General features: G+C 75.2%; 45 protein-coding genes. 21 read left to right on the top strand and 24 right to left on the bottom strand.

The window, feature by feature from the left end:
• Positions 1-189 precede the first annotated feature (189 nt).
• The 7 genes from ACIF6L_RS15375 to ACIF6L_RS15345 all read left to right on the top strand — a co-directional run bounded on the left by ACIF6L_RS15375 (position 190) and on the right by ACIF6L_RS15345 (position 8,948).
• Positions 190-1,692 carry a glycoside hydrolase family 16 protein gene (locus ACIF6L_RS15375; RefSeq protein WP_396487342.1) on the top strand — a complete coding sequence of 501 codons (1,503 nt, stop codon included), beginning with the start codon at positions 190-192 and terminating at the stop codon, positions 1,690-1,692.
• Positions 1,693-1,837: 145 nt separating this feature from the next.
• Positions 1,838-2,926, top strand: coding sequence for a LacI family DNA-binding transcriptional regulator (locus tag ACIF6L_RS15370; protein ID WP_396487340.1), 1,089 nt, complete (start codon positions 1,838-1,840; stop codon positions 2,924-2,926).
• 344 nt (positions 2,927-3,270) lie between these two features.
• Positions 3,271-4,557, top strand: coding sequence for an extracellular solute-binding protein (locus ACIF6L_RS15365; protein ID WP_396487338.1), 1,287 nt, complete (start codon positions 3,271-3,273; stop codon positions 4,555-4,557).
• Positions 4,558-4,580: 23 nt separating this feature from the next.
• A complete protein-coding gene (locus tag ACIF6L_RS15360; RefSeq protein WP_352290682.1) occupies positions 4,581-5,522 on the top strand; it encodes a sugar ABC transporter permease in 942 nt (313 codons plus the stop codon).
• 5 nt (positions 5,523-5,527) lie between these two features.
• Positions 5,528-6,364 carry a carbohydrate ABC transporter permease gene (locus ACIF6L_RS15355; RefSeq protein ID WP_396487336.1) on the top strand — a complete coding sequence of 279 codons (837 nt, stop codon included), beginning with the start codon at positions 5,528-5,530 and terminating at the stop codon, positions 6,362-6,364.
• A 27-nt stretch (positions 6,365-6,391) separates the two neighbouring features.
• On the top strand, positions 6,392-7,843 hold the full coding sequence (locus tag ACIF6L_RS15350; RefSeq protein WP_329491467.1) for a GH1 family beta-glucosidase: 1,452 nt from the start codon (positions 6,392-6,394) through the stop codon (positions 7,841-7,843).
• Between the two features lie 97 nt (positions 7,844-7,940).
• Positions 7,941-8,948, top strand: coding sequence for an LLM class flavin-dependent oxidoreductase (locus ACIF6L_RS15345; protein WP_329491468.1), 1,008 nt, complete (start codon positions 7,941-7,943; stop codon positions 8,946-8,948).
• Positions 8,949-8,987: 39 nt separating this feature from the next.
• On the opposite strand, the gene ACIF6L_RS15340 is transcribed toward ACIF6L_RS15345, so the two are convergent.
• The gene (locus ACIF6L_RS15340) at positions 8,988-9,824 is read right to left on the bottom strand and encodes a DUF1963 domain-containing protein (protein WP_396487334.1); all 837 of its coding nucleotides are present in this window, start codon (positions 9,822-9,824) and stop codon (positions 8,988-8,990) included.
• 111 nt (positions 9,825-9,935) lie between these two features.
• On the opposite strand from ACIF6L_RS15340, the gene ACIF6L_RS15335 reads away from it, so the two are divergent.
• Both ACIF6L_RS15335 and ACIF6L_RS15330 read left to right on the top strand, forming a co-directional pair.
• A complete protein-coding gene (locus tag ACIF6L_RS15335; protein WP_359804889.1) occupies positions 9,936-10,847 on the top strand; it encodes a glutaminase in 912 nt (303 codons plus the stop codon).
• A 229-nt stretch (positions 10,848-11,076) separates the two neighbouring features.
• Complete coding sequence (locus ACIF6L_RS15330; RefSeq protein ID WP_396487332.1) at positions 11,077-12,474, top strand: M20/M25/M40 family metallo-hydrolase; 1,398 nt, start codon at positions 11,077-11,079, stop codon at positions 12,472-12,474.
• A 22-nt stretch (positions 12,475-12,496) separates the two neighbouring features.
• Here the strand turns inward: ACIF6L_RS15330 and ACIF6L_RS15325 are convergent, their stop codons facing one another.
• Both ACIF6L_RS15325 and ACIF6L_RS15320 read right to left on the bottom strand, forming a co-directional pair.
• Positions 12,497-13,384, bottom strand: coding sequence for an NAD-dependent protein deacetylase (locus tag ACIF6L_RS15325; RefSeq protein ID WP_396487330.1), 888 nt, complete (start codon positions 13,382-13,384; stop codon positions 12,497-12,499).
• Positions 13,385-13,452: 68 nt separating this feature from the next.
• A complete protein-coding gene (locus ACIF6L_RS15320; protein WP_396487328.1) occupies positions 13,453-14,616 on the bottom strand; it encodes a peptidoglycan recognition family protein in 1,164 nt (387 codons plus the stop codon).
• A 405-nt stretch (positions 14,617-15,021) separates the two neighbouring features.
• On the opposite strand from ACIF6L_RS15320, the gene ACIF6L_RS15315 reads away from it, so the two are divergent.
• The 3 genes from ACIF6L_RS15315 to ACIF6L_RS15305 all read left to right on the top strand — a co-directional run bounded on the left by ACIF6L_RS15315 (position 15,022) and on the right by ACIF6L_RS15305 (position 17,576).
• Positions 15,022-16,674, top strand: a complete 1,653-nt coding sequence (locus ACIF6L_RS15315; RefSeq protein ID WP_396487326.1) for an AMP-binding protein — start codon at positions 15,022-15,024, stop codon at positions 16,672-16,674.
• A 127-nt stretch (positions 16,675-16,801) separates the two neighbouring features.
• The gene (locus tag ACIF6L_RS15310; RefSeq protein ID WP_396487324.1) at positions 16,802-17,173 is read left to right on the top strand and encodes a PRC-barrel domain containing protein; all 372 of its coding nucleotides are present in this window, start codon (positions 16,802-16,804) and stop codon (positions 17,171-17,173) included.
• Positions 17,174-17,285: 112 nt separating this feature from the next.
• On the top strand, positions 17,286-17,576 hold the full coding sequence (locus ACIF6L_RS15305; RefSeq protein WP_329491475.1) for a WhiB family transcriptional regulator: 291 nt from the start codon (positions 17,286-17,288) through the stop codon (positions 17,574-17,576).
• Here the strand turns inward: ACIF6L_RS15305 and ACIF6L_RS15300 are convergent.
• Entirely contained in the window at positions 17,552-18,508 is a 957-nt protein-coding gene (locus tag ACIF6L_RS15300; RefSeq protein WP_329491476.1) for a helix-turn-helix domain-containing protein, read from the bottom strand. The two genes, ACIF6L_RS15305 and ACIF6L_RS15300, sit on opposite strands and share 25 nt — an antisense overlap.
• Positions 18,509-18,588: 80 nt before the next feature.
• Here ACIF6L_RS15300 and ACIF6L_RS15295 point away from each other — a divergent pair, with 80 nt between their 5' ends.
• Complete coding sequence (locus ACIF6L_RS15295; protein ID WP_396487677.1) at positions 18,589-19,524, top strand: NADP-dependent oxidoreductase; 936 nt, start codon at positions 18,589-18,591, stop codon at positions 19,522-19,524.
• A gap of 142 nt (positions 19,525-19,666) precedes the next feature.
• Positions 19,667-20,650, top strand: coding sequence for an aldo/keto reductase (locus tag ACIF6L_RS15290; protein ID WP_396487321.1), 984 nt, complete (start codon positions 19,667-19,669; stop codon positions 20,648-20,650).
• Positions 20,651-20,713: 63 nt separating this feature from the next.
• On the opposite strand, the gene ACIF6L_RS15285 is transcribed toward ACIF6L_RS15290, so the two are convergent.
• Positions 20,714-23,083, bottom strand: coding sequence for a HelD family protein (locus tag ACIF6L_RS15285; protein WP_396487320.1), 2,370 nt, complete (start codon positions 23,081-23,083; stop codon positions 20,714-20,716).
• 698 nt (positions 23,084-23,781) lie between these two features.
• Here ACIF6L_RS15285 and ACIF6L_RS15280 point away from each other — a divergent pair.
• A complete protein-coding gene (locus tag ACIF6L_RS15280) occupies positions 23,782-25,146 on the top strand; it encodes an FAD-dependent oxidoreductase (protein WP_329491479.1) in 1,365 nt (454 codons plus the stop codon).
• Positions 25,147-25,304: 158 nt separating this feature from the next.
• Here ACIF6L_RS15280 and ACIF6L_RS15275 read toward each other — a convergent pair whose 3' ends face one another.
• The 3 genes from ACIF6L_RS15275 to ACIF6L_RS15265 form a co-directional block, all read right to left on the bottom strand.
• A complete protein-coding gene (locus tag ACIF6L_RS15275; RefSeq protein WP_396487318.1) occupies positions 25,305-26,234 on the bottom strand; it encodes a SecDF P1 head subdomain-containing protein in 930 nt (309 codons plus the stop codon).
• A gap of 123 nt (positions 26,235-26,357) precedes the next feature.
• A complete protein-coding gene (locus tag ACIF6L_RS15270; RefSeq protein ID WP_396487317.1) occupies positions 26,358-27,299 on the bottom strand; it encodes an MBL fold metallo-hydrolase in 942 nt (313 codons plus the stop codon).
• Between the two features lie 129 nt (positions 27,300-27,428).
• Entirely contained in the window at positions 27,429-28,169 is a 741-nt protein-coding gene (locus tag ACIF6L_RS15265) for a DUF4232 domain-containing protein (protein WP_396487315.1), read from the bottom strand.
• Positions 28,170-28,923: 754 nt separating this feature from the next.
• Here ACIF6L_RS15265 and ACIF6L_RS15260 point away from each other — a divergent pair.
• Positions 28,924-29,520 carry a hypothetical protein gene (locus tag ACIF6L_RS15260; RefSeq protein WP_396487313.1) on the top strand — a complete coding sequence of 199 codons (597 nt, stop codon included), beginning with the start codon at positions 28,924-28,926 and terminating at the stop codon, positions 29,518-29,520.
• A 93-nt stretch (positions 29,521-29,613) separates the two neighbouring features.
• On the opposite strand, the gene ACIF6L_RS15255 is transcribed toward ACIF6L_RS15260, so the two are convergent.
• A complete protein-coding gene (locus tag ACIF6L_RS15255; RefSeq protein WP_396487311.1) occupies positions 29,614-30,051 on the bottom strand; it encodes a hypothetical protein in 438 nt (145 codons plus the stop codon).
• Positions 30,052-30,251: 200 nt separating this feature from the next.
• Positions 30,252-30,626, bottom strand: a complete 375-nt coding sequence (locus tag ACIF6L_RS15250) for a MauE/DoxX family redox-associated membrane protein (RefSeq protein WP_359804847.1) — start codon at positions 30,624-30,626, stop codon at positions 30,252-30,254.
• A 256-nt stretch (positions 30,627-30,882) separates the two neighbouring features.
• Here ACIF6L_RS15250 and paaI point away from each other — a divergent pair, with 256 nt between their 5' ends.
• Complete coding sequence (paaI, locus tag ACIF6L_RS15245) at positions 30,883-31,320, top strand: hydroxyphenylacetyl-CoA thioesterase PaaI (RefSeq protein WP_396487309.1); 438 nt, start codon at positions 30,883-30,885, stop codon at positions 31,318-31,320.
• A 78-nt stretch (positions 31,321-31,398) separates the two neighbouring features.
• Here paaI and ACIF6L_RS15240 read toward each other — a convergent pair whose 3' ends face one another.
• From ACIF6L_RS15240 to ACIF6L_RS15195, 10 genes are all read right to left on the bottom strand, one after another.
• Entirely contained in the window at positions 31,399-32,664 is a 1,266-nt protein-coding gene (locus tag ACIF6L_RS15240; RefSeq protein ID WP_396487307.1) for a phenylacetate--CoA ligase family protein, read from the bottom strand.
• Positions 32,665-32,720: 56 nt separating this feature from the next.
• Positions 32,721-33,593, bottom strand: a complete 873-nt coding sequence (locus ACIF6L_RS15235; protein WP_396487305.1) for an SDR family NAD(P)-dependent oxidoreductase — start codon at positions 33,591-33,593, stop codon at positions 32,721-32,723.
• Complete coding sequence (locus ACIF6L_RS15230; protein WP_359804855.1) at positions 33,590-34,906, bottom strand: MFS transporter; 1,317 nt, start codon at positions 34,904-34,906, stop codon at positions 33,590-33,592. Before ACIF6L_RS15230 ends, ACIF6L_RS15235 begins: the two co-directional genes overlap by 4 nt.
• Positions 34,907-34,956: 50 nt before the next feature.
• Positions 34,957-36,189 carry an AMP-binding protein gene (locus ACIF6L_RS15225; RefSeq protein ID WP_396487304.1) on the bottom strand — a complete coding sequence of 411 codons (1,233 nt, stop codon included), beginning with the start codon at positions 36,187-36,189 and terminating at the stop codon, positions 34,957-34,959.
• On the bottom strand, positions 36,186-37,235 hold the full coding sequence (locus tag ACIF6L_RS15220) for a RimK family alpha-L-glutamate ligase (protein WP_396487302.1): 1,050 nt from the start codon (positions 37,233-37,235) through the stop codon (positions 36,186-36,188). Before ACIF6L_RS15220 ends, ACIF6L_RS15225 begins: the two co-directional genes overlap by 4 nt.
• Entirely contained in the window at positions 37,232-38,644 is a 1,413-nt protein-coding gene (locus ACIF6L_RS15215; RefSeq protein ID WP_396487301.1) for a KamA family radical SAM protein, read from the bottom strand. The genes ACIF6L_RS15220 and ACIF6L_RS15215 overlap by 4 nt, the downstream gene beginning before the upstream one ends.
• A 6-nt stretch (positions 38,645-38,650) precedes the next feature.
• Positions 38,651-40,357 carry a class I adenylate-forming enzyme family protein gene (locus ACIF6L_RS15210; RefSeq protein WP_396487299.1) on the bottom strand — a complete coding sequence of 569 codons (1,707 nt, stop codon included), beginning with the start codon at positions 40,355-40,357 and terminating at the stop codon, positions 38,651-38,653.
• A 237-nt stretch (positions 40,358-40,594) separates the two neighbouring features.
• On the bottom strand, positions 40,595-41,971 hold the full coding sequence (locus ACIF6L_RS15205; protein WP_396487297.1) for a flavin monoamine oxidase family protein: 1,377 nt from the start codon (positions 41,969-41,971) through the stop codon (positions 40,595-40,597).
• Entirely contained in the window at positions 41,968-42,255 is a 288-nt protein-coding gene (locus tag ACIF6L_RS15200; RefSeq protein ID WP_396487296.1) for an acyl carrier protein, read from the bottom strand. The genes ACIF6L_RS15205 and ACIF6L_RS15200 overlap by 4 nt, the downstream gene beginning before the upstream one ends.
• Positions 42,252-43,955, bottom strand: coding sequence for an AMP-binding protein (locus ACIF6L_RS15195; protein ID WP_396487294.1), 1,704 nt, complete (start codon positions 43,953-43,955; stop codon positions 42,252-42,254). The genes ACIF6L_RS15200 and ACIF6L_RS15195 overlap by 4 nt, the downstream gene beginning before the upstream one ends.
• Positions 43,956-44,642: 687 nt before the next feature.
• On the opposite strand from ACIF6L_RS15195, the gene ACIF6L_RS15190 reads away from it, so the two are divergent.
• On the top strand, positions 44,643-45,077 hold the full coding sequence (locus ACIF6L_RS15190; RefSeq protein ID WP_396487293.1) for a hypothetical protein: 435 nt from the start codon (positions 44,643-44,645) through the stop codon (positions 45,075-45,077).
• Between the two features lie 91 nt (positions 45,078-45,168).
• On the opposite strand, the gene ACIF6L_RS15185 is transcribed toward ACIF6L_RS15190, so the two are convergent.
• Positions 45,169-45,486 (bottom strand): hypothetical protein, encoded by a 318-nt coding sequence (locus ACIF6L_RS15185; RefSeq protein WP_329491498.1) that lies wholly within the window; start codon positions 45,484-45,486, stop codon positions 45,169-45,171.
• A gap of 565 nt (positions 45,487-46,051) precedes the next feature.
• Here ACIF6L_RS15185 and ACIF6L_RS15180 point away from each other — a divergent pair.
• The 3 genes from ACIF6L_RS15180 (at position 46,052) to ACIF6L_RS15170 (ending at position 50,170) form a co-directional block, all read left to right on the top strand.
• Positions 46,052-46,882, top strand: a complete 831-nt coding sequence (locus tag ACIF6L_RS15180) for an SDR family oxidoreductase (protein ID WP_329491499.1) — start codon at positions 46,052-46,054, stop codon at positions 46,880-46,882.
• Between the two features lie 138 nt (positions 46,883-47,020).
• Complete coding sequence (locus tag ACIF6L_RS15175) at positions 47,021-49,702, top strand: ATP-binding protein (RefSeq protein ID WP_396487290.1); 2,682 nt, start codon at positions 47,021-47,023, stop codon at positions 49,700-49,702.
• Between the two features lie 267 nt (positions 49,703-49,969).
• Positions 49,970-50,170 carry a hypothetical protein gene (locus ACIF6L_RS15170; protein ID WP_359804874.1) on the top strand — a complete coding sequence of 67 codons (201 nt, stop codon included), beginning with the start codon at positions 49,970-49,972 and terminating at the stop codon, positions 50,168-50,170.
• A gap of 86 nt (positions 50,171-50,256) precedes the next feature.
• Here the strand turns inward: ACIF6L_RS15170 and ACIF6L_RS15165 are convergent, their stop codons facing one another.
• Genes ACIF6L_RS15165 through ACIF6L_RS15155 form a run of 3 tightly spaced genes read right to left on the bottom strand, consistent with a single transcriptional unit; the run spans position 50,257 to position 53,281 of the window.
• Positions 50,257-51,579, bottom strand: a complete 1,323-nt coding sequence (locus ACIF6L_RS15165; RefSeq protein WP_396487288.1) for a sensor histidine kinase — start codon at positions 51,577-51,579, stop codon at positions 50,257-50,259.
• Positions 51,576-52,397, bottom strand: coding sequence for a response regulator transcription factor (locus ACIF6L_RS15160; protein WP_329491502.1), 822 nt, complete (start codon positions 52,395-52,397; stop codon positions 51,576-51,578). The genes ACIF6L_RS15165 and ACIF6L_RS15160 overlap by 4 nt, the downstream gene beginning before the upstream one ends.
• Complete coding sequence (locus tag ACIF6L_RS15155) at positions 52,394-53,281, bottom strand: hypothetical protein (protein ID WP_396487286.1); 888 nt, start codon at positions 53,279-53,281, stop codon at positions 52,394-52,396. Before ACIF6L_RS15155 ends, ACIF6L_RS15160 begins: the two co-directional genes overlap by 4 nt.
• Positions 53,282-53,519 lie beyond the last annotated feature (238 nt).

The raw sequence follows: 53,519 nt of genomic DNA, 5'->3' as shown, positions 1-53,519 counted from the left end.
CCCGGCCCACACCCACAAAAACACCCCCGGGTGGCCGGACCTGCTCCGGGCCCCGGCGCCGCCCCCCGCGGGGGTGGGGGGGGTGTTGGGGGGGGGGGGGGGGGGGGGGGGGGGGCCCCCGCGGCCCCGCCCCGGCGCTCCCACCGCACCGTCACCCCCACGACCGTCCCCCCACGGAGGTGCACCACCGTGTCCGGAACGAACACCCCACCCGCGACCACCGCCACCCGCAGACGGCGCCCGCGCCGCGCACTGACCACCGTGCTGACCGCCGCCGGCGCGGCCACCGCGCTCTGCGCGGCGCTGCTCGGCACCGCCACGGCCGCCGTCCCGCCCGCGCCCGCCGGCTGGACCACCGTCTGGAGCGACGACTTCGGCGGCGCCGCCGACACCCTGCCGGCGGCCGCCGACTGGATCGTCGACACCGGCACCAGCTACCCCGGCGGCGCCGCCAACTGGGGCACCGGCGAGGTCCAGAGCTACACCGCGAACACCGCCAACCTCCGCCAGGACGGCGCCGGGAACCTGCGCATCACCCCGATCCGGGACGCCGCCGGCAACTGGACCTCCGGCCGGATCGAGACCAGGCGCAGCGACTTCGAACCGCCCGCCGGCGGGAAGCTGCGGATCGAGTCCCGAATCCAGATGCCGAACGTGACCGGCCCGGCCGCCGACGGCTACTGGCCGGCCTTCTGGACGCTGGGCGCGCCGTACCGCGGCAACTACTGGAACTGGCCGACCATCGGCGAGTTCGACCTGATGGAGAACGTCAACGGCGTCAACCAGGTCTGGGGGACCCTGCACTGCGGCGGCAACCCGGGCGGCCCGTGCAACGAGACCACCGGCCTCGGCGCCGTGCACGCCTGCCCGGGCTCGGCCTGCCAGGGCAACTTCCACACCTACGCGCTGGAGTGGGACCGCAGCGTCAGCCCGCAGCAGCTGCGCTGGTACGTCGACGGCGTGCAGTTCCACTCCGTCACCTCGGCCCAGATGGACGCCGCCACCTGGGACGCGGCCACCGCGCACGGGCACTTCATCCTGCTGAACGTCGCGATGGGCGGGGCCTTCCCGGACCCGGTGGCGGGTCACCGGACGCCCACCGCCGCGACCGCCTCCGGCGTGCCGATGCTGGTCGACTACGTCGCGGTCTACCGCTCGGGCGGCGGCACCACGCCGCCGACCACGCCGCCGCCGACCACGCCGCCGCCGACCACCACGCCGCCGACCACGCCGCCGCCGACCACCACGCCGCCGACCACGCCGCCCCCCGGCGGCACCGGGAGCGCGTACGGCACCATCCAGGCCGAGGCCTACGGCGGGCAGTCGGGGACGGCCCGGGAGGCCACCACCGACAGCGGCGGCGGCCAGAACCTCGCCGCGCTCGCCAACGGCGACTGGGCGCTGTACCCGGGCGTCGACTTCGGGACGGCCCCGGCCCGGCAGTTCAAGGCGCGGGTGGCCTCGGGTGCGGCGGGCGGCGTCAGCGGACTGGTCGAGGTCCGCCTCGACAGCCGGACCGCCGCGCCGATCGGCTCCTTCGCCGTGGCCAACACGGGTGGCTGGCAGAGCTGGACGACCGTCCCGGCGAACATCGCCGCGACCACCGGCAGGCACGACGTCTACCTGACCTTCACCAGCGGGCAGCCGGCCGACTTCGTCAACGTCAACTGGTTCACGTTCAGCACCACCTGACCCGGGGTGCCGGGCGGTGGCGGACGGCAGTCGCCCGCCACCGCTCCGGCGTGCCCGCCCGGGTGTTCTGGGAGCGCTCTCAGCGACGGGCGACCGACCCGCTAGGCTCTGGGGACGAAGCGTTCACGCGCGAGAGGAGCCCACGGTGCCGGAGCAGTCGCCGCGTCCGACGCTGGAGTCGGTCGCCGAACGGGCCGGGGTTTCCCGGGCCACGGCGTCGCGGGTGGTGAACGGCGGGGAGGGCGTCCGTGAGGCCCTGCGGGAGAAGGTCCGACGGGCCGTCGACGAGCTCGGCTACGTCCCGAACCCGGCCGCCCGGACGCTGGTCACCCGGCACAACCGGGCGGTCGCCGTGGTGGTGGCCGAGCCCGGCAGCCGGCTCTTCTCCGACCCGTTCTTCGCCCAGCAGCTGCGCGGCATCGGCCGCGAGCTGTCGGCCGCCGACCACCAGATGGTCCTGATGATGGTCGAGGACCAGCACGACTACGAGCGGGTCGGCCGCTACCTGGCCGGCGGGCACGTGGACGGCGCGCTGCTGTTCTCGCTGCACCAGCCGGACCCGCTGCCCGACATGGCGCGCAAGGTCGGGCTGCCCTTCGTGGTGGGCGGCCGGCCGGGCTGGCCGGGCGCCGATTCCGACCACGACCTGGTCTACGTGGACAGCGACAACCGGGGCGGTGCCCGACTGGCGGTCGGCCACCTGCGGGCCCTGGGGCGCACGGCCATCGCCACCGTCACCGGCCCGCTCGACCAGACCTCCTCGATAGACCGGCTGGACGGCTACCGGGACGTGCTGCCCGACGGCGACCCGGCGCTGATCGCCGAGGGGGACTTCACCCCCGACGGCGGCGGCCGGGCGATGGCCGAACTGCTGGCCCGCCGACCCGACCTGGACGCGGTGTTCGCGGCCTCCGACGCGATGGCCTCGGGCGCGCTGCGGGTGCTGCGCGAGGCCGGCCGCCGGGTGCCGGAGGACGTCGCCGTGGTGGGCTTCGACGACGTCGAGTCGATCGCGGCCTGGACGGAGCCGCCGCTGACGACGGTGCGCCAGGACATCGAGGAGATGGGCCGCTTGATGGCCGGGCTGCTGCTGCGCCGGCTCGCCGGTGCCGGTGCCGGTGCGCGGCCCGGGGCGGCCGGCGGAGCGGCGGGCGGCCTCCCGTCGGGTCTGCGCCCCGGGGGCCCCACCTCCGTGATCACCCCCACCCGGCTGGTTCTGCGCGCCTCGGCCTGACCGGCCTCGGCCGGACGGGCTGGACCTGACCGGCGGGCACCTGACCGGCCGGGGCTTGGGCGGTCGGGCGCTTCGCCGTCCCACCGGAGTAACCCTTTCCACCCCTGCGTTCAAGGCCTGAACGCGGGTCGACGATATCCCGGAGATTACGTTCGGGTTTCGGCCTCTTGACCATCGCGCCGCCCGCACGGCACTCTCCTCTCAACGCACTGAGAGCGCTCTCAAGAGCGCTCTCAGAACCCGTTCGACGCACCGCCTCGCGCCCCCTCGTCCGCGCACCCCCACGCCCCCGCTCGCCCCGCGCCGCCCGAACCGCACCCCACCCGCCCCGCCAGGGAGTCCTCATGCGCCGCTCCGCCGCCGTGCTCGCCAGCACCGCCCTCGCCGCCACCCTCCTGCTCACCGCCTGCGGCAGCTCCGCCGGATCGGCCGACGCCGCCGACGGCAAAGTGACCATCACCGTCGACCTCTTCGGCACCTTCGGCTTCAAAGAGAGCGGCCTCTACGAGGAGTACATGAAGCTGCACCCCAACGTCACGGTCAAGCAGACCGACACCCAGGACGAGGGCCAGTACTGGCAGGCCCTGCAGACCAAGCTCGCGGGCGGCGGCGGCCTGGCCGACATCCAGGGGCTGGAGGTCGGCCGGGTGGCGAGCGTGCTGCAGAAGCAGGCCGACAAGTTCACCGACCTGAAGACCCTCGGGCTCGGCTCGGTCAACGACGAACTGGTGCCCTGGAAGGGCGCCGCGGTGAAGACCGCCGACGGCCGGGTCCTCGGGGCCGGTACCGACATCGGCCCCGAGGCGATCTGCTACCGCACCGACCTGTTCAAGGCGGCCGGCCTGCCCACCGACCGCACCGAGCTGGCCCAGCGCTGGTCGACCTGGCAGGGCTACCTGGACCTCGGCAAGCAGTACGTGGCCACGGCCGGCGCCGGCAACACCTGGACGGACAGTGCGGCCGGGCTCTTCACCGCCGAGGTCGGCCAGCAGAAGGTGCGCTACGCCGACGAGAGCGGCAGGCCGGTCTTCGACAGCAGCCAGGCCGTGCGGACCGCCTGGGCCGACGCCGGCCGGCTGGTCGCGGACGGGCTGAGCGCGAAGCTCCCGCAGTGGACCCCGGAGTGGAACAAGGCCTTCAGCACCGGGAAGTTCGCCACCCTGAGCTGCCCCGCCTGGATGCTCGGCTACATCAAGGGCCAGGCGGGCGAGGCCGGTTCGGGCAGCTGGGACGTCGCCCCCGGCCCCGGCCGGACGGGCAACTGGGGCGGCTCCTACCTCGCCGTGCCCAGGACGGCCAAGCACCCCAAGGAGGCCGCCGCGCTGATCGCCTGGCTGACCGCCAAGGAGCAGCAGACCACCCTCTTCACGAAGCAGGGCTCCTTCCCGTCGTCCACCGGCGCGCAGGCCGCCATCAAGGACGTGACCGACCCGTACTTCAACAACGCGCCGATCGGCCGGATCTTCAGCGAGTCGGCGGCCGCCATGCCGGCCCAGGTGCTCGGCGTGGACGACGGCGTGATCGGCAAGGCCTTCACCGACGCCCTGGGCGAGGTCGAGCGGACCGGCACCGCCCCGGACACGGCCTGGAAGCACGCGATGGACAACATCACCAAGGCCAACGGAAACTGACGGGGTATCGGCAGATCACCACGATGGCCATCACCTCCGCCGCCCGCCTGCCCGCGGCCGACCCGGCGAAGCCCCGGGCCCGCCGGGCCGGCCGGCTCGCGCCCTACGGCTTCCTCGCCCCGTTCTTCGTCCTGTTCGCCGCCTTCGGGCTCTTCCCGCTGCTCTACACCGCCTATGTCTCGCTCCACCGGGTCGAGTTGCAGACCACCGACCGGATGGACTGGGTCGGCGCGCAGAACTACACCCGCCTGCTGGCGGACCCGTTCTTCTGGAACGCGCTGCGCAACACCTTCACCATCGGGGTGCTCTCCACCGTGCCCCAGCTGCTGATGGCACTGGGCCTGGCCCACCTGCTCAACTACCGGCTGCGCGGCCGGTCCTTCTACCGGGTCGCGATGCTGATGCCGTACGCGACCTCGGTGGCGGCCGCCACGCTGGTCTTCGCCCAGCTCTTCGGGCGGGACTACGGCCTGATCAACTGGGTGCTGGGCCAGGCCGGCCTGAGCCCGGTGGACTGGCAGGCGGGCACCTGGGCCTCGCAGTTCGGCGTCTCCGCGATCGTCACCTGGCGGTGGACGGGGTACAACGCGCTGATCTACCTGGCCGGCATGCAGGCGATCCCCGGCGAGCTCTACGAGTCGGCGGCGGTCGACGGGGCCTCCCGGTGGCAGCAGTTCCGCCACGTCACCGTCCCCGGCCTGCGCCCCACCATCGTCTTCACCGTGGTGGTGTCGACCATCGGCGCCACCCAGCTGTTCGGCGAACCGCTGCTCTACGAGGGAAACGCCGGCGGCGGGATCTCCCACCAGTACCAGACCCTCGGCCTCTACCTCTACGAGCAGGGCTGGAGCTTCTTCCACCTCGGGCGCGCGGCCGCGGTGGCCTGGGTGATGTTCCTGCTGATCGTCGTCCTCGCCCTGCTGAACGCGGCGATCGCCGCCCGGCGCAACCGTACGGACCGGTGACCCGCATGCGACCGAACCCGCGCTCCCCGCTGCACGGCGGCCCGCTCGTCCACGTGGTGCTGATCACCGCCACCCTGGTGTTCGCCTTCCCCTTCTACTGGACGCTGGTGGCCGCCAGCCGCTCCAACGCCGAACTCAGCTCGGCCTCACCGGCACTGACCCCCGGACCGAACCTGCTGCACAACATCGGCGCGGCGCTGGAGCAGGCGGCGATCGGCGACGCGCTGCTGAACTCGCTGATCGTCGCGGCCACCGTCACGGCCGGGGTGGTGCTCTCCTCGACGCTGGCCGGCTTCGCCTTCGCCAAACTGCGCTTCCGCGGCCGCGGCCTGCTGCTGGCGGTCACCGTCGCCACCATGATGATCCCGCCGCAGCTCGGCGTGATCCCGCTGTTCATGGTGATCGTCCGGCTCGACCTGCAGAACACCCTGCCGTCGGTGATCCTGCCCTCGCTGGTCTCGGCCTTCGGGGTGTTCTTCATGCGGCAGTACCTGGTCCAGGCGCTGCCGGACGAACTGGTCGAGGCCGGCCGCGTCGACGGCGCCTCGCTGTTGCGGATCTTCCGTTCGATCGTGCTCCCGGCCGCCCGCCCGGGCATGGCGGTGCTGGGCATGCTGACCTTCATGGCCACCTGGAACGACTTCTTCTGGCCGGTCGTCGCCCTCAGCTCGCAGAACCCCACCGTGCAGGTCGCGTTGAAGTCCCTGGGGCAGGGGTACGTTCCCGACCAGTCGATCGTCATGGCCGGCACCCTGATCGGCACGCTCCCCGTCCTGCTGGTCTTCGGCGTCCTCGGCCGGCAGATCGTCGGCGGCATCATGCAGGGCGCCGTCAAGGGCTGACCCCGACCCACACCACCGGAAGGTGACATGACCGACCACGCCCGACCCCTCGTGTTCCCCGCCGACTTCCTCTGGGGCGCGGCCACCGCCGCCTACCAGATCGAGGGCGCCGCCGGGGAGGACGGCCGCACCCCGTCCATCTGGGACACCTTCAGCCGGACGCCCGGCAAGGTCCGCAACGGCGACACCGGTGACATCGCGACCGACCACTACCACCGGTTCCGCGAGGACATCGCGCTGATGGCCGAACTCGGCCTGCCCGCCTACCGCTTCTCGATCGCCTGGCCGCGCGTCCAGCCCGGCGGCAGCGGCCCGGTCAACAAGGCCGGGCTCGACTTCTACGACCGGCTGGTCGACGGGCTGCTGGAGCACGGCATCACCCCGGTGGCCACGCTCTACCACTGGGACCTGCCGCAGGAGCTGGAGACCCCGGCCGGTGGCGGCCCCGCCGCGGGCGGCGGCTGGACCGACCGGTCGACCGCCCGGCGCTTCGCCGAGTACGCGGCCCTGGCCGCCGCCCGGCTGGGCGACCGCGTCGACTCCTGGACCACCCTGAACGAGCCGTGGTGCAGCGCCTTCCTCGGCTACGGCAGCGGCGTCCACGCCCCCGGCCGCACCGACCCGGCCGCCGCCCTCACCGCCCACCACCACCTGCTGCTCGCCCACGGCCTCGCCGTCGGCGCGCTGCGCGCCGAACTCCCGGCCACGGCCCGGGTCTCGCTCACCCTCAACCTGGCGGCCGTGCGCCCGCACCGCGACGACCCGGCCGACCGCGAGGCCGCCCGGCGGATCGACGGGCTGGCCAACCGGATCTTCCTCGACCCGGTGTTCCACGGCCGCTACCCGGCCGACGTGCTCGCCGACACCGCCGGCGTCACCGACTGGTCCTTCGTCCGCGACGGCGACCTCGCCGAGATCTCCCGCCCCCTCGACGCGCTCGGCATCAACTACTACACCCCGACGGTGGTCGCCGCCGACGACCCGGCCGACCCGGCCCCGCGCCAGGACGGCCACGGCGGCGAGCGCTCCCCCTGGCCCGCCGACCACGGCATCCGCTTCCTGCCGGCCGAGGGCGAGCGCACCGCGATGGGGTGGCCGGTCGACGCCGAGGGCCTGTACGAGCTGCTCACCCGGCTCCGCGACGAGCTGCCCGGCCTGCCCCTGCTGATCACCGAGAACGGCGCCGCCTACGACGACTACGGCGACCCCTCGGGCGCGGTGCGCGACCCCGAGCGGATCGCCTATCTGCGGTCCCACCTGGCCGCCGTCCACCGCGCGATCGCCGCCGGCGCGCCCGTGCGCGGCTACTTCCTCTGGTCCCTGCTGGACAACTTCGAGTGGGCGTACGGCTACGGCAAGCGGTTCGGCATCGTCCACGTGGACTTCCCCTCCCAGCGCCGCACGCCCAAGGACAGCGCCCGCTGGTACGCGGAGGTGGTCCGCACCGGCGAGCTCCGCGCGGCCGACCCGCCGGCCTGAGCCCCGCCCGCCGTCCTGGGTCCGCCGTGACCCGGCGCCGGTGACCCCGGCGCCAGCGCCGGGAATGCGGTCCCGGACGGTGGTGGTTGCCGCTGAGGTGACTACTGCCGCGCCTGCGATCCGCCTCTCGGTGCTCGACCGTTCCCGGACGAGACGGGGGGAGGAGCCCGCGCGGGCGCTGCGGGACACGGTGGCGTTCGCCCGGCACGCCGAGCGGCTCGGCTACCACCGGTTCTGGGTGTCGGAGCACCACGGCGTCCCCGGCGTGGCCGGGTCGGCGCCCACCGTGCTCGCCGCGGCGGTGGCCTCGGCCACCGACCGGATCCGGGTCGGCACGGGCGGCGTGATGCTCCCCAACCACCAGCCGCTGGTCGTGGCCGAGCAGTTCGGGGTGCTCGCCGCGCTCTTCCCCGGCCGGATCGACATGGGGCTGGGCCGCTCCGTGGCCTTCACCGACGGCGTCCGGCGGGCGCTCGGCCGGGACAAGGACGCCGCAGACCGCTTCGGCGAGCAACTGGCCGAGCTGCTCGGCTACTTCGACGGGTCGGGGCGCACCCACCGGGACGTCCACGCCCGCCCCGCTGAGGGCCTGGACGTCCCGGCCTTCGTCCTGGCCACCGGCGCGGGCGCGGACATCGCCGCCGAGGCCGGGCTGCCGCTGGTCATCGGGGCCGTCCGCGGCGAGGACCGGATGCTGGCCGCGATCGACCGCTACCGCGCCCGGTTCCGCCCCTCCGCACAGGCGGCCCGGCCGTACGTGGTGGTCTCCGGCACGGTGGCGGTCGCCGGAACGGCCGAAGAGGCCGAGCGGCTGCTGGTCGCCGAGGCCTGGGCGAGCGCCCACGCCCGGACCCACGGCGAGTTCCCGCCGCTGGCCCCCGCCGAGGAGGTGCTCGGCCGGGAGATGGGCCCGCGCGAGCGCGCGGCCTACCAGCAGTCGCTGCGCGGCCACATCGCCGGGACCCCGCCGCAGGCCGCCGCTGAGCTCGCCGCGCTGGTGGCCCGCACCGGGGCCGACGAGTTCCTCGTCACCACCAGCACGTACGACCGCGCGGCGCTGTTCGACTCCTACCGCCTGCTCGCCGAGGCGGTCCGCCCGCGCTGACCGGCGCTCCGCCGGGGAGGCGGCCTCACCCCGGACCGGTCAGTGCTGGACGGTGACGGCCTCGACCCGGCTGAAGTCGGCGGCGGCCAGGTCCTCGTCGCGGATGACGTAGTAGAGCGGGCACCCGGTGAACTCCGGGCGGCCCGCCGCGAGCAGGATGCGCTCCGGACCGCGGCCGCGCGGCGGCACCACGTACTGGTCCGTCTCCGGATCGGGGCCGAGCAGCACCATCCAGGCACCGTGCCGCGGCGCGACGTCCAGGGCGGCGGACGGCAGCGCGGTCAGCCGGTCCACCGCCTCCTCCGGGAGGTCGACCGGGGGATCGTCGTGGAACCGCACGGCCTGCGCCAGCATGGCCTTGCCGGCGGCGTACAGCGGCGCGGGCGGCCCGGTGAACTCCCACGGCGGGGCGCCCCAGCCCGCCTCGGGATCGGCGAACGCCGGATCGGAGGCCACGTCGTAGGGCGCGGTGCCGTCGGCGGTGGCGTCCGGGAAGTGCAGCACGGTGACGGCGTCCCGGCCGCCGAAGCCGTCGTGGCCGGGGAAGAAGAAGTAGAGCAGGCCGCGGGGCGGCAGCAGGTGGTTGGCGTCCGCCGGCGCGACCTCCGCCAGGTCGATCTGGGCGACGAAGCAGTCCGGCAGCGCGTCCGGCCCCGGCTCCGCCCCCGGCCAGACGAAGCCGGGCGGCACGGCCGGTACGCCGCCGCACCGGGAGAACGGCTCCGGCCCCCGGTGGCCGGCGGGGCGCGGGCCCAGGGCGATGCCGTGCTCGGCCAGCCCCATCAGCTCAGCCTCCCAGGGTCCGAGGCCGGCGTCGCCGATCAGCCGTCGAAGCGTCCGGCCGTCGTCGGCGGTCACAGGATTGGGGCGCGTCATGGCGCCACTCTAGAAGCAGCCGCCGACAGCCGGGGTCGGGGCCCGGCCCCGACTTCGGGGGCCGGGTCGGCCCAGGCCGGCGGGGTGGCCGACAATGGCAGCGTGAACGACATGGACTACCAGCTGCTCCTCCAGGAGGCGATGGAGGCGGCCCGGCGGGCGCCCGCCCGGGGGCGGGTCGCCGATTACATCCCGGCCCTCGCCCAGGCCGACCCGACGGCCTTCGGGATGGCCATCGCCACCGTGGACGGCGCGGTGTTCGGCGCCGGGGACTGGGAGCACCCGTTCTCGATCCAGTCGGTGTCGAAGCTGTTCACCCTGGCCCTGGCGCTGGCGGACGGCGGCGACGAGCTGTGGCGCGGGGTCGGCCGCGAGCCGTCCGGCAACCCGTTCAACTCGCTGGTCCAGCTGGAGTCCGAGAACGGCATCCCGCGCAACCCCTTCATCAACGCCGGCGCGCTGGTCGTCACCGACCGGCTGCTGAAGCTGACCGGCGACGCCGTCGGCGCGGTCCGGGACTTCCTGCGCGTGGAGTCCGGCAACCCGGCCGTCGCGGTGGACGACTCGGTGGCGTCCTCCGAGGCCCAGCACGGCCACCGCAACGCCGCGATGGCGCACTTCATGGCCAGCTACGGCAACCTGCGCAACCCGGTCGACAGCGTGCTCGCGCACTACTACGCGCACTGCGCGATCGAGGCGAGCTGCCGGGACCTCGCGCTGGCCGGGCTCTTCCTCGCCCGGCACGGGACCCGCGCCGACGGCTCGCGGCTGCTGTCGCGCAGCGAGGCCAAGCGGATCAACGCGGTGCTGCTCACCTGCGGCACCTACGACGCGGCAGGGGAGTTCGCCTACCGGGTGGGGCTGCCGGGCAAGAGCGGGGTCGGCGGCGGCGTGCTGGCGGTGCTGCCGGGCCGGGGCACGGTCTGCGTCTGGGGCCCGGGCCTGGACGCGGCCGGGAACTCGGTGCTGGGGGTCGCGGCCCTGGACGCGCTGACGACGGCCACGGGCTGGTCCGTCTTCTGACGCCGGGCACGCCGGGCACGCCGGGCACGCCGGGCACGCCGGATCCGGTCGCACCGCCGGATCCCGCCGTGGCGCCGGATCCGTGCGCGTCGGCGGATCCGTGCGCGTCGGCGGCCGGAGTGAACGATCGGCCCCCGGGAGCGCCCGGTCCTGTGGTACTGATCGACGGGTACCGGTCACCGGGGGAGCGGCCGCCCGCTCGCCCGCCCAGCAGGGAGGAAGCCCCAGCATGGCGCCGCGCACCACCTCGCCCTCCCCGCCGCCCGCCCACGGCGCGCCTGACGGCCCGTCCGCGAACGCCCCGACCGGCCCCGGCGGTTCGTCGCCGCGGCCGTGGGACGAGGTGGTCGCCCTGGCGAGCGACCTGATCAGGTTCGACACCACCAACACCGCGGACGCGGGCGGGGTGGGCACCGAACGCCCGGCGGCCGAGTACGTGGCGGCCAAGCTGGCCGAGGTCGGCTACGACGTCACCTACGTCGAGGCCGGCGCCCCGGGCCGGGGCAACGTCGTCGTCCGGCTGCCCGGGGCGGACCGGGAGCGCGGCGCCCTGCTGATCCACGGCCACCTGGACGTCGTCCCGGCGGACCCGGCCGAATGGCGCGTGCACCCGTTCTCGGGGGAGGTCGCCGACGGCTACCTGTGGGGCCGGGGCGCGGTCGACATGAAGGGCATGGTGGCCATGATGCTGGCCGTGGCCCGCGGTCACCGGCGCGACGGCGTCCTGCCGCCGCGCGACCTGGTCTTCGCCTTCGTCTCCGACGAGGAGGCGGGCGGCTTCCAGGGCGCCCGGTGGCTGGTCGACCACCGGCCGGAACTCTTCGAGGGCGTGACCGAGGCGGTCGGCGAGGTCGGCGGATTCTCCGTCAGCTTCGGTGACGCCACCCGGGCCTACCTGATCGGGACGGCGGAGAAGGGGGCGGTCTGGCTGCGCCTCAAGGCGCGGGGCACGGCCGGCCACGCCTCGCTGCTGCACGACGACAACCCGATCGCCAGGCTCGCCGCCGCCGTCACCCGGCTGGAGTCGCACCGGTTCCCCGTCGTCCTCACCCCCGCGGTGCGCGAACTGCTCGAAGGGGCCGCGGAGATCACCGGGGTGCCGTTCGACGAGAGCGACCCCGAGGCGGCGCTGGCCCGGTTCGGGCACGCGGCCCGGCTGATCGGGGCCAGCCTGCGCGACACCGCCAACACCACCCGCTTCGATGCCGGCCACAAGGCCAACGTGGTGCCCTCCACCGCCCGCGCGGAGATCGACGCGCGGGTGATCCCGGGCCGGGAGGAGGCTTTCCGGGCCGAGGTCGCCGCGCTCCTGGGGCCCGGCATCGAGCAGGAGTGGAACAGCCTGCCGGCCGTCGAGACCGCCTTCGAGGGCCAACTGGTCGACGCCATGGCGCTGTCGCTGGCGGCCGAGGACCCGGGCTCCCGGGTGCTGCCCTACATGCTGTCCGCCGCCACCGACGCCAAGTCGTTCCAGCGCCTGGGCATCCGCACCTTCGGCTTCGCCCCGCTCCGGCTGCCCCCGGGACTGGACTTCGCCGCGCTGTTCCACGGGGTCGACGAACGGGTCCCGGTGGAGGCCCTGGAGTTCGGCACGCGCGTCCTGGACCGCTTCCTGCGCCACTGCTGACGCCGGGCGCCCGGGCGGTCCCTCAGGCCGGCGGCGCGGCGGCGAGCCGCTCGGTCAGCGCCGTCAGGGCCGGTCCGAGCGGGAGGTCGACCAGGACGTCGGCGCGGTCGTCGCCGCGCGTCGGGCCCTGGTTCACGATCGCGACGGGCTTCCCGGCCCGGGCGGCGTGCCGCACGAAGCGCAGGCCGGACATGACCGCCAGCGACGAGCCGAGGACGAGCAGCCCGCGCGCCCCGTCGACCAGGTCGAAACAGTGCCGGACGCGCGGCGTGGGCACGCTCTCGCCGAAGAAGACCACATCGGGCTTGAGGATCCCGCCGCACGCCCCGCAGGCCACCACCCGGAAGGACGCCACCAGGGCGTCGGGCAGCTCGACGTCCCCGTCGGCGTTGCGCAGGGCGCCGTCCTCCGGGAAGGCGCCGTTCAGGGCGCGCAGGCGCCGGTCGAGGTCCTCCCGTGCGCTGCCCCGCCCGCAGCCGAGGCAGACCACCCGGTCGAGCCCGCCGTGCAGTTCCACCGCGTCCACGGTGCCGGCCGCCCGGTGCAGGCCGTCCACGTTCTGGGTGATCACCGCCGACACCAGGCCGCGGCGGCGCAGCTCCTCGACGGCCAGGTGCCCGGCGTTGGGGCGGGCCCCGGCGATCGAGCGCCACCCGGCGTGGCTGCGCGCCCAGTAGCGGCGCCGGGCCTCGGGACTCCCGACGAACTCCTGGTAGGTCATCGGCGTCCGGCGGCGCAGGCTACCGGTGGGGCCCCGGTAGTCGGGGATGCCCGACTCGGTGGACAGCCCCGCGCCGGTCAGCACCGCCACGCTCCGGCCGGCCAGTAGCCGGGCGACCTCGCCCAGGGCGTCGTCCGTCGGGTCGGCCGCGCCGACCGCCGGCGGCTCGGGCAGCGGATCCAGGGGCATGCCCACAGCCTAGCGACGCGGCCGGTGCGGTGCGGGGGGACACCACCGCACCGCCCCGGCCGGCCGGGTCAGTGCCCGGGGGTGGGGACGGCCGCCACGTCGGCGCGCAGCGCCGGCAGGTCCGCGTACATCGTGCCGCCGGGGCAGTCGGTGGCCAGCCAGTCGCGGTGGCCGCTGATCATCTCGACCGGCTTGGTCACGCCGTTGACCGGGTTCACGAAGGTGACGTGCGCCTGGGGGTCCAGGTTGTGCGCGCGGGTCAGCACGGCGAGCAGCGCGGTCAGCGACGTGCGGGCGGGGGCGGTCGGCGCCTGGCTGCTGAGGGTGCCCAGCAGGGCGATGCCGATGTTGCCCGAGTTGAAGCCGGCGGTGTGGAAGGCCGTCACGGCGTTCCCGGCCGCGTCGTGCGCCGGGATGCCGTCGTCGCCCGACCAGCGGCCCTCGTAGATCCGTCCGGCCTCGTCGATCAGGAAGTGGTAGCCGATGTCGCCCCAGTCGTTGGTGATCGCGTGGTACTCGTAGATCGCCCGCACGGTGGCCGCCGGGTCCGGGTCGGCGTTGGCGGTGTCGGTGTGGTGCACCGTCAGGGTCTGCAGCGGGTAGTACTTCGCGGGGGAGTTCTCCACGCCGTTCTTGAAGCGCTTGGACTCGTCGGCGCCCCAGGCCGCGCGGGAGAGGTACTCGACCCCGCAGAAGGTGACGGGCGTCGTCGGGGCGAGCGAGACCGTGCGGGCCGGGCCGTGCACGGTGTCGATGGCGGCGGAGCGGACGTTGGCGGCCCCGTCGGGCAGGCGCAGGTCGTAGCCGGGCGCGCCGTCGGCGGCGATCAGCGCGGTGGCGGTCCCGACCGTGCGGTCGGCGCCGTCCGGGCCGCCCGCGCAGCCGGCGGGCAGCGGCTGCCACGCCCCGCGGGTCGCGTCGTCGCGGTGCAGCCGGATGGCGGCGCCGCGGGCGGGGCCGTCCCAGCTGACGCCGACGTAGCGGATCGGGAAGTCCGCCCGCACGGTGGTGGCCTCGCGGCCCACCGCGGACAGCGCCCGGGTCTCGGGGACGCGGGCCGTCCGGGCAGCGAGCGGCTGGGCCCCACCCGCGCCGGTGCCCGCGGCGTTGCCGGCGCCGGTGCCGCTGCCGGCGGCGGCCGACGCGGCGGGGGTGACGGCGAGCGCGGCGGCGGTGGCACCGATCGCCGTGACGAGGGTGCGCCGGGTGACGGCGGGCTTCGGGTGGGGCATGGGCGGTCCTGTCTCGGGCGTGTGCGGGAACGGAGGGCCCGAGGATCGGCCCCGGATGCAGCGCCCCCCGCTGACAGAAGTTCAGTCAATGCCGAATGTACACAATTGACCGTGTCCATCCTGACGATCCGGGGTGATCTTTGCCCGAAAGTGCAGGTCGGACCGGGGATCGGCGGCCGGGGGCAGCCGCGCCGACCGCCGATCCCCGGCCCGCTCCCCGTGCCGTCGAGGCGGCCCCGGCCCTCTCGACCGCGGCGTCGAACCGGCCTGTCATGAGGTCCCCTCCGACGGGCCGCACGGGTGACGTCCCGTCACCGTCACGGGCGGGAAGGCGCGATGACGCCGGACGCGGCCTTGCATAGACTCGGTCGCCATTCGTCCGGGCGAGTCCAGGAGAGTCAGCGCATGACCAACCCGTCCCCCAGTTCCGCCGTCGGCACCTCGGCCACGCCCCTGCTGGACGACACCATCGGCGCGAGCCTCGACCGCGCGGTCCGCGCCTTTCCCGGCCGGGAGGCCCTGGTCGACCTGCCGTCCGGCCGTCGGTGGACGTACCGGGAGCTGGCCGAGGAGGTGGACCGGGTCGCGCTGGGGCTGCTGACGCTCGGCGTCGGCCGGGGCGACCGGGTCGGGATCTGGGCGCCGAACTGCGCGGAGTGGGTGTTCACCCAGTACGCCACCGCGCGGATCGGCGCCGTCCTGGTGACCGTCAACCCCGGCTACCGGGCGCACGAACTGGAGTACGTCCTACGGCAGTCGGGCATCCGCACGATCGTGGCCGCGGCCGCCTTCAAGACCTCCGACTACGCGGCCATGCTGGCCGAGACCGCCCCGCGCTGCCCCGCGCTGAAGGACGTCCTGCTGATCGGCTCGCCGGCCTGGAGCGACCTGCTCGCCCGGGCCGAGCACGCCGACCGCGGCCCGCTGCACGCCGCCGCCGCGGCGCTGGGCCCGGACGACCCGATCAACATCCAGTACACCTCGGGCACCACGGGCTTCCCGAAGGGCGCGACCCTGTCGCACCGCAACATCCTCAACAACGGCTTCTTCGTGGGCGAGTTGTGCGGTTACTCGGAACACGACCGGATCTGCGTACCGGTGCCGTTCTACCACTGCTTCGGGATGGTGATGGGAAACCTCGCCGCGCTCTCGCACGGCGCCTGCGTGGTGATCCCGGCCGCCGGGTTCGAGCCCGCGACCACCCTGCGCGCGGTGGCCGCCGAGCGCTGCACCTCGCTCTACGGCGTCCCGACCATGTTCATCGCCGAACTCAACGACCCGTCCTTCGCCGAGCACGACCTCTCCAGCCTGCGCACCGGGATCATGGCCGGGTCGCCGTGCCCCACCGAGGTGATGAAGCAGGTCGTCGAGCGGATGGGCATGCGCGACGTGTCGATCTGCTACGGCATGACCGAGACCTCCCCGGTGTCCGTCCAGACCCGGACGGAGGACCCGCTGGAGCGCCGGGTCTCCACCGTCGGACGGGTCGGCCCGCACCTCGAGGTGAAGGTCGTCGACCCGCGGACCGGCCGCACCGTGCCCCGCGGCACCCCCGGCGAACTGTGCACCCGCGGCTACTCGGTGATGATCGGCTACTGGGAGCAGCCCGACCGGACCGCCGAAGTCCTGGACGCCGACGGCTGGATGCACAGCGGCGACCTCGCGGTGATGGACGAGGAGGGCTACCTCACCATCACCGGGCGGATCAAGGACATGGTCATCCGCGGCGGCGAGAACATCTACCCGCGGGAGGTCGAGGAGTTCCTGCACACCCACCCGGACGTCCTGGACGCCCAGGTCATCGGCGTCCCCGACGCCACGTACGGGGAGGAGCTGATGGCCTGGATCCGGCTGCGCCCCGGCGCCCCCGAGCTGACCGCCGAGGGGCTGCGCGCCTTCTGCGCCGGCCGGATCGCGCACTACAAGATCCCGCGCTTCGTGCACCTCGTCGACGAGTTCCCGATGACCGTCACCGGAAAGATCCGGAAGGTCGAGATGCGCGAGCAGGCCGTCGCCCTGCTGAACCTCGCCGCGGCGGCCGCCGAGGGGCACGCCTGACGGACCCTCGGCCCGGATCGGACGGATGTCCGCCCCAAGGGTGTGGAGCGGCGCGTCCGGGGCAGCCGGGGTGCGAGGACGCGCCGCCCGGGACGGTCCGGGCGGCACCGAGCGGAAGGAATCCGGCATGAGCGACACGAGCGACATCGACATCTGGGCGTTCCGGTCGACCTCCGGCCACGTCGCCGACGGCGATCTGCTCGGCTTTCACGTGGAGGCGACCGACGGGCCGATCGGCAAGGTCGACCGGCACTCGCCGGAGGCCGGCTCGCAGTACCTCGTCGTCGACACCGGCCCGTGGATCTTCGGCCGCCAGGTCCTGCTGCCGGCGGGCACGGTGCTGCGCGTCGAGCAGGACGAGAAGAAGGTCTACGTCGACCGGACGAAGGACGAGATCAAGAACGGCCCGACGTTCGAGCCGATCGGGTACGACGAGGACATCGCCTACCTGGAGACCTTCGGCGCCTACTACGGCCCGTACTACGGCGGGCGGTACTGAGCGCTCCACCGCGCCGCACGCCCACCCGTCGCCATCCCGGACGAACCGCACGACACGTCTCGGTACCACCCGACACCACCCGACAACACTCCGAAGGGACGGAGTCAGCGCCATGACGAACATCGCACATCTGCCCGGGGCCCTCGACCACCGGTGGGACTGGCAGCGGCACGGTGCCTGCCGGTCCGCCGACAGCGGTCTCTTCTTCCACCCGGTCGGCGAACGCGGCGAGGCCCACGACTCGCGTGAGAGCGCCGCGAAGGAGGTCTGCGCCGGCTGCCCCGTACGGCGCGAGTGCCTGCGCTACGCCCTGGAGGCGCACGAGCGGTACGGGGTCTGGGGCGGCCTCGGCGAGGGCGATCGCCTGCGCCTGAGGCGTCAGGCCCGGAAGGTGCGCCGGTAGGCGCCCGGCGGCACGCCGATCGCGGAGTGCAGGTGCTGGCGCAGGGACGCGCCGGTGCCGAAGCCCACCCGCTCGGCGATCCGGTTGACCGGTAGGTCGCTGCTCTCCAGCAGGTGCCTGGCCAGGTCGACGCGCTGCTGGGTGAGCCACTGGCCTGGGCTCAGCCCGACCTCGGCCCGGAAGCGCCGGGTGAAGGTGCGCCGGCTCATGCCCGCGTGGCCGGCGAGGTCGGTCAGCTGGAGCGGCTCGTGCAGCCGGTCGAGGGCCCACGCCCGGGTTGCGGACGTCCCGGCGTCCGTGCTCTCCGGGACCGGCCGTTGCACGTACTGGGCCTGGCCCCCCTCGCGCTGCGGCGGGACGACGCAGCACCGGGCGACCAGATTGGCGACGGCGCTCCCGTGGTCGGAGCGGATCAGGTGCAGGATCAGGTCGATGCCGGCCGCGGCGCCGGCCGAGGTGAGGATCCGCCCGGTGTCGACGAACAGGACGTCGGGGGCGAGGTCGACCTCCGGGTAGAACCGCCGGAACCGGTCGGCGTGCCGCCAGTGGGTGGCGGCGGCCCGGCCGTCGAGCAGACCGGCCGCGGCGAGCACGAAGGTGGCGATGCAGATCCCGGCGATCCGTGCGTCGGGGCGCAGCAGCGCCAGTGCCTCGGCGACGCGCGGCGGCAGGGAGTCCCGGTCGACGATGCCGGCGAACTCCTCGGAGGCCGGGATCACCAGCGTGTCGGCGCCGGCGAGCGCGCTGCGGTCGTGTTCGACGCTGATGGAGAAGTCGGCGGAGGTACGGACGGGCCGGCCGTCGAGCGAGCAGGTGACCACCTCGTAGAGGGGCCGGCCCTCGGTGTCCGTGGCGGCTCCGAAGAGCCGGGAGGCGAGGCTCAGCTCGAACGGGATGACTCCGTCCAGGGCCAGGACGACGATGCGGTGCATGGCCCAATTCTTGCACAGCATGACCTTCGGGCCGCTATCCGCGCTGGTCGGGGCCGGAGCATCCTGGATGCATGAGCACCATGAAAGCCATCACCCAGTACACCTACGGCGGCAGTGACGTCCTGCGCGAGGTCGAGACCGAGCGCCCGGAGCCCGGTCCGTCGGAGGTCCTCGTCCGCGTCCGGGCCGCGGGCATGAACCCCACCGACTGGAAGCACCGCCAGAACCCCGGTTTCCTCGACCGCCTCCCGCTGGTCCTCGGCTGGGACGTCTCCGGCGTCGTCGAGGCGGTCGGCCCGGGCGTGACGATCCACCGCCCCGGCGACGAGGTCTTCGGGATGCTGCCCTACCCCTACGGCGTCGGCGCGTTCGCCGAGTACGCGGTGGCCCCGGCCCGCGCGCTGGTCCGCAAGCCGGCCGGGGTCGACCACGTCCAGGCGGGCGCGATCCCGCTGGCGGCGCTGACCGCCTGGCAGGTGCTGGTCGACGCGGCGGGCGTCCGGCCCGGCGAGCGCGTCCTGATCCACGCGGCGGCGGGCGGCGTCGGCCACCTCGCCGTGCAGATCGCCAAGACCCGCGGCGCGTACGTGATCGGCACGGCCAGCGCCCCCAAGCACGCGCTGCTGCGCGAACTGGGCGCCGACGAGCTGATCGACTACCGCACGGAGGACTTCACCCGGATCGCCCCGGTCGACCTCGTCCTGGACACCATCGGCGGCGACACCGCGATCCGCTCGCTGGACACCCTGAAGCCGGGCGGCCGGCTGATCAGCATCGCGCTCGGAGCGCTGCCCGCCGACCTCGCCGAGCTGGCCGCGGCCCGGGGCGTCGAGGCCGTCCCGCTGCTGGTCGAGGCCGACCAGGCCGGTATGCGGGCGATCGCCGGGCTGGTCGAGGCGGGTGAGCTGCGGGCCGTCGTGGAGGCCGTCTTCCCGCTCGCCGACGCCGCCAAGGGGCACGACCTGGGTGACACCGGCCGGGTCACCGGGAAGGTCGTGCTGACCGTCGGCGAGTAGCGCCCGTACGCACCGCCGCCCGTACGCACCGCCGGCCGTACGCACCGCCGCCCGGCCCGCCCCGACGTGTCGGGGCGGGCCGGGCGGGCGGCCATCGCGCCGCCTCGCCGCCGGTGAGGCGCCCCTGTGAGAGGCTCGCCCCATGGAACAGCGTGTACTCGGCCGCACCGGCCGACCCGTCTCCGTCGTGGGACTCGGTACCTGGCAGCTCGGCGCGGACTGGGGGGACGTCCGCGAGGAGGACGCGCTCGACGTCCTGGACACCTCCGTCGAGGCCGGCGTCACCCTCTTCGACACCGCCGACGTCTACGGCGACGGCCGCAGCGAGCAGCTGATCGGCCGCTACCTGAAGGGCCGCCCGGACGCCGGGGTCTTCGTCGCCACCAAGTTCGGCCGCCGGGCCGAGCAGCGCCCGGAGCACTACAACCTCGCCAACTTCCGTGCCTGGTCCGACCGTTCCCGCTCCAACCTGGGCGTGGACCGGCTCGACCTGGTGCAGCTGCACTGCCCGCCGACGCCGGTCTACTCCGACGACGAGGTGTACGACGCCCTGGACACCCTGGTCGCCGAGGAGCGGATCGCCGCCTACGGCGTCAGCGTGGAGACCTGCGCGCAGGCCCTGACCGCGATCGCCCGGCCCGGTGCCGCGAGCGTCCAGATCATCCTGAACGCCTTCCGGCTGAAGCCGCTGGAGCTGGTCCTGCCCGCCGCCGCGGCCGCCGGGGTGGGCATCCTGGCCCGCGTGCCGCTCGCCTCGGGGCTGCTCTCCGGCCGCTACACCGCGCGGACCGCGTTCGCCGCGGACGACCACCGCACCTACAACCGGCACGGCGAGGCCTTCGACCAGGGAGAGACCTTCTCCGGCGTCGACTTCGCGACCGGCGTCGAGGCGGCGGCGGAGTTCGCCGCACTCGCGCCCGGGGAGGCGACCCCGGCGCAGACCGCACTGCGCTGGATCATCCAGCAGCCGGGCGTCACGGCGGTGATCCCCGGTGCGCGCAACCCCGAGCAGGCCCGGGCGAACGCCGCCGCGGCCGACCTCCCGCCGCTGCCCGGGGCGACCCTCGCCGCCGTCCGGGACCTCTACGACCGCCGGATCCGCGCCCAGGTCCACGAGCGCTGGTGACCTCCCGCCGGTGAGGCGTGTGCCACCCGACCGGGCGGCACACGCCTGCGCGGGAGCCGCGCCTCAGCGGGCCTCCAGGCCCTCCAGCATCGCCGGCAGGTCCCGACTGTGCACGACCCCGAGGCTCTTCGTCGCGCGGGTGAGGGCGACATAGAGGTCGTTCCCGCCGCGGGAGTGCGCCGCGAGGATCTCGTCGGGCTCCACGACGAGGACGGCGTCGAACTCCAGCCCCTTGGACTGCGCCGCCGTCATCAGGACGACCGGCGAGTCCAGCGACGCCGGGCCGTCGGCACGCGCCACACCGGCCAGCCCGGCCAGCTCGTCGACCAGCTCGACCGGGAAGCCGGGGGCGTGCAGGATCGCCATCCGGCGGCCGTCCAGCTCCGCGATCTCCCGCTCGACGACGGCGCGCAGGGCCGCGCCCCGGTTCTCCTCGGGGATCCGCAGGCTCCACGGAACGGTCCCGCCGGCGCGCACCGCGGTCGGGGCGGTGAGCGCCGGGTCGACCGCCCGCAGGACGCCCTCGGTGACCCGCATGATCTCGGCCGGGGTCCGGTAGTTGATGGTGAGTTCCACCGTGCGCCAGCGCCCGGCGGTGTACTCGTCGAGCGCCTCGCCCCAGGAGTTCAGCCCGGCCGGGGCGCCGGTCTGGGCCAGGTCGCCCACGATCGTCATGGACCGGCCGGGGCAGCGGCGGGTCAGCAGCCGCCAGGCCATCGGGGAGAGCTCCTGCGCCTCGTCCACGATGATGTGCCCGAAGCCCCAGGTCCGGTCCTCGGCCGCGCGCTCGGAGAGCGGCCGGAACTCGCCCTCGCCCTGGTACTGGCGCGTCAGCAGCTCCGCGTCGATCTCGGCCAGCCCCGCGCCGAAGTCCTCCAGGACGACCTTGGCGAACTCCAGCCGCTCGGCCTCGGCGGCGGCGTCGGCCCGGCGGGTGACGGCGCTGCCCGGCAGCGGGCCGAGGAGTTCGGCGGCCTCGTCGAGCAGCGGCACGTCGTCGGTGGTCCAGGGAGCGGCCGACTCGTCCGGACCGGGCCGCTCGCGCAGCAGGGCGGCGCGCTCGGCCTCGGAGAAGTCCGGCATGGCGTCCGCGAGCAGCTGCGGGGAGGCGAACAGCGCGGTGAGCAGTTGCTCCGGACCGAGCCGCGGCCACAGCTTCTCGGCCAGGGCCTGGAAGTCGCGCTCGACGACGAGCGCGTCGGCGAGGTCCACCACGTCGTCCAGCGCCATCTCACCGCCCCGGTCCCTGGCGATCCGCAGGGCCAGCTCGGAGGAGAGCCGCTCCACCAGGGCGGCCCGGGCCGCGTTGTGGGGCTCGCCGGTCCGGTGCGCGGCGGCGTGCGCCCGCTCGCAGAGCGCCCGGCCGATCACGAGCTCCTCCTGGTGCGGCGAGCTGCGGCCGACGGTGATGGTCCAGGGCTCCTCTTCCTCCGGGAGCTGCCGCAGGCCCTCCAGCGCGGTGGCGAGCACCCGCGCCATCCGGGCGTCGCCCTTCACGGCGGCGGCCTCCGGCGTCTCGGTGTCCGTCCCGGTCACGCCCGGGTAGAGGGCGCCGATGCTGCTCAGCACGACCTCGCTCTCGCCGAGCGCGGGGAGCACCTGGTCGATGTAGCGCAGGAACGTCCTGTTCGGCCCGATGACCAGCACACCGCGCTTGGCCAGGCGGTCGCGGTGGGTGTAGAGGAGGTACGCGGCGCGGTGCAGGGCGACCACGGTCTTGCCGGTGCCCGGGCCGCCCTGGACGACCAGCACGCCGCTCAGCTCGGAGCGGATCACCCGGTCCTGCTCGGCCTGGATGGTCGAGACGATGTCCCCCATCCGGCCGGTCCGGGCCGCGGTCAGCGAGGCGAGCAGGGCGCTCTCCCCGCTGAGGCCGGAGCCGTCCCGGCCCTCCAGGGCGCCCATGGCGAAGGCGTCGTCGTCGAAGTCGACGACGGTCCGCCCCTTGGTCCGCAGGTGCCGTCGCCCCGTCACCCCGCCGGGCGCGGCCGGCGTCGCGCGGTAGAACGGCTCCGCGGCCGACGCCCGCCAGTCGGTGAGCAGCGGCTCGTGGTCGTCGTCCGCGAGGGCGATCCGGCCGATGTACTGCCGCTCGCCGTCGGCGGTGTCGAGCCGGCCGAAGCAGAGCCCGTACTCCGCGGCGTACAGCTCCGCCAGTCGGCGGGTGTGGTGGAGCTCCATGGTGTCGCGCTCCAGGCGGGACTGGAGCGTGCCGCCCTGCTCCTGGCGGTGGACCGCGCGCAGCCGGGCCGTCGCGAGTTCGCGCCGGCTCTCCAGCCGGTCGTAGAGCCGGCCGACGTAGGCGTTCTCCGCCCGCAGCTCCCGGGCCCGCCAGTCGTCGGAGGGCAGGGCGGCGCCCGGGCCCGCCCCGGTCCCGGCTCCGGCATCGACACCGGCGGGACGTTCGGACGAGGACGACGACGTGGGGACCATGGCCAGCTCCATTGACTCAGGGGTCCTCGACCGACCGGGCGACCGAGGGTGGCGGTGCGAGGACCGCCGTGTGCGACACGGGAAGGCCCGGGGCCGGGGCCTGCGCTCGGCCGGCGGCCCGGGACGGGGACACTCAGGATAATGATCTTGGGAAACGGCGGACCCGGAAGCCGGTGCCGCCGAGCGCCGCGGGGGCGCGAACCCGGGCCGCTGCGCCTCCATATCCGCAGGTCCCGGCCTCGGCGGACAATTTTGCGGTACGACGGGGGCCTTGCCGCAAGCCCCCCGGTGCGCTATAAGTTGGGAGTGGAAAGGAGTGGGTCGACCTCCTTCCCGTTCATCGTCCGCAGTGGTCGGACACCCCCGTACGAAGCGCGGTGAGCCCGCGTCCGTCCGTGCCGTCCGTTGCCGCCGCGCCGGTGCCGCGCCCGTTCGGACGGGTCGGCCGGGGGCATGCCGGAGTCCCCGGAGCCTCTCACACTCCGCGGCGCGGGTGGGCGGCCCCGGCCTGCCGCCGGGCACCGCGGGCGGCCCCGGGATGCCGCCGGTGCGGCGGAGCCCGGTACCAGAGGCCTCCGCGCCCCGCCCATAGGTTGGCTCTATGAGGTCATAGCTCCGGACCCCCTACGCCAGTGCAGACTGCAGAGGTTTGCTACGAACGTCCGTCTGCCGCTCGCCCGTCCGGAGGAACGCCCGCCATGTCCCGCCCGATCCGCATCGCGATCGTCGGAGCCGGCCCCGCCGGCATCTACGCCGCAGACGCCCTGCTCAAGTCCGACGCCGCCCAGGCCCCGGGCGTCTCCATCGACCTGTTCGAGCGGATGCCCGCGCCGTTCGGCCTGATCCGCTACGGCGTCGCCCCCGACCACCCCCGGATCAAGGGCATCGTCACCGCGCTGCACCAGGTCCTGGAGAAGCCCGGCATACGCCTGTTCGGCAACGTCGACTACCCGAACGACCTCACCCTGGACGACCTGCACCGCTTCTACGACGCGGCGGTCTTCGCCACCGGTGCGACGGCCGACCGGGCACTCGACATCCCCGGCGTCGGCCTGGACGGCTCCTACGGCGCCGCCGACTTCGTCTCCTGGTACGACGGGCACCCCGACGTCCCCCGGACGTGGCCGCTGGAGGCCCGCAAGGTCGCCGTGCTCGGCGCGGGCAACGTGGCGCTCGACGTGGCCCGCATCCTCGCCAAGACCGCCGACGAACTGCTCTCCACCGAGATCCCGCCGAACGTCCACGCCGGCCTGACGGCCAACCAGGCGCTGGAGGTGCACGTCTTCGGCCGACGCGGCCCGGCCCAGGCCAAGTTCAGCCCCATGGAGCTGCGGGAGCTCGACCACTCCCCGACCATCGAGGTCGTCGTGGACCCCGAGGACATCGAGTACGACGACGGCTCGATCGCCGAGCGTCGCGCCAGCAAGCACGCCGACATGGTCGCCTCCACCATCGAGAACTGGGCCATCCGCGACGTCGGCGACCGCCCGCACCGCGTCCACCTGCACTTCTTCGAGTCGCCCGTCGAGGTGATCGGCGAGGACGGCCGGGTGAGCGGCCTGCGCACCGAGCGCACCGAACTCGACGGCACCGGCAACGTCCGGGGCACCGGCCGGTTCACCGACTGGGACGTCCAGGCCGTCTACCGCGCCATCGGCTACTACTCCGACGAGCTGCCGAAGGTGCCCTTCGACCCGATCAGCGGCACCGTCCCCAACGAGGCCGGCCGCGTCCTGACCGCCGACGGCTCCCACCTCGCCGCCACCTACGTGACCGGCTGGATCAAGCGCGGCCCCGTCGGTCTGATCGGCCACACCAAGGGCGACGCCAACGAGACCGTCGCCTGCCTGCTGGCCGACCACGCCGCCGGCCGCCTCCCCGGCGCCGTCGCGCCCGAGCCCGACGCGGTGGTGGCCCACCTGCGCGGCCAGGGCGTCCGCTTCACCACCTGGGACGGCTGGAAGGAGCTCGACGCGCACGAGCGCGCCCTCGGCGCGGCCGAGGGCCGCGACCGCGTCAAGGTCGTCGACCGCGAGGAGATGCTCCGCCACAGCGGCGCCTGACGCCCCGCCCGGGGCCGGCATGCCCGGGGGTGCCGGCCCCGGCGCACATGTTCCTGGCCCCGGCGGACCGCCGGACTCGACGGCGGCGGGACCGCGGGCGGGTGCGGCGCCGCGCAAGCGTCGACCTTCGGACCGGGCGGCGGGACCCGGCATCCGGGTCAGCCGGTCGGGGTGGAGAGCGCGGCCGTGAAATGGGCGGGCAGGCTGCCGGCGGTGAGGGCGGCGGCCAGGTCCTTGGCCTCGTCCTCGGTGAAGGTGCCGCTGATCACGGCCGATCCGCCGGTGATCGCCTCGGCGACGTAGGGGGCCGAGAGGACCGTGCCGTCCACCGTGACGGCCATCTGGTTGGCGGGCTCCGGCTGCGGGGCGATCCTGCCGGTGAGGGCGGCGAAGGCGGTGCCGCCCTGCGGGGTGAAGTCCACCTGGACCTGCCAGCGGCCCACGGTCTGGCTGTCGAGCACTGCCGAGGCCTTCGCGACGTCGCTGCCCTGGAGGGCGGCCGGGGCCAGCGCGTACTTCATCACCACCGGGGCCGCCTTGGTGGCGGTGCCGCAGATCGCCACGGTGGTGCCCGGATCGACGGCGGCGGGGAGGGCGGCGGCCGGTGCGCCGCAGCTCAGCGCGGCGAACCCGGCGGCGAGTTCGGGCGGCACCGTGCCGGTCGGGGCGACCTCCGCCGCGCCGGGAGTCGTAGCAGCGCCCGCCGCCACGGCCAGGACCGGGCGGAAGTCCAGCGCGGCCCGGCGGCCGAGCGCCGCGAGGCGGTCCCCGGCGACCTGTCCGGCGACCGAGAGCCGCAGCGCGGCGGCCGCCGGCTCGACCCGGGCGTCCGGCAGGCCGCGCGCCTCGGCGCGCTTGCGCAGCAGTTCGGCCGCCTGCTTCAGCTGCCCCTCGTCCAACGGGTGGTCGGGGGTGTAGACGGCGACGGTCCGGCCGGTGGGTGTGGCGGTCGACGGGGCGGGCGGCGGACCGGGCCGGGAGTCGCCGCCGGAGGAACACGCGGTGACGGCCGCCCCGGCGAGCAGGAGCGCGGCCGCCGAGAGGAACGCGCGGGAGCGGTGCCGGACCGTCGCGGAGGTGGTTGCCATGGCGTCAGTCTGCCAGCACGGCCGACGCGCCGGGGGCGAACGGCCGGGCGGGCAAAAGGCGTTCCGCTCCGCCGTGCCCGACCGCTGGTCGCGCCGGACCTCCGGGACCCCGGTCGGCCCCGGTCAGCCCGTGCGGTAGGAGAGCACGAAGTCGTCGAAGGCGTGCCGGCCGGGGCGGGCGGCCGCCTCATCCAGGGCGCGCCGGATGTCGTGGAGCTGGGCGACCGTCATCTGCAGCGGGGGCTCGTCGGGTTGGTAGGTGTACCGGATCGGGTAGTCCACCCCCGGCCGGTCGGTCATCTCGATGTGGCAGCCGAGCACGTGGCTGACCGGGTGGTCGGCGGCGAAGGCGATCAGCCGGTCGATCGTCGCGACGTAGGCGTCCCAGTCGGCGATGTAGAGCCGCCCCGGGTAGACGGTGTCACCGGTGAGCAGGAAGCCGGTGAACGGGTCGTAGTAGGTGATGGCGGCCTCGTGGTGGCCGGGACTGGTCAGACAGGTCAGCGTCCGCCCGCCGAGGTCGAGCCGGGCCGGGAGGTCGGGATCGTCGCCCAGCCCGAGGAACGCCCGGACGGTGTCGGCGGCCGCGTCCACCACGACGGTGTCGGGCCGGTCGGCGAACTGCGCGTCCCCCGCGACGTGGTCGCCGTGGCCGTGACTGTGCAGGACGAGCAGCCGGTAGCCGGTGCGGGGGTGGCGGGCGAGCCACCGCGCGACCAGCTCGTCGACCACGCGGCGGAGCGGGAAGAGCTCGGGGGACGCGGTGGCGCCGGTGTCGATCAGTACCGCCCGCTCGCTGCCGAAGAGCAGGAAGAGGAACGGCGCCTCGTAGTTCACGGCCATGTTCTGCCGGAGGATCACGGTGTGCTCGTCGTAGTGGTGGACCTGGAGCTCCGGGTCGGTGTTGTGCTTCGCCGACTCCGAGCCGTGGATCCAGCGCACGTCCAGGGAGCGCCCGGCGGCGTGCTCGGCCAGGTTCGAGAAGTCGATCGGGGCCGGAGAGCGGACCGGGGCCGGGGGGCCGGCCGGGTCCGTGCAGGCGGTCGGGTGCGGGCCGGAGGTCATGCGGTCTCCCGTCGGTGTCGTTCGCACCGGCCGGGTGCGCCACCCGCCCCCGTCCGGCGTCGGCTCGACCGGGAGCCGCCCTCGCGAACCTAGCAGTCGCCCCCGGCCCCGGGAGCCGGGCGGGCCCGGTCAGAAATCGTCGGCGCCGTTGCGCAGCTCGTACGTCCAGTAGCCGGTGGCCCAGGCCGCCGGGTCGACGGCGATGCCGCCGTTGCCGGGGGCCTTGACGGTGGCCGGGCCGCTGCCGCCGTCGAGGGCGACGGAGAAGGCGGTCACCGGCTCGTTGTTCTCGTGCACGCCGCCGTCGGACAGCTTCACGAGGGCGTAGGCCGGGGCGCCGGCGGTGAGGACGACGGGCGCGGCGGGCCTGCTCTTGGCCACGGCGGGCACGTTCTCGCGGTGGCTCTCCAGGAACCGGATCCGGGGGTACTCGCTGAGCCGGCAGCTGTGGCCGGAGGTGTTCTTCGCGGTCAGGACGAGGTGCGTGTAGGGCGGGCCGTCCTGGAGGGCGGCGCTGATGGCGACATCCTTGACGGCGCAGAGCGGCGCGGACGCCGCCGCCGGATCGGCGGGTGCCTGCGTGGCACCGGTCGGCCGCGTGGAGGGGGTGCTCGTCCCGGCACCGGCACCGGTGCCGGTCTTGGCGCCGGAGGGGGCGGCGGTGTTCGGCGCGGTGCCGGCAGCGGTGCCGGCGGAGGTGGGGGTGGCCCCGGTGGCGGCGGGCGTGGACTGCGCGGCCGTCGTGGGCGCCGGTGCGGCGGCGGTCCCGCTGTCCGCGGGATTCCCGCCGCAGGCGGTGAGGACGAGGGCGAGCGCGGCGGCGCCCGTCGCGGCCAGGGCGGTGGTGCGTCGGCGGTGAGTGGTGCGCATGGGAGGCCCCCGGTGTCTGTGGTGCGGTGCGGAACCCGGTCTGCCGGGTCTGGGCTCGACCTTGGCCCGGGGGCCGTTCCCGCCGCCAGGGCCTGCCGCTGATTCGGGACGCTGGAACGTTCTTCGGCCTCTGACCTGCGCGAACGCGGCGGCCTGGAACGGCCGCGCGGAACGGCCGGGTCGGGCGGAGCGGCTCGGGCGGGGGAGGAGGAGGATCGGCGCCGGCCGGGAGAAATACCCCCTCGGGTATATTCGGGAGGGCGGCCGGTCGGGCCGCCCCGAAGAAGAAGGAGGGCGCCATGTGTCGACGCGTCGTCTGTCGGTCCTGTGGAAAGCCGGGCTACGCCGGGTGCGGCATGCACGTGGACCAGGTGCTGGCCGGGGTACCCCGGGCCGACCGCTGCGCATGCGGGAAGGACGGCGGCCGGGCCGCCGGAGGCTGGCTGGGCAAGCTGTTCGGCCGCCGCTGACCGGCCCGGCGGGGCGCGGCCGAAGGGGCGAGGCTCGGCCGCGACCGGTGGAGCCGTGGGGTGCGGTGGGGAGTCGCGGTTAGGGGGTGCGGAGCGGGAGGGTGCGGAGGTGGCCGCCGAGGTTCCCGTCGTCGGTGCCGAGCACGGTGTCGCTGGTGTCGGGCAGGCACTCCACGCCCTCGACCTTGCGCCCAGGGAAGGGCGCCAGGACGGTCGGCGAGGTGCGCCGGCGCGGCGGGCGTCGCCGCGCTCCTCGCCGGGTAGGGGATCCCGGGGGTGAGTCCATGCGGGGTGCGGCGGGGGCGTCGTTCGTGGTGGTGTCGGGGGTCTGCTGGCTGGTGCCCGCGGTGCTGAGCGCCTGGGGGATCCTCGAACTGCGGGACCACGGCCCGGCGCTGGTGGCCGCGGGCTGCTTCGCGGCGGTCGTGCTGGGCTGCGTGGCCGCCGTGGTCCGGTTGGCCAAGGGGAACGCGGAGCGGACGGCGGCCGCCCTGTTCGGCGTGCTGGCCTCCTGGATCGGCCTCCTCGTCTGCGGGTTCGGGATGCAGGAGCAGCAGCTGCTGCACGACCGGGGGGTCACCTCCGAGGCCGAAGTGGTCCGGACGGTCGTCGGCTCGGACCCGATGGCCGGTCAGGGGCCGTCCGTGACCGGGGTCGACGTCCGGCTGGCGGACGGGACCGAGGTCACCGGCATCGGGACCGGGGGCAGGCGCGTCGCGCTCGGTGACCGGCTCCAGTTGACCGTGGACCCGCGAGGCACCGTCGACCCCCGCCTCGGCCCGCGCCCCGATCCGGCGGACCGCACGGTGGCCGTCGTCCTGCTGGTCGTGATGGCCGGGCTCGCCCTGTTCGGGGGTGCCTCGATGGCCGACGAGCTCTGAACCGACGAGCTCTGGGCCGACGAGCTCTGGGCCGACGAGCTCTGGGCCGATGAGCTCTGGGCCGGCCGGGTCGGCCCGGGGGGATCGGCGGAATCAGCGGGGGGCCGGCCCGATCTCGGTCGACCCGCCGGCGCACGGGGGAGCGGCGCGCCGGCACTCCCGGGGCGGGCAGTCCGCGACGGGTGCGGCGGCCGGCTCGTGGCGGGTGAGCAGGGACCAGAGCACCCAGCCGGTGACCCCGGTGCGGGTGACCGCGACCTGGCCCCAGCGGGTGCCGAGCGGGGAGGTCCAGGTGTCCAGGACCTCGACCCGGTCGCCGCAGTGCGTCAGGCCGAGCACCGTGTCGTTGACCGAGTGGTCGCGGCGGACGTTGGCGGCGCCCGCCGCGACCTCCCAGCCGGTGCGGCCGTTCTCGGGCGGCCGGGCCACGGGGTCCGCGTCGGCCGGCCGGTCGCCGCCGGCGGCCACCGCCGGGAGGACCAGGATCGTCAGGGACAGGACCGCCGAAGCGGTCCGTCCGATCAGGCGCACCGGGACCCCGGTGGATCGGTCTGTGTGGGCATGTACGGCAGAACGAGCGGGCGATGCGTGTGCGGACCGTTTCCGCCGCGCGCCACCCGGACGGCGGCCGCCGACTCGGTCGATCGGGTGGCGTCCCGTGTCCCGGCCCGGCGGGGGTCCGGGGGTCCGGGGGCGCAGCAGGCCCGGTGGGCCGGGGTGCCGGGGGCCGGTCAGCCCCGCGGTCGCCGGCCGACCCGCAGGGCCCACAGGATCAGCGGCACCTGGAGCGGCAGCCGGGCCACGGCGAGGGCCGGCAGCGGGGCCGGCCGGTGCCGCCAGTCGTAGGCCATCTTCACGTTGGCCGGGAACACGGCGGCGAAGAGGCCCGCCGCGGCCAGGGCGCCGACCCGCCGGGTGCGCGGTACGGCGACCGCCGCGCCGATGGCGAGTTCGGCGACGCCGCTCGCGTACGTCCAGCCCCGCCGGCTGCCCGGGAGCCGCTTGGGCACGATCGCCTCGAACGGGCGGGGCGCGGCGAAGTGCAGCACCCCGGCGCCGAGCAGCAGACCGCTCAGGAGCCGGGTGGAGAGTCTCGATCGCTTCACGGTCACTCCTCGGACGATGTGGTGCCCCGGGCGCGGCCGGCGGGGCGTGCCGGGGGCCGCGCCCGGCCATGGTTACCGAACAGTAGCGTCCCGTCGTCCTGGCGGGAAGGCGCCCCCGGGACCGCCGGTGTGCCACGCGCCGTCCGCGAGGAGGGTCATTGACAGGCGGTGCCGTGGCTCGGTTCAATCCGGAGCGCAGGATGACGGGCGGTGCTGGTTCGGCCACCTGCCGGGCCCTCGGGGAAGGCGGGACGTCGTGGACGCGGACACCGGAGCGGCCCCGGCCGGGGAGTCGGCGATCGACGCGCTGTACGCCCGGGACCGGGCCTGCCACGCACTGGGCATCACCCTCGCCGAGGTGTCCGCCGGACGGGCGCTGATGCGCATGCGGGTCGGCCCGGACATGGTGAACGGCCACGGGACGGCGCACGGCGGCTTCCTGTTCCTGTTTGCCGACGCGGCGTTCTCCTACGCGTGCAACAGCCACGGCCCGGTGACCGTGGCCCAGGCCGCGCAGGTGACCTTCCTGGCCCCGGCCGAGGCCGGCGACGAGCTGGTCGCGGAGGCGGTGGAGCGGGCCCGCGCCGGGCGGCAGGGGATCTACGACGTGACCGTCCGGCAGGCGACGGGCAAGGTCGTCGCGGAGTTCCGCGGGCAGAGCGTCGTCATCGCCGGTCGGCCACCGGCGGGCTGACCGGCCCGCCCGGCGGCCCACCAGCGACAGACCGGCGGCCCCGCCCGCGGCGCTCAGTCCTGGGGCCGCCTGTGCTGCTCAGTCCCGGGGCCGCTCGTCCACCACCTGACGGAGCTTGCCCGTCCGGGGGTTGGTCGCCAGCTCGGCGCGGGGCACCCACTCGACGGCGAGGTGGTGGATCGCGCCGGACGCCACCTCGGCCGGGTAGAGCGGCACGGCCGCGTACACGGCCGCGACCAGCCGTTCGCCGAGCCCGCCCGGCGCCGCCGGCGGCGGCCCGGTGTAACCGAGGCGCAGCACGAGGCCGTCCCGGCCGTCCCAGCGGCGCTGCACCAGCTGCAGGCCCGAGATGACCCGGTCGGGGTCGGCGGCGAGCAGCACGGCGCGGATCTCCTCGGTCGGCAGGGCCACCGTGCCCACCCGGGCGCCCTCGTTCGACCGGCCGACCAGCCGGAACGTCCCGCGCTCCAGGTCGACCCACTCGGCGCGGTCCCCGGTCGGGTACCGGAGGATCGGCATCAGGGTGCGGAACAGATTGGTGACCACGACCCGGCCGGGCACACCCGCCGCCGTGACCGGCTCGCCGGTCACCTCGTCGACCAGCTCCACCACCGTGCGGTCCGGGAAGGCCTCGTGGACGCGGACGTCGTCGCCCGGCACCGGCGCGCCGACCAGGCCGGCGTCGTTCGAGGCGTAGCCGACCGAGGAGACGGCCGCCTTCGGGAAGGCCCGGGACAGGATCGGCCGCAGGTCGGCGAAGAGCAGGTCGCCGCCGAAGAGCAGCAGTTCCACGGAGTCGGCGCTGCGCCCGCGCCGGACCAGGCACTCGGCCACCGCGCTGAGCTTCATCGGCTCGCCCGCGAGGACGTGCACGCCGAAGCCGGTGATCAGGTCGACCACGTAGTCGTCCGGCGCGGCGCAGCCGACCGGCAGGCGGACGTTCTCCACCGGCGCGTGGTGCAGCGCGTTCTCGATGTAGAGGAAGCCGCCGTAGAGTTCGCCCGCGCAGAACAGGTTGGCCACCCGGTGGCCGGGTTTCAGACCGGCCCGGACCATGCCCGCGCCGAAGGCGGTGACGGAGTCGGCGTGCTCGGTGCGCGACCAGGGGGAGAACTTCGGGACGCCGGTGGTGCCCCCGGTCTTGTAGACGCCGGCGTCGGTGAGCGGGCCGGTCAGCAGCCGGTTGTCCGGCCAGGTGTTGGCGGCCCAGAACGCGGTCTGGTCGATGAGGGGAAGTTCGGTGAGGTGCGAGATCGTCCGGGGGACGTCGCGGTACGCCTCCGCGTAGAACGGCGAGTGGCCGCGGGCGAAGTCGACCAGCTCCTGAAGCGGTTTCGCGGGCACTGCTCCTCCTGTCGATCGGTGGTCCGGAATGATGCTGATGGTCCGTCAATTCGGTGTCAGGCCGGGAGGTGCGGGTGCCCGATCCAGCTGTGGGCGAGGCGCTGCACGGTCGAGCCGTCCCGGTCGGCGAGCTTGTGGTCCAGGTGGGCGGCGGACCACGCGTTGGTGGGGACGCGGAAGGCCGGATGCTCGGCGAGCAGGGTCCGGACGACCACCTCGGCCACCTCCCGGGCGGGCTGGCCGGCGGCCTCCCAGCCCTGCGCGCCGAGCCGGTCGAGGTAGTCGGCGAAGGTGCCCGCGTACGGGCCGGAGGCGGCCAGCAGGGTCGAGCGGTCGATGTCCGGGAACACGCCGAACTCGGTGTCCGGGACGAAGCCCGGTACGACCACCGACACCCGCACACCGTGCGCCGCGGCGACCGGGGCCAGGCTCTCCATGAACCCCTCGACGGCGAACTTCGCCGCGCAGTACGCCTCGTTGAACGGCTGGCCGACGACGCCGTGCACGCTGCCGATCGTGACCAGGCGTCCGCGGGCGGCCCGCAGCAGCGGCATCGCGGCCCGGCTGACCGCGACGACGCCGAAGAAGTTCACCTCCAGGTTGGCCCGCAGCGCGGCCGTGGTCGACATCTCCAGGGTGGGATCGGAGTTGGAGACACCGGCGTTGTTGACCACCGCGTCCAGCCGGCCGTACGCCCCCCGCACCTCGTCGAGGCAGGTGGTCACGGAGTCGGCGTCGGTCACGTCGAGGCGGCGGACGTCCACCGCGACGCCGGCGCGGTCGGCGGCCGCGCGCAGGGCGTCGGCCCGGCCGGGCTCGCGTACGGTCGCGACCGTGCGGAACCCGGCCCCGGCCGCGGTGACGGCGGTGGCCAGCCCGATGCCCGAGGACGCCCCGGTGACCAGCAGGACACCCCGGCCCGGCGTCATGAGGTCTGCTCCGCCGGGGCGGGCGGGGTGGCGGTGGCCGGTCCGGCGTCGGCGGGCGGCTCCTGCGCCCCTTCCCGCTCGGTCGCGTCGAGCAGCGGCTGGATGCCGAGTGCCGGCAGGAAGGAGAGCGCCGCCAGCAGGGTGCCGCCGGCCATCACCGTCCGGGCCGCGTCCAGGATCCCCAGCGGACCGGTCAGCAGCGAGACTGCCAGCCCGCCGGCCAGGGCGGCGAGCGGGATCACCCCCCAGGTGACGGTCCGGAAGGCGGCGTGCATCACCCCCTGGTGCCGCGCCGACATCCGGGACTGCCGGGTGGGGGCGCTGCAGACGTTGATGCAGGACATGAAGAAGCCGTAGCAGCCCATCGTCACGGCGATCACCGGTCCGGCCGGCAGCGCGGGCGCGGCGAGCACCCCGAGGCCGACCAGGCAGTGCAGCAGCAGCGACCAGGCCAGCGTGCGCCCCAGGCCGAGGCGTTCACTGATCCTCGGGGCGACGACCGCGCCGGCCAGCGCGCCCACCGCGGCGACCGACATGGCCGCGCCGAAGACGCCGACCGAGACGTCGAGGCCCCGGTAGGCGAGCACGGGCAGCACCGTGACGAAGATCGGCCCGCCGCAGTTGAGGGTCACCGCGGCCGCCACCACCCGGCGCAGCACCGGGTCGGCCCGGTTGAGCCGGAAGCCCGCCGTGAGCCGTTCCCGCACGGAGCCGGTGGCGACCGTCCGTTCGCCCCAGGCCGGCATCCGGCGGAAGCAGGCGGCGGAGACCAGGTAGCTGGCCGCGTCGACGAGCAGGGCGGCGACGCCCAGCGCGCTGTAGAGGCCGGCCGCGATCGACGGCCCGGCCACCTCCGACACCGAGCCGCTGCCCTCCAGTCTGGAGTAGGCGCGGACGAGTTGGTCCTTCGGCGCGACGGCGGGGACGGCGACGAGGTAGCCGACGTTGAAGAAGATCGTCGCGCCGCTGATCACCGCCACGCAGCCCACCAGCAGTGGCGTGGAGAGCGCGTCCAGCCAGTACGCCAGCGGGACGGCCGCGACGGCGACCAGTCGGACGAGGTCGCAGACCAGCATCGTCCGGCGTTTGTCCCAGCGGTCGACCAGCACGCCGGCGACCGGGCCGAGCAGCGGGATGCCCAGGTACTGGGCCATCGCCACGACGCCGACCTGGAGGGCGCTCGCGTGCAGCACGAAGATCATCAGGGTCGGGACGACGAACACGGTGACCCGGTCGCCGACCGTGCTGACCGTCTGACCGGCCCAGAACAGGTTGAACCCGCGCCCCAGCGAGACGGGCCTGCGCGGCTTCACGGGCCCTCCCGGTTTCACGAGCCTTTCCGGCTTCACGGGCTTCCGCGGCTTCACGAGCCCTCCCGGACGACGAGGCCGGCCGTCTTGCCCGTCCGGCCGTTGCTGACCAGCTCGTCCACCCGGCGCACCCGGAAGGACTCCGGATCGTGCTGGAATGCGGTGCTGAGCGTGAAGGTCGCGGCCAGCACGGCCCTGCGCAGCCGCTCGGTGTCGGGCGGTCCGCCCGGGCCGGCGAGCAGCAGCAGCTCGACCGCGGCGGCCCGGCCGTGCTCCTCGGTGATCACCACCTGGGCCCGGGACACCCCCGGCTCCCGCTCCGCCCGTGCGATGACCTCGTCCACGTGCAGTCCCAGCCCGCGGACCTGCACCACGCTGTCACGGCGGCCCAGGACCCGCATCGCGGAGCCCGGCCGGCCGCACGGACAGGCCAGCAGCGTCCCCGCGTCGCCGGTGCGGTAGCGCAGCACCGGATTGAGCACCGCCGGGTCGAGCGTGGTGAAGTCCAGCAGCTCCGCCGCGCCGACGTGCACCAGCTGCTCGGGCAGCGGGTGGAAGGTGTCGGCCGGACAGTCCGGGGTGTTGGTCCCGACCACCCAGGTCTCCGTACTGCCGAACATGCCCCACCGGCGCGCCCGCGGGGCGACCGCGGCCAGGTCCGCCTCCAGCTGCGGCTGCCACGCCTCGCCGAGCCAGAGCACCTTGCGCAGCGCCGGCAACTCCAGCCCGGCGTCCCGCGCCCGGGCGAACCAGAGCCGGAGCACGCTGGGTGTCCCGCCGATCGCGGTGACCCGGGCGGTCGCGAAGAACCGCAGCCAGTCGGCGTACTCGTCGGTGGCGACCGAGCCCACCGCGAGGATCCGGCACCCGGCGAGGTCGGCCAGCGCGGCGGCGAGGAAGTGCGCGCCCCACATCCGGCCGGCGCCCCAGGCGTTGACGAAGACGTCGTCGCGCTCCAGCGGCCGCCACCGCGCGTGCACCCGGGCCATGTAGAAGCCGGTGGGGGCGTGGCCGACCTTGGGTGCTCCGGTGCTGCCGCCGCTCTGGAAGAGCCAGGTCGCTCCGGCGCCCGGGGCGGCCCGGGGTTCGAGGTGCGCGAGGGCGGCGTTCAGGCCGTCCTTGTCCAGCGGCGGCAGCGCGGCGAGCCCGTCGAGCGTGCGCGGGACCGCGCAGTCCGCGTAGCGCTGCGCCAACTCCGGTACGTCGCGCAGACGTTCGAGGGTGCGCCGGGCGACGTGCAGCCGCGGCTCGGCCGCGTCCGGGGGGAGTGAGAACAGCTCGGTCATCGCGTCCGGGTCTCCGTTTCCGAGGTGGGCGTGGCCGGTTCGCCGCCGCGGCCGGCCAGCCAGGCGGCGTGGGCGTCTCGGTAGGCGGTGAACCGGGCGCGGGTGATGTCCCGTTGCAGGGTGCGCTGCGGGTCGTCCAGGTCCGGGGCGATCACCCCGTCCGGTTCGAGCTCGGAGAACCAGTACCGTTCCCCGTCGAAGAGGAAGTCGACGCAGAAGAACGGCATCGGCAGCCGCTCGGCGAAGTAGGCGGTGGCGGCGGCGAGTTCGGCCGGGACGGCCGGGAACTCCATGGCGCCGCCCCTGCTGGCGTTGGCCACCGGCGAGCCCGGCTCCGGGATCCGCTTCATCACGGCGTACGGCTCGCCGTCGACCACGTACACCCGGTAGTCGACCGTCCCGTCGCCGAGGTAGGGCTGGACCACGAGCGTGGTGTCCCCGCCCTGCGCCAGGCTGGCCAGGCCCCGGAGGTCCTCGGCGCCGCGGGCCAGGTTGATCCCGCCACCACCGCACCAGCCGGCCGGCTTCACGATGGCCGGGTAGGTCATACCGCCCAGCGCCACCTCGTACTGGTGCTTGGCGATGTCGCGGCCGGTGCCGATCCGCACGGTCGGGACCGGGGGGACGGGGGAATCGGCGAGGTGCAGCAGGGTGGCCAGCTTGTCGTTGCCGATGAGCGACATCAGCGGGGGGAACGGCAGGTAGAACCCGGCCTGTTCGAGCACGGCGTAGAGCGCGTACTGGTTGAAGACGTCCATCGACTGGTACGGCAGCGAGTAGAGGGCGGTCACGAAGAGGGTGTCCTGCGGCGAGACCGCCTCGTCGTCCACATAGACCACCGGCCGCCCGCGTACGGTGCCGTCGACGGTGACCGCGTCGGGGGCGTGCCGGGTCCAGCTCATCCCCAGGCTCTCGGCGACCTCCGCGTAGAGGTCCCAGAAGAAGGGGCGCCAGGTCGCCGCCATCCTGGTCGACTCCCGGTCGGGGAAGATCCAGCACATCCGGCGCAGCGGCCCGGCGCCGGGCGCGGTGGGGGGTGGGGTCACGGCGTGTCCTTCCGAGGGGGTGCGGACGAGGGGGTGCCGGGCTGCTCGGACCACCAGCGGCGGCCCGGCTCCGGGAGGGTGTCCACCGGGTCGTAGTACAGGTGGCGCCGGTCGAGCACGGCGTCGAGGTCGGTGCTCTCGCGGGCCTCCGGCGCGGTGCGGTAGTCCTTCGTCCAGGAGGAGATGCCGCGTTCGCGGTCGTAGGCGACCGCCTGGTGCACCCAGCGCTTGCCGAGCTGGGGGACGTCGCAGACGATCCGCGGGGTGGCGTAGCCGGGCAGGTAGCCCATGATCGCCTCCTGGAGCCGCTGGGCCCGGTGCACCGGAGTGCGCCAGTGCTCGGCGCCCGGGATCATGTCGCAGAGGTAGAAGTAGTAGGGGAGGATGTTCGCCTCGCCCTGGAGGGCGAAGCAGAGGTCCAGCAGGTCCTCGGGGGTGGCGTTGACCCCGCGCATCAGCACGCCCTGGTTGCGCACGTCCCGCACGCCCGCGTCCAGCAGCGCCCGGGCCGCCTCGGCGACCAGCGGCGTCACCGACTGCACGTGGTTGGCGTGGGTGTGCACGGCGAGGCTGACCGACCGGCGGGCCGCGACGGCGGCCACCCGGCCCAGCCCCTCGACGATCCGCGGCTGGAGCCAGTGCTGCGGCAGGCCGACCACCGCCTTGCTGGCCAGCCGGATGTCGCGCACCGACTCCAGCTCCAGCAGCCGCAGCAGGAACGTCTCCAACTGCGGCCAGGGCACGTTGGCGAGGTCCCCGCCGGAGACCACCACGTCGCGCACCGACGGGGTGCGCTTGAGGTGGTCGAGGATCTGCTCCTGCCGGTCCACCGGCCGCAGCGCCAGCCTGGTCTTGGTGACCTGGGGGGTGGAGTTGCCGACCAGGTCCATCCGGGTGCAGTGCCCGCAGTACTGCGGGCAGGTGGCGGTCAGTTCGGCCAGCACCTTGGTGGGGTAGCGGTGGGTGAGCCCCTCCACCACCCACATCTCGGCCTCGTGCAGGGAGTCGCGTTCGGCCTTGGGGTGGCTCGGCCAGCGCGGGTGGCGGTCCGCGCGGACGGGCAGCATGTAGCGGCGGACCGGATCGGCCAGGAAGGCCTCGGTGAACGCCCGCGGTACGGTCGGTGCGTGCGGCGCCATGGTGTTCAGCATCTGCGGCGGCAGCAGCATCGACATGGTGGCGAACCCGGCCTGGTCGGCGGCGAGTTCGTCGTAGAAGCGGTCGGTGAGCAGCGCTCCGACGACGCCCCGCAGCTGCCGGGCGCTGCGCACGCAGTGCGCCCGCTGCCACTGGGCGTCCCGCCACTGCGCCGCGGTGACGTGGCGCCAGCCCGGCAGGCGGCGCCAGTCCGGCTCGGCAAGCGCGGTCCGGACGTACTGGTAGGGCTGCCGGGTGGGTTGGCGGTCCATCGGGCGCTACTGGCCGGTGAAGCGGGTGGCGAAGCGGGTCCGCAGTTCGCGCTTGAGCACCTTGCCGGTCGGCCCGAGGGGGAAGTCCTCCGGTGTCCGGGCGATGCTCACCGCGGCGAGCGTGGCCAGTCCGGCGCCGGCGAGCGCCTTGTTGGCGGCCTCCTGGACCTCCTCGGCGGTCACCGCTGCGGCCTCGGTCTGCAACCGGACGACGCCGAGCGGCCGTTGGCCCTCGCCCGGCGCCCCGGGCACGCCGATCACCGAGCAGTCCTGGACGAGCTCGCCGCAGTCGGCCAGCAGCACCTCCTCGATCGGCAGGCTGTAGACCGGGCCGGCCGCGGTGTCGATGACGTCCACCGTCCGGTCGAGGTGGTAGAAGTTGCCCTCGGCGTCGCGGCGCGCCACGTCGCCGGTGAGCCAGTGGCCGGCCAGCTCGAAGCTCGCGGTGAGCCGGGGGTCGTTCCAGTACCCCGGGGTCCGCGAGGGGGAGACGATACCGAGCAACCCGACCGTGCCGTCCGGGAGTTCCTCGCCGTCCTCACTGAGGATCGAGGCCCGCCGGACGACCTCCAGCGGCTTGCCGACGCAGCGGTCGTCGCGGGCGCTCTCCGGTGTGGTCACCTGGCCGAACAGCGCCATGCCCATCTCGGACGAGCCCAGGCCGTCGATGAACTGCGAACCGGGCAGGTCGGGTTGTTCGGCCCGCTGCCGGGGCAGCAGCCACGGCCGGATCAGCCCGGCCGGCCGCCGCCCGAGCCGCACCAGCCGCCGGATGTGCCCGTAGTGCGCGCTGTCCCCGGTGTTGAACCAGGAGTGCACCTCGGCCGCGCCCCTGGTGGGCGGTTCGCCGGTGGCCAGCTCGACGAAGGTGCGCGGGAAGGAGGCGACCATGGTGGGCCGGAAGGCCTCCATCACCGGCTCCACGACCGCTCGCCGCCAGTCGGACATCACCACGGTCGGCAGACCGAGCAGGGTGGCGGTGAGGAAGTAGCTGAGGCCGCCCGCGTGGGTGTGCGGCATCATCGACATCAGCCGGTCGTACGGCTCCGCGGGGAAGCGCACCATCCGCGGCTGCTTGCCGTCCCAGAACTGACGGTGCGCCAGCATCGTGGACTTCGGCGTGCCCGTGGTGCCCGAGGAGTGGATCAGGGCGACCACGTCGGCGTCGGCGTGCCGGTACGGGTAGACCTCGGGGAGCCGGGCCGCGCCGGCGTCGAAGGCCCGGATCTCGGCGGCCGGCATGATGAACCGGGGGCGGCGGCTCGGGGCCTCGCGGTAGGCCGCGGCGAGGCGGGTGGGATCGTCCGCCACGATGCCGACCACGCCCACGTGGTCGAGGTAGCGGACCATGACGTCGTGCCGCATGGCGTCGTTGACCAGGGCGGGGACGGCGCCGAGGGCGGTCAGCGCGAGGAAGTGCAGCAGTGGTTCCAGGCCCTCGCCGACGACGATGCCGACCGGCTCGCCGGGGCGCACGCCGTTGGCCCAGTACCAGCTGGCGTAGCAGTCGCGCAGGGCGGCGAGGTCGAGCAGGCTGTGGCCGCGCAGGACGACCGCGCCGCGGTGGTCGGTGTGGTGGCTGTAGGCGAACGGGACCGCGCGGTTCGGGTTGACCGCGAGGGCGTGGTCCAGGAAGTTGCCCGCGCCGAGGGCGGGTTCGGTCATCAGCCGTTCCCGGGCGGCGAGGGGCGCGAGGGGACTCCGGTCGCTCATGGCGGTCTCCTGGGGGGAGTGGCCCGGCGGGGTCCTTGTGGAACCGGGCCGGGCGACGGTGGGGGGCCGGCCCGCGCTGCGGCGTGGACCGGTTGGTGCGGGCGTGCGGGCGTGCGGGTACGACGGGGCGCCGGGTGGCGGTGCCCCGGGGCGGGGACGGCTGCCGGTGCGCCTTCGTGAACGGCCCGGCCGGGGCCGCGGTGGGTGCCGGGCTGGGCACCCGGCTGGGTGCCGGGGTCAGTCCCGGGCGAGGATCTCGGCGACGACCCGGTGGCCGGAGCGGACGGCGCCTTCCATCAGCCCGAAGTACTCGGTGCTGGTCTCGGTGCCGGCCCAGTGCACCCGCTCGTGCGGTGCGGTCAGCGTCGGCCCGTACCGGAGCCAGTCGCCGGGCCCCCGCAGCGCCGCGTAGCAGCCCTGGCTGTACCGCTCGTCGACCCAGTCGGTGATGTGCAGTCCGGTCGGCGGCGGGAGCATCGGGAAGATCCGGGCGGCCTGCTCCACCACGGCCGCGCGCTGCCGCCGCGGGCTCAGCGCGCCGAACCGCCGGGCCTCGGCCCCGGTGACGAAGCCGGTCAGGACGCCGACCCCGCCGTCGGCCGGTGAGTCGTCCACCGTCGAGAGCAGCGGGCCCTCGGCGTTGACCGACCAGCCGGAGAGGCCGTGCGCGCGCCAGAGCGGCGCGGGGTAGACCAGGGTCGCCTTCACGGCGCAGCCCCGCGCCGTCCGGTCGCCCGCTCGGGGCACCGTCGGCGCCGGCCGGTGTTCGACGGCGTCGGCGAGCAGCGGCGGCAGCGCCAGCACCGCGACGTCCGCCCGGTGGGCGCCGGCCGTCGTGTGGACGGTGACCCCGGCGTCGTCCTGGTGGACCGCGCGGACGGCCTCGCCGAGCCGCACCCGGCTGCCCAGCCGGCCGGCCAGCCGCTCGCACACCTGGTGGGCGCCGCCGGTGATCCGGTCCTGCTGGGCGCCGCCCTCGAAGGCGTTGAGGTAGCGGACGCCACCGCCCGAGCGGAGGTAGAACGCCATGTGCAGCACGGAGACGTCGGCCGGGTCGGCGGCCATCATCTCGCCGAGGAACAGCGGGAAGAAGAGCCGGGCGTCCGGGTGGGTCAGCCGCCGGTCGGCCCATTCGGCGGCGGTGAGGGTGTCCAGCCGCTCGGCGTCCGGAGTGAGCCACGGCGCGTCGGGGCGGACGGCCGCGGTGAGTTCGTCCAGCAGGTCGAAGAGGTCGCCGAGTGCCACCGCGTTGAGCGGCGGGAACCGGCCGTCCCGGGTGGTGCCCTCGGGGCCGAGGACGAACCGGCTGGCGCCCCGCATCGTGGTCGGCGTGGTGTCCAGGCCCAGTTCCTTGACCAGGGCGAGGAGTTCGGTGTGCCGCTCGCCCAGGTAGGCGGCTCCGGCGTCGACCTGGCAGCCGGGCGCGACCGGCAGGCCGCGGGTGCGCCCGCCGACCCGGGTGCGGGCCTCCAGCACGGTGACGTCGATGCCCCGGGCCGCCAGCCCGGTGGCGGTGGTGAGGCCGGCGAGCCCGGCGCCGACCACGACGGCGGTCCTGACCCGGCCGGGCTCCCGAGGGGTGGGTGCCGCCGCGGCGTCGTCGGGGTCGGTCATCTGCCGGCCGCGATCTTCTCGGCGAGCGCCCGGGGCGTCGGCGCGAGCAGGAAGTCGTCGAAGGACAGCTCCACGCCGTGGTCGCGGGCGATCGCGCTGAGCACCCGGGTGGCGATCAGCGAGTCGCCGCCGAGCTGGAAGAAGTCGGAGTCGGCCGCGACCTCGGGTGTCTCCAGCACCCGGCGGAAGAGGGCCACCAGGCCGTCGACCCCGGCGGCGGAACGCTCCGCGGCGGCTGCTGGTATGCCGTGGACGGCGGCGGAGAGGGTGGCGTCAACGTTCATCGAGGGTCTCCTTTGACCTGTTCGGGGGCCGCGTACCGGCGGTGCGAGCCGGCCCGGTCGACCTTTCCGCTCGTGGTGCGCACCAGTTCGGGCACCACGGTGATCCGGCTGGGCACGAGATGGCCGGGGACCTCCGCGCGCAGGTACGCCAGGACGTCGGCGTCCAGCGTTCCTCCCGTCGCGTCCGCCCGCGCCACCACATAGGCGACCAGGGCGGACCGGCCGGCGAGCGTCGCCGCGGCCACCGCCACCGCGTGCACCCCGGGGTGGCCCGCGATGTGCGCCTCCACCTCCGCCGGGTCCACCCGGATGCCCCGGACCTTGACCTCGCCGTCCAGCCGGCCGCGGTGGGTGAGGAGGCCGTCCGGGGACCCGCTCACGAGGTCGCCGGTGCGGAAGCAGCGGACGCCGTCGACGACGGTGAACCTGGCACCGGTGGCCTCGGGCAGGTCATGGTAGCCCAGCGCAACGGACGGCCCCCCGATCAGCAACTCGCCCTGTTCGCTGATTAGTTGAACGACGTGGCGGAGCGGGCGGCCGATCGGCGCCCGGGCGCCGCCGGGCCAGTCCCAGTCGGCCGGGGGCGCCTGCGGGCCGTGCAGGTCGACGGCGTGGGTGATCAGCGTCGTCTCGGTGCAGCCGTAGGTGTTGACCAGGCGGATCCGCCCGGTGTCCAGCGCGGTCCAGTCGGCCAGCCGGGCGGGGCTCGCCGGCTCGCCCCCGATCACCAGCACCCGTACGCAGTCGGGCAGGGGTGCGCCCTTCTCGGCCAGGTGGAGCACCAGCTCGTGCCAGAAGGCGGTCGGCAGGTCGAGGACGGTGATCCGCTCGCGCTCGACCATCCGCAGGAACCGCGGGAAGGACCCGCGGTGCGCCTCGTCGTCGAACACCAGGGTGGCGCCCGCGGTGAGCGTCGGCAGGATCTCCTCGAAGCAGGTGTCCCAGTTGAGGGAGGCGAACTGCAGCACGCGGTCGTCGGGCGTGAGGCCGAAAAGCTCGCGCAGTGAGGGCACCACGGCGGCGAGGGCCCGGCGGGGGGTGAGGACCGGTTTCGGCTGTCCGGTGGAGCCGGAGGTGAAGAGGAGGTAGGCCGGTTCCCCGCCGGTGGTCCCGCTCCGAGTCCCGGCGCCGTCGCGGGCGTCGCTGTGGCCGGTGTCCGCGTTCCGGCCGGCGTCCGCGCTCCGGCCCGGCTCCGCCGGAGGCGGGCGAAGGGCGTCCGGTGCGGTGCCGGGAACGGCGTCCGGCGCGGTGCCGGGCGAATTCGGAACGCCCGCCCGGGCCGTTCTCCCCAGGTTTGCGGAGAATTCCGGCAGGGGGGCCGGGGCGATCCAATCGAGGCCGAGTCGGTGTGCCGATCCGGGATCGGCCGCGACCATTGTGCGACAGCCGACCGCCGAGAGCATCGTCTGCGACCGGTGGGCCGGGAATGCCGGATCGGTGGGGCAGTAGACCCCACCCGCGGCGAGGATGCCGAGCAGCCCGACAACCGTTTCCGGAATGTGGTGCGCCTGCACGGCGACCACCCCCGGGTCGGGCCCGAGGCGCCTGGCCAGGTCGCTCACCGCCGCGTGCAGACGGGCGTAACCGATGGCCCGGCCGTGCCGGACAATCGCCGGGCGCTCCGGAAAGCGGCCAACGGTTTCCGTGAACGCGTCAAGTAAGTCGGAAGGAACTCGAGTGGTGCTGTTGTCATGTGACATGCCCGCCCCAAGGAATTGCTCGCAAGCGCTCATTCGCGCTCGGCGGACCGGGACTCTACCTTCGAACATGCGGTGTCACAATGGCTGTTGAGGATATTGCGGCGCCATGGTGTGGTCGAATGGTGAACGAAGCCGCGCTGCCGAAGAATGTCCGCCGTCGCCGGATTGACGTCGGTGGCGGTGGGAAAGAATGGCGCCGAGCCATGTCCCGGTGAACGTCCGCCGGCCGTTCGTGCCGGGTCCGACGGAGCCTCATGGGTGGGGTCCGCCGCCGGCGCGGCCGGGCGCGGGCGCACCGCCGGTCCGGGCGGCGGCGCCGCCCAGGAGGTCGCGGTGCGGCGCGGTGGCGACTGCTGCGGTGTTCGGGGCCACGCCGCCGGTCGCGGGGCCTCTCCCGGGCCGTGACGACGCGGTCGCGGCCGGTGCCGCCGCCCGGACCGGTCCCGGTCGCCCGCCGCCACCAGTGCGTCGGCCGGGCTCCTCTGGGGTCGGCCCGTTCCGACGGTGGCGCGGGGTGCCGCCGCCTGGCCGGCGGTCGCGCCGCGCCCTGACCGGCCGGTGGTGACCGGTTCCTGCCACGGTGGGCCGGCGCAGGCCTGGCTGCGCGCCGACGGGGCAGACGAACCCGCAGCGTTGCCCCGGGCACCCGGGTCGGGCCCGGTTGCCGATCACCAAGGAGGAGTCGCCGTGAGTGATGCCGTACCGCCCTCGCCCTCGCTGTCCGTTGCCGAACTGTCCTCGGAGGCGGCCGAGTTGCTCAGCGCCGCGGTGCGCAGCGGTGCACCCGGGGGAGCGCCCGGCCTGGTGCTCCCGGGGGACGCGGTCGAGGCCGTCGCCGCGCTGGCCGGAGTGACCGCCCGGCTGCCCGAACTCCTGGACCAGCTCGCCTCGTTCCTCAGCAGTGAGCAGGCGGCCGGGCGCGTCGGTCCGGCCCGCGGCGAGGGGCTCGACGGGGAGCGGGCCCACGAGGCCCTGCGGGCCGCGCGCGACGCCCGCGAGCACCTCTACGAGGCGGGCCGCACCGCGGCGCTGGTCGCCGAGGCGGTGACGGCGGCCGCGACCGTGCTGGCCCCGCTCGGCACGGCCCACCCGGCGGGTCGACCGGCCGAGCCGCACGCCTGAGGGTCACGGCCGGGCCGACGCGCCACTGCGTTCCGTGCACTCCGGGGGCGCCCGCCCGGTCGGCTCGGCCGGCGGAGTCCGGAGACCGGCGCTACGGGAGGATCGGACCGATCGAGACCTGGGTGGTGTAGACCCGGCTGTTGCCGCAGTTGGCGGTCGCGGTGCCGTCGCCGAGCCGCAGGCCGCTGGTGACGGTGAGGCCGGACATGCACTTGGCCGAGACGGACCAGGCCCGGCGGGGTTCGAGGCCGGAACAGACGCCGACGCCGAACGGGCCCGAGGGGTAGGCGACGCACGAGCCGGTGGTCGGGTTGTCGGCGCCGGCCCGCGCCTCGGCGGCGGTCGGGGCGGCCAGCGCGGCGGCGGAGGCGAGCAGGGAGGTCAGCAGCAGGGCGGTGGTGCGGCGCATGGGGAGTCCCTCCGGGGGTGGCGGCGGCGCGCGAGGGCTGCACGGGCCCGATGGGGTCCGACGGTTTCCGCTGCGCTCCGACGGGTCGGTGAGGTGCCGTCAGTTGTGTGGGGCGGGTGAAATCCTGAGGGGGATGTGTGATGACTGTCAACGGTGTGTGACATGAGCAGGCGACTTCGCGCCACCGGGTGAGACTGCTCGGCGGTCCGCCACGGGGCGCCCCCGACTCTCGTGGGCCACGTGTCGGTCAGGCGGCCGAACTGCTGGAAATGGCGGGTGACAGACACCCGGGGCTGGTCCGGGCTCCGCCGCGCGCTCGCGGACCCGACCGGGCGCCAGATCCTGGAGGCCCTCGGCGCCGACGGCCTCGCGAGCCGCTGAGGCCGGAGCGCCGCCCGGCCCCGGGGCCCCTTTCGGGGCCGCCCCGGCCGAGGGGCGCGTGGCGGATTCCCGCGCCCCTTCGCGCCACCGCGCGCCGCAGGGCGGTCGGTCCCGGCTCTGGGCGGCGGCGGACGGCTCTGGGACCGTGGCGGGACACACCGCACACGAGGTCAGGGGGGCCGTCATGGCACGACGTTGGCTGGTCACGGGTTGTTCGTCCGGGCTCGGACTGGCACTGGCGAGAGCGGTGGCGGCCGCCGGGGACACCGTGGTGGCGACCGCCCGCAAGCCGGTGGCGCTGGACGGCCTGGTCGGCGAGCACCGGGGCCGGGTCGTCCCGGTCGCCCTGGACGTCCGCGACCCCGGGCAGTGCGCGGAGGCCGTCGCGGTGGCGGTCGACCGCCTCGGCGGCCTGGACGTCCTGGTCAACAACGCGGGCTGCGGGCTCTTCGGAGCGGTCGAGGAGGTGGGCGACGACGAACTCCGGGACCAGCTGGAGATCCTGGTGGTGGGCCCGTGGCGGCTGGCCCGCCTGGCGCTGCCCGTGATGCGCGCGCAGCGCGGCGGACACATCCTCAACGTCTCCTCGCTGGCCGGCCGGACGGCCTTCCCCGGCCTGGCCGCGTACGTCACCGGCAAGCACGCCCTGGAGGGCATGACCCAGGCGCTGGCGGCCGAGGCGGCCCCGTTCGGCATCCGGGTCGCCGCGCTGGAGCCCGGCGGCTACGCCACCCGGTACGGCTCCTCGCTCGCCGACGCGGCCGGCCGCTCGCCGGACTACGCGGAGTTCACCGGCCCGATGCGCAGTGCGCTCGGTGCGCTGGCCGAGGTGCCCGGGGTCGGCCGGCCCGAGGACTTCGCCCGGCAGGTGCTCCGGATCGTCGAAGCCTCCGGACCGCTCCCGGTGCGGATACCGGTCGGGCCCGGCAGCGCCGAGCACCTGACGGCGGTCGAGGAGGCGGCCCGCGCCGAGATCGCCGCCGCCCGGGCCCTGTTGGCGCCGCCGCGGACCTGAGCCGGCGACCGGCCCGGCCGCGCCGGACACCGCGACCGCCCTCCCGGGCGGCCCCCTCCGTCGTAGCCTGGCCCGCGGGGACCCCGCTACGGCGACCGGCCGGCGGGGTGGCTGCAACGGTGCGAGCCGGGGGGCGGCATGCGGAACACGGTCAACGGCGGGACGTTCTTCCACGCGGTGGTGCAGGGCCGGAACGTCACCATCCAGCTGCCGGCGCCGCAGGACCCGGCCCTGGCGGGACTGCCGGAGCCGAACGCGTCGTTCGTCGGCCGCGCGGCGGAGGCCGCCGCACTCCGGGAAGCCCTGGAGCCCGGAGCGGGCGGCGGCCCGACACCGGTCGCCCTCGTCGCCGGGCTGGCCGGGGCGGGCAAGACCGAACTCGCCCTTCAGGTCGCCCGGCAGGCCTGTGACGAGCCCGGCTGGTTTCCCGGCGGCGTGCTCTTCGTCGACCTGTTCGGCTACGACGACGACCGCCGGGTGCCGCCCGAGCGCGCGCTGGAGGGGCTGCTGAACGCCCTGGGGGTGGCCGACGGGAACCTGCCCACCGGCGTCCAGGACCGCAGCAGGCTCTACCGGTCGCTGCTCCGGGCGTACGCCGCGAGCGACCGGCGGGTGCTGGTCGTCGTCGACAACGGCCGGTCGGCCGCCGAGGTGGAACCGCTGCTGCCCACGGACGGCGTCACCGCCGCGCTGGTCACCTCGCGCCACACCCTCGACCTCGGCGCTCCCGTGCACGAGATCGGCGAGCTGTGCCCGGCGGACTCGGTGGCGCTGATCGGCGCGGCGGTACGGCAGTTGCGCCCGGCGGGGGACACCCGGGTCGACGACGATCCCGCCGCGGTGGGGCGGATCGCCGAACTGTGCGGGCACCTGCCGCTCGCCCTGCGGATCTGCGCGGCGCTGCTGGCGGAGTCGCCGACCCGCACGCCGGCCGCACTGGCCGGGTCGCTCGCCGACGAGTACCGCCGGCTCGACCGGCTCGGGCGGGAGGAGCGCCGGGTGAGGGCCGTCTTCGACCTCTCCTACCGCCAGCTGGACCCCCGCACCGCCCGGGTGTTCCGGATGCTGCCGCTGGTGCCCGGCCCCGACCTGTCGACCGGCTCCGCCGAGCGGCTGCTGGCCGGGGACGAGGCGGAGGTGGAGCAGGCCCTGGTGGACCTCGCCCGGGCCCACCTGGTGGTGCCCGGCGAGGTCTGGGGCCGCTGGCGGCTGCACGACCTGGTGCGCCTCTACGCGGACGACCGGGGCCGGGCGTGCGCGGAGCAGGACGACCGGCAGGAGGCGCTCGGCCGACTGCTCGGACACTTCGTCAGCAGTGCCTGGGAGGCCGAGAGCCTGCTGTCGCGTTCCGGCGAGGTCGGTGTGACCTCGCGGTTCAGGGGCCGCGACGAGGCCGCGGCGTGGCTGGACGAGGAGTGGCCGGGGCTGCTGGCGGCCGCGATCGACGGAGCCGCCCTGGGCTTCCCCAGCATCCCCGTGCTGCTCGCCGCGGTGCTGCACCGGCAGTTCGTCCTCCGTCGTCGGGCGGGGGAGTGGCTGGCCGTGATCGACGCGGCCTCCGCGCAGCTCACCACGGCCGGGCAGGCGGAGGTCTCCGCGCTGACCGCGGGTCTGACCTCCGCCCGGGGGATGGCGCTGATGCTGGCCGGCCACCACGAGGAGGCGGTGGTCGTGCACGGCCGGGCGAGCGAGCAGTTCGGTGCCCTCGGCGACCGCAGGCAGGAGGCGGCCGCGCTGATCAGCCGGAGCACCGCGCTGCGGACGCTGCGCCGCTTCGAGGAGGACCGGGCCGACCTGGAGCGGGCGGCGGAGATCTTCACCGAGCTGGGCGACGCCTGGGGCATGGCGATGGTCCGGAGCAACGTGGGTGACGCCCTGCAGACGCTGGGCCGGCTGCACGAGGCCCTCCCGGTACTGGCCGCGGTGGCGGACGAGTTCGGCGCGCTGGCCGATCCCTGGGAGGGCTGGGCGCTGCACAACCTCGGCGTCGCCCAGCTCGGCAGCGCCCGGTACGAGGAGGCGGCGGGGACCTTCGCCCGGGCCCTGGAGTGGTTCCGGGACGCCGCCAGCGCCCAGGACGCGCTGGGCGAGGTGATGGTCCTGGACCACCTCGCCGAGGCGCTGGAGCGGGCCGGGCACCCGGCGGAGGCCGTCCGGGCGCGGCGGGCCGCACTCGACGCCGCCCGCCGTACGGGCCGGCCGGTCCGCTGGCCCTTCCTGCGGCTCGCCGTGACGCTCAGGGCGGCGGGCCGCGCCGACGAGGCGGTCGACGTCCTCGACGAGGCCGCCGCGGTCTTCGCGGACTCGGGGGACCCGAAGGGCCAGGCCGCGGAGCTGACCGCGCGCGCCGCGGTGCTCGGTGAGCTCGGGCGGCTCGACGAGGCCGTCGCGGCCGGCACCCGGGCCGCCGAGCTGCAGCGGGCCTGCGGCGAGGGCGAGGGCGAGGCCTCGGCGCTCTACAACCTGGGCACCATGCTGGTGCGGGCGGAGCGGCTCCGGCCGGCCGAGGACGCGCTCGGCCGGGCCGCCGAGGTCTTCCGGGCCATCGACGACGACCACGGGCGCGGGGAGTCGCTGAACAACCTGGCCTACGTGCTGATGCTGCTGGGCCGCTTCGGCCGGGCCGTCGCCGCGCAGGCCGAGGCGGCGGAGCTGTTCCACCGCAGCGACGACCACGCCTCGGAGGCGATCGCGGTCGAGGGCCTGGCCGCCCTGCGGGCCGTCCGCCCGGGCCTGCGCGCCCGGGCGGTGCCGGACTGCGGCATCGCCCGGGCGCTGGCCTCGACCCGCCGGTTCACCGCACCGCCGTGCGCGCGCTGACGCCGCGTGCTGCTGCCTGCGCGCCGACCGACGGGTGGTCGCGTCGCGCCGGGCGCTGGGCCGTTCGCCGGGGCGGCTCACCCGACCGGGGCATGTCTGTCACCCGTTCGTACCGCTCGGGTGGCGAGAAGGGCGACTTGCCCGCGTTCGTGTGCAAACGTCTCCCCGGTGCCCCTCACCGGGTGCCTCTGGGGCCCGTTCCGGGCCCGGCCCGTTCGTGAGGGCGGGTGGCAGAGCAGTGATGACCTTGGAAGGCGTGAGATGTCCGTGCGTGGAAACCTTGGCAAGTTCGTCGTCACCGCGGTTCTGGCGGCCGCGGCCGTAGTGGCCGTGCCGACCGCGGCGCTGGCGCACAGCGAGCCCCAGCCGTCGTCGTCGTCGTCGGGTCTGGCGGCGGGCGCGGCCTCGGTCGGCCTCTTCGGCCCGAAGCTCAGCTGGCTGGAGGCGTTCAGCAAGAGCAACGGCTGACCGACGGCTTCCCGACACCCGGGCGCCCCGGCCGCATCGAGCGGCCGGGGCGCCCGGCGTCGTGCCGCCCGGCGTTGTCCCGGTGCCTACGGGTGCGCGCCGTCCGGCTGGGCGGGGGAGGTCTGCTCGCCCGGGTCGAGCTCCTCGGCGAGGGGCTCGACGGCGCTCCCGGCCGGCAGGACGAGGGAGGCGACGGCGCCGCCGTCCGGGTGGTTGGCGAAGGTCAGTTCCGCGCCGATCACCCGGGCGTGGCCCTGGGCGATGGTCAGGCCGAGACCGTGTCCGCGCCCGCGCTCGCGCACGCTGGTGCGGAAGCGCTGCGGTCCGTGCCGCAGCAGGTCGTCGGGGTAGCCGGGGCCGTGGTCGCGGACGGTGATCCGCAGCCCGTCGACGCTCAGCAGCACCGGGCCCCGGCCGTGCCGGTCCGCGTTCACGAGTAGGTTGGCCAGGATCCGGTCCAGTCGGCGCAGGTCGGTGCGCACCACCGGTCCGTCGGCACCGGGTGCCGGGTCGGTCGGGGTGTCGCCCTCCGCCCGCACGGACAGGCCGACGGTCAGGCCGGTGATCGTGACCGTCCGCCGGACGGCCCGGCCGAGCGGCACGGGGGACAGGTACGGCGTCTCCGCGTCCGCGTCCAGCCGGGAGACCTCCAGCAGGTCCTCCACCAGGGAGCGCAGCGCCTGGACCCGGTTGCGGACCAGCTGGGTGGGCCGCCCCGGCGGGAGCAGTTCGGCGGCGGTGACCAGACCGGTGAGCGGGGTGCGCAGCTCGTGCGCGACGTCCGCGGTGAACCGCTGCTCGTCCTCCAGCCGGCGGTGCAGCGCCTGGGACATCGAGTCGACGGCGGCGGCGAGGTCGGCGACCTCGTCCCGGCCGTCGCCCAGTTCGCCCATCCGGGTGTCCGTCCGCCCGGCGGCGATCTCGCGGGCGGCCGTCGCGGCGGTGCGCAGCCGGCGGCTGATCCGGTCGGCGACGAGCACGCCCGCCAGGACGGTGGTGAAGACCGAGGCGGTGACCGTGATCAGGATGATCCGGTCGAGGTCGCCGATGGCGCCGCGGTCCGCGGTGAAGTCCACCCGGACGGACAGCACCGCGCCGTCGACGGGCGCGGCCGCCCACATCGCCTCGCCCTGCGGGCCGGTGGCCAGGACGGAGCCCTGGCGGCCGTCCGCCGCGAGCGCGCGCAGCCGGGGCGGCAGCGCCGGATCGTCCAGCGTGACGCCCGGGCGGGCGGGTTCGCCGTTGCGGCCGTACGCGGTGAGGGCGGAGTCCAGTGCGCCGAGCGCGGACCGGCGGGCCTGGTCGACGTGCTGACGCACCATCGCCTGGTGGACCAGCAGACCGACGCTCAGCGCGACCAGGACGGAGATCGCGGCGACGGCGGTGGCGATCTGACGGCGCAGGGTCATGCCGGGCGCCGCAGCTTGTAGCCGAAGCCGCGGACGGTCTCGATCCGACCCGAGCCGATCTTGGCGCGCAGCCGCTGGACATGGACGTCGACCACCCTGGTGTCGGCCCCCCAGTCGTAGTCCCAGACCCGTTCGAGCAGACCGGAGCGTTCCAGCACGGTGCCCGGCGCGGCGGTGAACTCCAGCAGCAGCCGCAGTTCGGTGGGGGTGAGCGGGACGAGGCGGCCGTCCACCCGCACCTCCATGCTGTCGGTGTCCACCTCCAGTCCGTCGATGGCGCGCACCGTGCGGGCCGCCGGCGCCGGTTCGGCGTCGGCGGGTGCGGAGGCGGGTGTCGCGGTGGGCGTCGCGGTGGGCGTGGCGGGTCCGGCGGGTGTCCCGGCCGGCGCTCCGGTGCCGGCCGCCGGTTCGGGCGCGGGTGCCGCTCCGGCCGGCGCCACCGGGACCCGGCGCAGCACCGTGCGGATCCGGGCCACCAGCACGGCGCTCTCGAACGGCTTGACGACGTAGTCGTCCGCCCCGGCCTCCAGCCCCGACACCACGTCGACGGGGTCGGTGCGCGCCGACATCATCAGGATCGGCAGCTGGCTCTCCTCGCGAATGCGCCGGCAGAGGCCGACCCCGTCGAGGAGCGGCAGCATCACGTCGAGCAGGATCAGGTCGGGGCGGGCGGTGTGGAACGCCTCCAGCCCCTCCAGCCCGTCGGCGGCCGTGCTGACGGGGAATCCGTAGCGTTCCAGGGCCATCCGGGTGGCCTCGCGAATCACCTCGTCGTCCTCGACGATCAGGATGTGCGGGTGGACGGGGGCGGGAGTCATCGCTTCGCTTCCGGGGCGGCCGGGGTCGGGGGAGCCGTGGTCGGCACTGCCGTGCCCGGGCGGGGGGCGGGGACCGGGACCGCCTGGTCGGGGCGGCGGGGCTGGCTCACCCCGCTGGAGGGCGAGACCGCGGGCTTGGCGGAGAACGGCGCGGCACTCGGCTGGCCGGCTCCGGCCGGCTCGGAGGGCCGGTCGGCGGGGGTGGGGCCGTGGCCGGGCGCCGTGACCGGACCGATCGCCTCGACCCGCTGCTCCAGCAGGACGAGCCGGGTGCCGTTCCAGCCGTAGTGGCTGATGGTGCGGGAGGAGGGGGTCGTCGCCTCGTTCAGCCAGAGGTCGGCGGCGAGGGTCTCGGCGCTGAACGCCCGGAGCACCGCCACCCGGAGGACGGGCACGACCCCGCCGCCGCCCAGGGTGTAGACGTGCAGGACGACCGAGCCGCCGGTGGCGACCGCGGCGATCAGCTCGGGGCGGCCGTCACCGGTGAGATCGCGGAACTCGGGGTCGCGGACCCCGCAGTCCGGACAGCCGGTCAGGGCGCGCCGCTCCTCCGCGGACAGGGCCGGGTCCTTGGCCAGCAGGGCGCCCAGGTCCACCGAGGTGAGGTCCGGGCCGGGCACGGCGACACCCGGCACCGGTACCGGTGGCGGCTCGGCGGGGCCCGTCTCGGACGCGGCGGGGGAGGTCGGCGACGGCGCCGCGGCCAGCGCCGGCCAGAGCGGCTGCGGCTTGGGGGACGGCGTCACGGGCCGGGCGGCTCCCGCGTCCCGCAGTTCCCCGGGGGTCGCGCACCCGGCCAGCGCCACGAGCAGGCCGAGGACGGCGACGGCGGATCCGCGCGCCGCCGCCCGGGGCCCTCGGCGGGGTGGGTGTGCTGCTGGCACGGTGGTCGTCCTCTTCCTGGTCTGCGGTGAGGCGTCGGTTCCCCCACGGTGATAGGTCGCCCGAACGCTATCGGGTGGTTCCGCCCGCCCGGGCACCGCCCACCTGCGGGGAGACCCCGGCGGCCGGGGGGGGGGGGGGGGCCCGGCGGGGGGCGGGCGCGGGCCCCCGCCCCGGGGCGGGGGGGGGCGGGGGGGGGGTGTGGGGGGGGCGGTGGGGAGGGGGGCGGCGCTTGGTGGG

The organism is Kitasatospora sp. NPDC086009, from assembly GCF_044540385.1.
Classification (GTDB): Bacteria; Actinomycetota; Actinomycetes; order Streptomycetales; family Streptomycetaceae; genus Kitasatospora.
The sequence above is the reverse complement of the archived record's forward strand: the minus strand, read 5'-3'. Positions and strand labels throughout refer to the sequence as shown.

Bases quoted from the DNA above. Each gene is read 5' to 3' on its own strand.
- ACIF6L_RS15365 (WP_396487338.1), top strand. From the start codon at position 3,271: ATGCGCCGCTCCGCCGCCGTGCTCGCCAGCACCGCCCTCGCCGCCACC.
- ACIF6L_RS15360 (WP_352290682.1), top strand. From the start codon at position 4,581: ATGGCCATCACCTCCGCCGCCCGCCTGCCCGCGGCCGACCCGGCGAAG.
- ACIF6L_RS15355 (WP_396487336.1), top strand. From the start codon at position 5,528: ATGCGACCGAACCCGCGCTCCCCGCTGCACGGCGGCCCGCTCGTCCAC.
- ACIF6L_RS15350 (WP_329491467.1), top strand. From the start codon at position 6,392: ATGACCGACCACGCCCGACCCCTCGTGTTCCCCGCCGACTTCCTCTGG.
- ACIF6L_RS15340 (WP_396487334.1), bottom strand. From the start codon at position 9,824: ATGACGCGCCCCAATCCTGTGACCGCCGACGACGGCCGGACGCTTCGA.
- ACIF6L_RS15335 (WP_359804889.1), top strand. From the start codon at position 9,936: ATGGACTACCAGCTGCTCCTCCAGGAGGCGATGGAGGCGGCCCGGCGG.
- ACIF6L_RS15330 (WP_396487332.1), top strand. From the start codon at position 11,077: ATGGCGCCGCGCACCACCTCGCCCTCCCCGCCGCCCGCCCACGGCGCG.
- ACIF6L_RS15325 (WP_396487330.1), bottom strand. From the start codon at position 13,384: ATGCCCCTGGATCCGCTGCCCGAGCCGCCGGCGGTCGGCGCGGCCGAC.
- ACIF6L_RS15320 (WP_396487328.1), bottom strand. From the start codon at position 14,616: ATGCCCCACCCGAAGCCCGCCGTCACCCGGCGCACCCTCGTCACGGCG.
- ACIF6L_RS15315 (WP_396487326.1), top strand. From the start codon at position 15,022: ATGACCAACCCGTCCCCCAGTTCCGCCGTCGGCACCTCGGCCACGCCC.
- ACIF6L_RS15310 (WP_396487324.1), top strand. From the start codon at position 16,802: ATGAGCGACACGAGCGACATCGACATCTGGGCGTTCCGGTCGACCTCC.
- ACIF6L_RS15305 (WP_329491475.1), top strand. From the start codon at position 17,286: ATGACGAACATCGCACATCTGCCCGGGGCCCTCGACCACCGGTGGGAC.
- ACIF6L_RS15300 (WP_329491476.1), bottom strand. From the start codon at position 18,508: ATGCACCGCATCGTCGTCCTGGCCCTGGACGGAGTCATCCCGTTCGAG.
- ACIF6L_RS15295 (WP_396487677.1), top strand. From the start codon at position 18,589: ATGAAAGCCATCACCCAGTACACCTACGGCGGCAGTGACGTCCTGCGC.
- ACIF6L_RS15290 (WP_396487321.1), top strand. From the start codon at position 19,667: ATGGAACAGCGTGTACTCGGCCGCACCGGCCGACCCGTCTCCGTCGTG.
- ACIF6L_RS15285 (WP_396487320.1), bottom strand. From the start codon at position 23,083: ATGGTCCCCACGTCGTCGTCCTCGTCCGAACGTCCCGCCGGTGTCGAT.
- ACIF6L_RS15280 (WP_329491479.1), top strand. From the start codon at position 23,782: ATGTCCCGCCCGATCCGCATCGCGATCGTCGGAGCCGGCCCCGCCGGC.
- ACIF6L_RS15275 (WP_396487318.1), bottom strand. From the start codon at position 26,234: ATGGCAACCACCTCCGCGACGGTCCGGCACCGCTCCCGCGCGTTCCTC.
- ACIF6L_RS15270 (WP_396487317.1), bottom strand. From the start codon at position 27,299: ATGACCTCCGGCCCGCACCCGACCGCCTGCACGGACCCGGCCGGCCCC.
- ACIF6L_RS15265 (WP_396487315.1), bottom strand. From the start codon at position 28,169: ATGCGCACCACTCACCGCCGACGCACCACCGCCCTGGCCGCGACGGGC.
- ACIF6L_RS15260 (WP_396487313.1), top strand. From the start codon at position 28,924: ATGCGGGGTGCGGCGGGGGCGTCGTTCGTGGTGGTGTCGGGGGTCTGC.
- ACIF6L_RS15235 (WP_396487305.1), bottom strand. From the start codon at position 33,593: ATGACGCCGGGCCGGGGTGTCCTGCTGGTCACCGGGGCGTCCTCGGGC.
- ACIF6L_RS15225 (WP_396487304.1), bottom strand. From the start codon at position 36,189: ATGACCGAGCTGTTCTCACTCCCCCCGGACGCGGCCGAGCCGCGGCTG.
- ACIF6L_RS15215 (WP_396487301.1), bottom strand. From the start codon at position 38,644: ATGGACCGCCAACCCACCCGGCAGCCCTACCAGTACGTCCGGACCGCG.
- ACIF6L_RS15210 (WP_396487299.1), bottom strand. From the start codon at position 40,357: ATGAGCGACCGGAGTCCCCTCGCGCCCCTCGCCGCCCGGGAACGGCTG.
- ACIF6L_RS15205 (WP_396487297.1), bottom strand. From the start codon at position 41,971: ATGACCGACCCCGACGACGCCGCGGCGGCACCCACCCCTCGGGAGCCC.
- ACIF6L_RS15200 (WP_396487296.1), bottom strand. From the start codon at position 42,255: ATGAACGTTGACGCCACCCTCTCCGCCGCCGTCCACGGCATACCAGCA.
- ACIF6L_RS15195 (WP_396487294.1), bottom strand. From the start codon at position 43,955: ATGTCACATGACAACAGCACCACTCGAGTTCCTTCCGACTTACTTGAC.
- ACIF6L_RS15185 (WP_329491498.1), bottom strand. From the start codon at position 45,486: ATGCGCCGCACCACCGCCCTGCTGCTGACCTCCCTGCTCGCCTCCGCC.
- ACIF6L_RS15180 (WP_329491499.1), top strand. From the start codon at position 46,052: ATGGCACGACGTTGGCTGGTCACGGGTTGTTCGTCCGGGCTCGGACTG.
- ACIF6L_RS15175 (WP_396487290.1), top strand. From the start codon at position 47,021: ATGCGGAACACGGTCAACGGCGGGACGTTCTTCCACGCGGTGGTGCAG.
- ACIF6L_RS15165 (WP_396487288.1), bottom strand. From the start codon at position 51,579: ATGACCCTGCGCCGTCAGATCGCCACCGCCGTCGCCGCGATCTCCGTC.
- ACIF6L_RS15160 (WP_329491502.1), bottom strand. From the start codon at position 52,397: ATGACTCCCGCCCCCGTCCACCCGCACATCCTGATCGTCGAGGACGAC.